This window comes from Ruegeria sp. C12 (assembly GCF_056537745.1).
The window spans coordinates 57672-115342 of record NZ_JBQFSA010000006.1 but is presented as its reverse complement, the minus strand read 5'-3'; the positions used below and the strand labels follow the sequence as shown (position 1 = coordinate 115342).

At 57.6% G+C, this 57671-nt stretch carries 45 protein-coding genes and 1 tRNA gene (2 of these 46 cut by a window edge); 25 read left to right on the top strand and 21 right to left on the bottom strand.

Features of this window, described 5'->3' with window-relative positions; translation table 11 throughout:
* Positions 1–1053 carry the 5' portion of an ABC transporter substrate-binding protein gene (locus tag ACR0C9_RS13060; RefSeq protein ID WP_170453788.1) on the bottom strand. 207 nt of this gene lie to the left of the window's left edge, so 1053 of the gene's 1260 nt are visible here — the first part of the coding sequence; the start codon lies at positions 1051–1053; its stop codon lies beyond the left edge, outside the window.
* 142 nt (positions 1054–1195) lie between these two features.
* On the opposite strand from ACR0C9_RS13060, the gene ACR0C9_RS13055 reads away from it, so the two are divergent.
* From ACR0C9_RS13055 to ACR0C9_RS13000, 12 genes are all read left to right on the top strand, one after another.
* A complete protein-coding gene (locus ACR0C9_RS13055) occupies positions 1196–2002 on the top strand; it encodes an IclR family transcriptional regulator (RefSeq protein WP_480781193.1) in 807 nt (268 codons plus the stop codon).
* Entirely contained in the window at positions 1999–3057 is a 1059-nt protein-coding gene (locus ACR0C9_RS13050) for an ABC transporter ATP-binding protein (protein WP_480781192.1), read from the top strand. The genes ACR0C9_RS13055 and ACR0C9_RS13050 overlap by 4 nt, the downstream gene beginning before the upstream one ends.
* Positions 3058–3288: 231 nt before the next feature.
* Positions 3289–5502: an NADP-dependent isocitrate dehydrogenase gene (locus tag ACR0C9_RS13045; protein ID WP_480781191.1), complete on the top strand. Its 2214-nt coding sequence runs from the start codon at positions 3289–3291 to the stop codon at positions 5500–5502.
* Between the two features lie 201 nt (positions 5503–5703).
* Entirely contained in the window at positions 5704–7113 is a 1410-nt protein-coding gene (locus ACR0C9_RS13040) for a GDSL-type esterase/lipase family protein (protein ID WP_480781190.1), read from the top strand.
* 267 nt (positions 7114–7380) lie between these two features.
* Positions 7381–8547 (top strand): glycosyltransferase, encoded by a 1167-nt coding sequence (locus ACR0C9_RS13035; RefSeq protein ID WP_480626700.1) that lies wholly within the window; start codon positions 7381–7383, stop codon positions 8545–8547.
* 206 nt (positions 8548–8753) lie between these two features.
* Complete coding sequence (locus tag ACR0C9_RS13030; RefSeq protein ID WP_170622159.1) at positions 8754–10520, top strand: polysaccharide biosynthesis tyrosine autokinase; 1767 nt, start codon at positions 8754–8756, stop codon at positions 10518–10520.
* A complete protein-coding gene (locus ACR0C9_RS13025) occupies positions 10471–11901 on the top strand; it encodes a pectate lyase family protein (protein ID WP_480781189.1) in 1431 nt (476 codons plus the stop codon). The genes ACR0C9_RS13030 and ACR0C9_RS13025 overlap by 50 nt, the downstream gene beginning before the upstream one ends.
* A complete protein-coding gene (locus tag ACR0C9_RS13020; protein WP_170453780.1) occupies positions 11898–13241 on the top strand; it encodes a lipopolysaccharide biosynthesis protein in 1344 nt (447 codons plus the stop codon). The genes ACR0C9_RS13025 and ACR0C9_RS13020 overlap by 4 nt, the downstream gene beginning before the upstream one ends.
* A complete protein-coding gene (locus ACR0C9_RS13015; protein ID WP_170453779.1) occupies positions 13231–14562 on the top strand; it encodes an O-antigen ligase family protein in 1332 nt (443 codons plus the stop codon). The genes ACR0C9_RS13020 and ACR0C9_RS13015 overlap by 11 nt, the downstream gene beginning before the upstream one ends.
* Positions 14563–14594: 32 nt before the next feature.
* Positions 14595–15773, top strand: a complete 1179-nt coding sequence (locus ACR0C9_RS13010) for a polysaccharide biosynthesis/export family protein (RefSeq protein ID WP_480781188.1) — start codon at positions 14595–14597, stop codon at positions 15771–15773.
* A gap of 14 nt (positions 15774–15787) precedes the next feature.
* Positions 15788–16978, top strand: coding sequence for a glycosyltransferase family 4 protein (locus tag ACR0C9_RS13005; RefSeq protein ID WP_480781187.1), 1191 nt, complete (start codon positions 15788–15790; stop codon positions 16976–16978).
* Between the two features lie 7 nt (positions 16979–16985).
* On the top strand, positions 16986–17855 hold the full coding sequence (locus ACR0C9_RS13000; protein WP_480781186.1) for a sulfotransferase family protein: 870 nt from the start codon (positions 16986–16988) through the stop codon (positions 17853–17855).
* A 6-nt stretch (positions 17856–17861) separates the two neighbouring features.
* Here ACR0C9_RS13000 and ACR0C9_RS12995 read toward each other — a convergent pair whose 3' ends face one another.
* On the bottom strand, positions 17862–19118 hold the full coding sequence (locus ACR0C9_RS12995; protein ID WP_170522846.1) for a glycosyltransferase family 4 protein: 1257 nt from the start codon (positions 19116–19118) through the stop codon (positions 17862–17864).
* Between the two features lie 476 nt (positions 19119–19594).
* On the opposite strand from ACR0C9_RS12995, the gene ACR0C9_RS12990 reads away from it, so the two are divergent.
* Positions 19595–20776 carry a DegT/DnrJ/EryC1/StrS family aminotransferase gene (locus tag ACR0C9_RS12990; protein ID WP_480781185.1) on the top strand — a complete coding sequence of 394 codons (1182 nt, stop codon included), beginning with the start codon at positions 19595–19597 and terminating at the stop codon, positions 20774–20776.
* Here ACR0C9_RS12990 and ACR0C9_RS12985 read toward each other — a convergent pair.
* Genes ACR0C9_RS12985 through ACR0C9_RS12975 form a run of 3 tightly spaced genes read right to left on the bottom strand, consistent with a single transcriptional unit; the run spans position 20773 to position 22996 of the window.
* Positions 20773–21468 (bottom strand): PIG-L deacetylase family protein, encoded by a 696-nt coding sequence (locus tag ACR0C9_RS12985; RefSeq protein ID WP_480781184.1) that lies wholly within the window; start codon positions 21466–21468, stop codon positions 20773–20775. The two genes, ACR0C9_RS12990 and ACR0C9_RS12985, sit on opposite strands and share 4 nt — an antisense overlap.
* Positions 21465–22379, bottom strand: coding sequence for a methionyl-tRNA formyltransferase (locus ACR0C9_RS12980; RefSeq protein WP_480781183.1), 915 nt, complete (start codon positions 22377–22379; stop codon positions 21465–21467). The genes ACR0C9_RS12985 and ACR0C9_RS12980 overlap by 4 nt, the downstream gene beginning before the upstream one ends.
* Positions 22376–22996 (bottom strand): sugar transferase, encoded by a 621-nt coding sequence (locus tag ACR0C9_RS12975; protein WP_480781182.1) that lies wholly within the window; start codon positions 22994–22996, stop codon positions 22376–22378. The genes ACR0C9_RS12980 and ACR0C9_RS12975 overlap by 4 nt, the downstream gene beginning before the upstream one ends.
* A 999-nt stretch (positions 22997–23995) precedes the next feature.
* On the opposite strand from ACR0C9_RS12975, the gene ACR0C9_RS12970 reads away from it, so the two are divergent.
* From ACR0C9_RS12970 to ACR0C9_RS12920, 11 genes are all read left to right on the top strand, one after another.
* Complete coding sequence (locus tag ACR0C9_RS12970; RefSeq protein ID WP_170522858.1) at positions 23996–25939, top strand: nucleoside-diphosphate sugar epimerase/dehydratase; 1944 nt, start codon at positions 23996–23998, stop codon at positions 25937–25939.
* A 128-nt stretch (positions 25940–26067) separates the two neighbouring features.
* Positions 26068–26448: a GtrA family protein gene (locus ACR0C9_RS12965; protein ID WP_480708496.1), complete on the top strand. Its 381-nt coding sequence runs from the start codon at positions 26068–26070 to the stop codon at positions 26446–26448.
* Positions 26445–28082 (top strand): hypothetical protein, encoded by a 1638-nt coding sequence (locus ACR0C9_RS12960; protein ID WP_480781181.1) that lies wholly within the window; start codon positions 26445–26447, stop codon positions 28080–28082. Before ACR0C9_RS12965 ends, ACR0C9_RS12960 begins: the two co-directional genes overlap by 4 nt.
* Before the next feature lie 112 nt (positions 28083–28194).
* On the top strand, positions 28195–29004 hold the full coding sequence (gene rfbF, locus ACR0C9_RS12955) for a glucose-1-phosphate cytidylyltransferase (protein ID WP_170453768.1): 810 nt from the start codon (positions 28195–28197) through the stop codon (positions 29002–29004).
* Positions 29005–29013: 9 nt separating this feature from the next.
* Positions 29014–30138 carry a CDP-glucose 4,6-dehydratase gene (gene rfbG / locus ACR0C9_RS12950; protein ID WP_170622147.1) on the top strand — a complete coding sequence of 375 codons (1125 nt, stop codon included), beginning with the start codon at positions 29014–29016 and terminating at the stop codon, positions 30136–30138.
* A gap of 24 nt (positions 30139–30162) precedes the next feature.
* Positions 30163–31371, top strand: a complete 1209-nt coding sequence (locus tag ACR0C9_RS12945) for a DegT/DnrJ/EryC1/StrS family aminotransferase (protein WP_170453766.1) — start codon at positions 30163–30165, stop codon at positions 31369–31371.
* On the top strand, positions 31368–32486 hold the full coding sequence (locus tag ACR0C9_RS12940) for an acyltransferase family protein (RefSeq protein WP_480781180.1): 1119 nt from the start codon (positions 31368–31370) through the stop codon (positions 32484–32486). Before ACR0C9_RS12945 ends, ACR0C9_RS12940 begins: the two co-directional genes overlap by 4 nt.
* A 233-nt stretch (positions 32487–32719) precedes the next feature.
* Positions 32720–33964 (top strand): class I SAM-dependent methyltransferase, encoded by a 1245-nt coding sequence (locus ACR0C9_RS12935; RefSeq protein ID WP_170453764.1) that lies wholly within the window; start codon positions 32720–32722, stop codon positions 33962–33964.
* A gap of 10 nt (positions 33965–33974) precedes the next feature.
* The gene (locus ACR0C9_RS12930) at positions 33975–34937 is read left to right on the top strand and encodes an NAD-dependent epimerase/dehydratase family protein (RefSeq protein WP_480781179.1); all 963 of its coding nucleotides are present in this window, start codon (positions 33975–33977) and stop codon (positions 34935–34937) included.
* Positions 34934–35956 (top strand): glycosyltransferase family 2 protein, encoded by a 1023-nt coding sequence (locus tag ACR0C9_RS12925; RefSeq protein ID WP_170453762.1) that lies wholly within the window; start codon positions 34934–34936, stop codon positions 35954–35956. The genes ACR0C9_RS12930 and ACR0C9_RS12925 overlap by 4 nt, the downstream gene beginning before the upstream one ends.
* 6 nt (positions 35957–35962) lie before the next feature.
* Positions 35963–37075: a glycosyltransferase family 4 protein gene (locus ACR0C9_RS12920; protein ID WP_170453761.1), complete on the top strand. Its 1113-nt coding sequence runs from the start codon at positions 35963–35965 to the stop codon at positions 37073–37075.
* On the opposite strand, the gene ACR0C9_RS12915 is transcribed toward ACR0C9_RS12920, so the two are convergent.
* The 14 genes from ACR0C9_RS12915 to ACR0C9_RS12850 form a co-directional block, all read right to left on the bottom strand.
* Complete coding sequence (locus tag ACR0C9_RS12915; protein WP_170453760.1) at positions 37045–37701, bottom strand: HAD family hydrolase; 657 nt, start codon at positions 37699–37701, stop codon at positions 37045–37047. The genes ACR0C9_RS12920 and ACR0C9_RS12915 overlap by 31 nt on opposite strands.
* On the bottom strand, positions 37701–38657 hold the full coding sequence (locus tag ACR0C9_RS12910) for an ATP-grasp domain-containing protein (RefSeq protein ID WP_480781178.1): 957 nt from the start codon (positions 38655–38657) through the stop codon (positions 37701–37703). Before ACR0C9_RS12910 ends, ACR0C9_RS12915 begins: the two co-directional genes overlap by 1 nt.
* A 610-nt stretch (positions 38658–39267) precedes the next feature.
* The gene (locus ACR0C9_RS12905; protein ID WP_170453758.1) at positions 39268–40374 is read right to left on the bottom strand and encodes a transporter substrate-binding domain-containing protein; all 1107 of its coding nucleotides are present in this window, start codon (positions 40372–40374) and stop codon (positions 39268–39270) included.
* A gap of 44 nt (positions 40375–40418) precedes the next feature.
* Positions 40419–41681 (bottom strand): type 2 periplasmic-binding domain-containing protein, encoded by a 1263-nt coding sequence (locus ACR0C9_RS12900; RefSeq protein WP_480781177.1) that lies wholly within the window; start codon positions 41679–41681, stop codon positions 40419–40421.
* Between the two features lie 20 nt (positions 41682–41701).
* Positions 41702–42487: a PP2C family protein-serine/threonine phosphatase gene (locus tag ACR0C9_RS12895; RefSeq protein WP_480781176.1), complete on the bottom strand. Its 786-nt coding sequence runs from the start codon at positions 42485–42487 to the stop codon at positions 41702–41704.
* 3 nt (positions 42488–42490) lie between these two features.
* On the bottom strand, positions 42491–43531 hold the full coding sequence (locus tag ACR0C9_RS12890; RefSeq protein WP_480781175.1) for an FHA domain-containing protein: 1041 nt from the start codon (positions 43529–43531) through the stop codon (positions 42491–42493).
* Positions 43532–43739: 208 nt separating this feature from the next.
* Entirely contained in the window at positions 43740–45893 is a 2154-nt protein-coding gene (locus ACR0C9_RS12885) for a serine/threonine protein kinase (RefSeq protein WP_170453754.1), read from the bottom strand.
* 339 nt (positions 45894–46232) lie between these two features.
* Positions 46233–47519 carry a dynamin family protein gene (locus ACR0C9_RS12880; RefSeq protein WP_480781174.1) on the bottom strand — a complete coding sequence of 429 codons (1287 nt, stop codon included), beginning with the start codon at positions 47517–47519 and terminating at the stop codon, positions 46233–46235.
* On the bottom strand, positions 47516–49555 hold the full coding sequence (locus tag ACR0C9_RS12875) for a dynamin family protein (RefSeq protein ID WP_480781173.1): 2040 nt from the start codon (positions 49553–49555) through the stop codon (positions 47516–47518). Before ACR0C9_RS12875 ends, ACR0C9_RS12880 begins: the two co-directional genes overlap by 4 nt.
* Positions 49556–49619: 64 nt before the next feature.
* Positions 49620–50480 (bottom strand): hypothetical protein, encoded by an 861-nt coding sequence (locus tag ACR0C9_RS12870; RefSeq protein ID WP_480781172.1) that lies wholly within the window; start codon positions 50478–50480, stop codon positions 49620–49622.
* Positions 50481–50503: 23 nt separating this feature from the next.
* Positions 50504–50905, bottom strand: coding sequence for a hypothetical protein (locus ACR0C9_RS12865; protein WP_480626721.1), 402 nt, complete (start codon positions 50903–50905; stop codon positions 50504–50506).
* Positions 50906–50957: 52 nt separating this feature from the next.
* The gene (locus tag ACR0C9_RS12860; RefSeq protein WP_480626722.1) at positions 50958–52664 is read right to left on the bottom strand and encodes a dynamin family protein; all 1707 of its coding nucleotides are present in this window, start codon (positions 52662–52664) and stop codon (positions 50958–50960) included.
* Between the two features lie 8 nt (positions 52665–52672).
* Positions 52673–54682, bottom strand: a complete 2010-nt coding sequence (locus tag ACR0C9_RS12855; RefSeq protein WP_480781171.1) for a dynamin family protein — start codon at positions 54680–54682, stop codon at positions 52673–52675.
* A 3-nt stretch (positions 54683–54685) separates the two neighbouring features.
* Positions 54686–55108 (bottom strand): hypothetical protein, encoded by a 423-nt coding sequence (locus ACR0C9_RS12850; protein ID WP_170453747.1) that lies wholly within the window; start codon positions 55106–55108, stop codon positions 54686–54688.
* Positions 55109–55860: 752 nt separating this feature from the next.
* On the opposite strand from ACR0C9_RS12850, the gene ACR0C9_RS12845 reads away from it, so the two are divergent.
* Positions 55861–55945 (top strand) — tRNA-Leu (locus ACR0C9_RS12845).
* A 95-nt stretch (positions 55946–56040) separates the two neighbouring features.
* Here ACR0C9_RS12845 and ACR0C9_RS12840 read toward each other — a convergent pair.
* Positions 56041–57219 carry a glycosyltransferase family 4 protein gene (locus ACR0C9_RS12840; protein WP_480584574.1) on the bottom strand — a complete coding sequence of 393 codons (1179 nt, stop codon included), beginning with the start codon at positions 57217–57219 and terminating at the stop codon, positions 56041–56043.
* Positions 57220–57307: 88 nt separating this feature from the next.
* A protein-coding gene (locus ACR0C9_RS12835; protein ID WP_480781170.1) for a polysaccharide deacetylase family protein crosses the window boundary here: on the bottom strand, positions 57308–57671 show its end. It continues 554 nt past the right edge of the window; 364 of the gene's 918 nt are visible here — the last part of the coding sequence; its start codon lies off the right edge, out of view; the stop codon is at positions 57308–57310.

Here is a 57671-nt window from a genome sequence, read left to right as displayed (position 1 = left end):
CACAGCAGACTGTGCGTTCACCGGCAGCTGCCCGAGGTTTGCACCGTTGTTGATCTCGGTCTGCTCATCCGCAGAAACCGCAAAGCGCAGGAATTCGCGCGCGGCTTCCTTGTTCGAGGCATTGGCAGGGATGTGGAACGTGTCGGTCGGCGCGTCTTCGGCCAGTTCGACATCGGGGTTGATGGCGACGAACTGGTAGAAGTCCAACTGGTCATCGGTCAGGCCAGCCTCACGCAGCGGGGCGACAGCAAAGTTGCCCATCAGATAGGCCGTGGCCTCGCCATTGACCATGAAGGGCAGGGCCTCTTGCCAGCTATAGGTCTGGTGGTTGTCGATGAACGCACCCATATCGATCAGCTGCTTCCAGTTGGCGAAGGTCTGCTTGACCCGGTCGTCCTCCCAGCTGATTTCGCCATTGGCGAGCTGGTTGTGGAAGTCGAAACCGTTGGTGCGCATGTTCAGGTAGTCGAACCAGCCACCGGCGGTCCACAGGAACTTGGTGCCGATGGTATAGCAGGCACGACCGGAATCGACGATCTTCTGGCAGTTGGCCAGTTCTTCTTCCCAGGTGGTCGGCTCGGTCAGGCCCAGTTCATCAAAGATGTCTTTGCGATAGTAAACGCCCCACTGGTAGTAGGTATAGGGCACGCCCCACTGTTTGCCGTCGATGGTCATCGCGCCCTTGGTCGAGGCGAGGTTGTCGGCAATCTCAGGCTCGGCCCACAGGTCGGAAACATCTTCGAAAAGCCCCGCCTCGACATAAGGTTTCATCCGGTTGGCCGCGTACCAGGTGGCCACATCAGGCGTATCCGCCGTCAGGAAGTTGCGGATCTGGGTCTTGTAAGCCTCGCGGTCGATCACGGTGGTCTCGATCTCCAGCCCCGGGTGCTGCTCTCCGAACCGCTCGATCATCGCTTCCATCGTCGCGCGCGGCGCCGGGTTCGATGTATCGAGGAAGATTCGCAGTTCACCGGTCAACTCGGCCGCAACAGGCGCGGCAAGTGCCACACTGGCCGCCAAAGCAGCCGCAGTGCGCTTGAACATGGAATGCATGGTTTCCTCCCTTAAGCTTCCATTTTGTAGTTCCAAATATTGAAACCTAGTTTTATATATTGAAAACTACACATCGACTCGGCTAGTCTTGTCAAGACCCTGATGAGAATGGCGGCGGTCAAACGGAGGAGAACAGGCACCCGTGGCAGGTGACGGAACAATAGGCAAAGCATGTGATGTGCTGGATCAGGTGGCGTCGTTCGGGCGCCCCGTGCGGTTTGCGGAATTGCTGGACCGCAGCACCTTTCCCAAGGCGACACTGTATCGGTTTCTGCAAACCCTGACCAATCAAGGCATGCTGTCGTATGAGCCCGAGCGTCAGACATATACCCCCGGTTTGCGGCTGGTGCGGTTGGCACATACCGCCTGGACCCAAAGCTCTCTGGCCCCGATTGCGCGCCCTTTTCTGGATGCGCTCAGCCAGGAAACGGGCGAGACGGTGCATCTGGCGCAGCTTGATTCCAGTCAGGTCCTGTATGTCGACAAGCGCAACGCGGCGCAGCCGGTCGAGATGTATTCGCAAGCCGGCAAAGTCGGCCCGGCCTATTGCACGGGCGTCGGCAAGGCGATGATGGCCTTTCTGGATGAAGACGCTTTGAACAAGGCGGTGTCGCAGCAAAGCTACCACCGTTTCACGGACAAAACGCTTGCGTCCGAGCAGGCGCTGCGGGCCGATCTAGACCTGATCCGCCAGCGCGGTTTCGCCGTGGATGACGAAGAACACGAGCCCGGCATTATCTGTATCGCTTGCCCGATTCTGACCTCGGGCGGGCGAATGCTGGGTGCGATTTCCGTGACCGGTTCAACAGATCGAATGAATTTTGAGCAATTGGAAGCCTGGGTTCCCCGGGTTCGGCGCGTGGCCGAACAGATCGGGGCCGAGGCGCAGGCGTGGCGGTTCCCCGAAACCCGCCGGGATGCCTATAGCGATAGGATGCAAGGGACATGACAGGTGTAACTCTGAACCAGGCGATCAAACGGTATGGCCAGACTCAGGTCATTCACGGCATTGATCTGCAGATCGAAGATGGCGAATTCTGCGTGTTCGTCGGCCCCTCGGGCTGTGGCAAGTCCACGCTGCTGCGGATGATCGCGGGGCTTGAAGAGACGTCCGAAGGCCAAATCCATATCGGCGCGCGCGAGGTGACCCATATGGACCCAGCCAAGCGCGGCGTGGCAATGGTGTTTCAGACCTACGCGCTCTATCCGCATATGACAGTGGCCGAGAATATGGGCTTTGGGCTGCGCATGAACGGCGTGGCCAAGGGTGAGATCGACAAGAAGGTTCAAGACGCCTCGAACATCCTGAAGCTGGATCAATACCTGAAACGCAAGCCCAAGGCCCTGTCCGGCGGGCAGCGTCAGCGCGTTGCCATCGGTCGTGCAATCGTGCGCGGCCCCGAGGTGTTTCTGTTTGACGAACCGCTGTCGAACCTCGACGCCGAATTGCGGGTCGAAATGCGGGTCGAAATCGCCCGTCTACATCAGGAAATCGGCGCGACGATGATCTACGTAACCCACGATCAGGTCGAGGCGATGACAATGGCGGACAAGATCGTCGTGCTGCGCGATGGCCGGATTGAGCAGGTGGGTGCCCCCATGGACCTGTACCGCGATCCTGATAACCGCTTTGTTGCCGGTTTCATTGGCTCGCCCGCAATGAACTTCCTGGACTGCGACTATGCCGACGGCCATGTCACGCACCCCGCACTTAGCCAGCCCTTGCCGGTTTCAGCCTCGGTTCCTGCTGGTCTGTCGAAGGTAACCTTGGGCATGCGCCCCGAACACATCCAGATCGACCGCTCTGCCGAAACCTGCACGGTTGATCTGACCGAAGCGCTGGGTGGGGTGTCATATTCCTATCTGCTGACACCCAATGGCGACAAACTGATCGTCGAGGAACGCGACGACCAACGCAGCACAACGGGCGAGCGCATCGGCATCTCGGTCCAGCCCGAGCGTGCGATGGTGTTTGATCCCGAGACAGGTCAGCGGTTTCGCTAAGCGGCGGGCCCGTCGCTTGCATCCGACATCCTTCGCGACCTGATCCTGCCACCCGTGGCAAAACGCGCGCCCTTGGGTGATTGATTCCAATCCAAACCTCATTTATGGGAGGCCCTGTCAAAACAGAGTCACCCAGGGGCGATAGCATTGGTCTGCCCCTACCGCGCCACGCTGATGTGGCCCCAACTCTTGGATCGCACGCCCCGAAAGGCTTAAAAAAGGTAAAAGAATATGGCAGATAAATCGAACTTCGACATATTGTATACCATTGTAGACGAAGCGCCCGAACTGGCCAGCGCGTCGTTTCTGCCCATCATTCGCAAGTTCGCCTCGGCGGCGGGTGTCAGTGTTGGCACTAAGGATATTTCGCTGGCAGGCCGTATTCTGGCAACCTTCCCGGAAGACCTGACAGACGCGCAGCGCATCACCGATGATTTGGCCGCTCTGGGTGAGTTGGTGAAGACACCGGATGCGAACGTGATCAAGCTGCCGAACATCTCGGCATCGGTACCCCAGCTTGTGGCGGCCATCGAGGAACTGCAATCGCAGGGCTATGACATTCCGAACTACCCCGAAGAACCCTCGACCGACGAGGAAAAGGCGATCCGCGCGCGCTATGACGCGATCAAAGGCTCGGCCGTAAACCCGGTTCTGCGCGAAGGCAACAGCGACCGCCGCGCGGCGCGGGCGGTGAAGAACTATGCCCAGAAGAACCCGCATTCGATGGGTGAGTGGTCCTCGGACAGCAAAACCAAAGTGTCGTCCATGCCGGGTAACGATTTCTACGCAAACGAGAAATCGGCGACCATTACTGCGGCACAAGCCGGTGATGCGAAGATCGAATTTGTCGGCAAGGATGGCAGCGTGACCGTTCTGAAAGACGGCTGGCCGCTTGCGACGGGCACCGTTGCCGACGCAACTTTCATGTCGGTCAAGGCGCTGTCTGCGTTCCTGGCGGACGCGATCGAGGACACCAAGACAGACGGCACTATGTTCTCGCTGCACATGAAGGCCACGATGATGAAGGTCAGCGACCCGATCATCTTTGGCTATGCGGTCAAAGCGTGGTTGGCCCCGGTGTTCGAGAAATTCGGTGCCGAGCTGGACGCACTGGGCGTGAACCCGAACTCAGGCCTTGGCGACCTGCTTGAGCGTGTTCAGGACAATGCCGACATCATGGCGGCCATTGACGCGATCAAGGGCGACCGTCCGTCCATGTATATGGTCGACAGCGACAAAGGCATCACCAACCTGCACGTGCCCTCGGATGTGATCATCGACGCCTCGATGCCCGCCGTGATCCGCGCGGGCGGCAAGGGCTGGGACGAGACCGGTGCCAAGGGCGACACCAACTGCGTGATCCCCGACCGCTGCTATGCGCCGGTTTATGATGAATCCATCAAGTTCTTCAAAACCAACGGCGCGCTGAACCCGGCCACTGCCGGTGCGGTCGCAAACGTCGGCCTGATGGCACAGAAGGCCGAGGAATATGGCTCGCACCCGACCACATTCCAGGCCCCTGCTGATGGCACCATCCGCATCGTTCTGGCCAATGGCGAGACGCTGCATTCGCATGAGGTCGAACAGGGCGACATCTGGCGGTCCTGCACCGTCAAGAAGGCCCCCATCGAGAACTGGATCCAACTGGCGATGGATCGTCAGCGCCTGACGGGGTCCGAGGCGATTTTCTGGCTGGACGCCAACCGCGCCCATGACGCCGAGCTGATCAAATACGTGACACCAGTGCTGGAAGCTGCAGGCGTAGCGGACAAGTTCCAGATCATGGCCCCGCGCGAGGCGACCCGCCAGTCGTTGGAAACCATCACGGCAGGCAATGACTCGATTGCCATCACCGGCAACGTGCTGCGCGACTACCTGACCGACCTGTTCCCGATCCTGGAACTGGGCACCTCGGCCAAGATGCTGTCCATCGTCAAGCTGATGAATGGCGGCGGTCTGTTCGAAACCGGCGCGGGGGGTTCGGCCCCGAAACACGTGCAGCAGCTGGTTGAGGAAAACCACCTGCGCTGGGATTCGATGGGTGAGTTCTGCGCGCTGGGTGAATCCCTGAACTTCCTGGCCGACAACAAGGGCAACGCCAAGGCGGGTGTACTGGGTGCCGCAGCCGAGGCCGCGACGCAGGGCATTCTGGACAACAACCGCTCGCCCAGCCGCAAGGTCGGCCAGCCCGACAACCGCGACAGCCACTATTGGTTCGCGCGCTACTGGGCCGAAGCACTGTCCGCGCAGTCGGACGATGCGGAACTGGCGGCAGAGTTCGCACCCGTCGCGGCAGACCTGGCAGCGAAGGAAGAGCAAATCCTTAGCGAATTGGCCAGCGCGCAAGGTGCAGCGGCTGACCTGGGCGGTTACTACCATACCGATCCGACAAAAACCGCTGCGGTGATGCGCCCCAGCGCAACACTCAACGCGATCATAGGCTAAACCAAAGCCGACCGGATAACCGTGCTTCGGCCCGGTCACTGATCGAGCAAAACCAAAAAGGGCGGGCCTTTATCGGCCTGCCCTTTGTTTTTCGTTTCCAAATTAATTAAGGTTTAAGGAAAAAGCACAACTCAAGGTTCAGTTTGGCAACACTCACGCAGCCGTTGAAAAAGCTTGAACGACTTGTCTTGCATTTCAGGAATGCGTGCAGATTATCAGAGACTTAACGCCCATGCGCCTCGGTCGCTGGGCCAAGGGCAGAGTTTCTACATGAACGGGAGCAATCATTTGGACAGCGTTGGGCGTGGCGAACGGTTAGGCCGGATTCTGTGCTTGATCCCGGCTTTGTACTTTTTTGCCACGGCGGCTTACGCTCTGGTCAACTTCGCCGAATACGCCGCCGGCACCGCGCGGTTGCTGCGCTATGTTCTGATTCCGGCTGCATTGGGCCTGTTTTTGGTGCTTGCTGCAGTGTTCACACGACGCGACACACGGCTGATGGTCGGGATTTGCATGTCCACCTTGTTGGCGACGCTATTTCTGTTCGAAGGCTATATCAGCGTCAAATCTCTACAAGGCGAATTGGGGTCGGTCGGCATTGTGAAGGACGATGTTGATCTGGCACCGTATCTGCAAAACCTGCCGCCCGCTGCGACGTTGAAAAGCGTCAATAACGCAGTCGAACTGAAACAGTTGAGCAAGGCGGTTTTGGCACCGCAGCCCAAGAACCAGATGTTTCTGTGTTCGCTGGATGGCCAGCCGGTCACGTATGAGCCCGACAGGTTAGGGTTCCGGAATCCCGACTCTGTCTATGATGGCGACATTGAGGTTTTGGTGCTGGGGGACTCGTTTGTTGAGGGGTTCTGCCTGCAAGACGGTGAACACCTTGCGGACCAGTTGCGCGCCTATTCCCCCAACTTGTTGAATCTGGGGCACCGCAGCGCCGGGCCCTTGTTCGAACTGGCGGTCTTGGGGCGCTATGGCCCGGCCTTTGAGCCGGATTTGACGATAATGGTGTTCTTTGCAGGCAATGACTGGCGAAACCTGAACCGCGAACTGACAATGCCGTGGCTTGCACAAGCTCTGGAAGACGGGGTGGATTTCGGGCCTGTCGCCAAATCGGATCAGCAGATTGCAACGCTGACAGATCAGATTGATCAACAGTGGGGCAGCATGGACTTGTCCCTGAGCCACTATTTCCAATCCAGACGTGTTGTTCGAAACTTCCTCGCCTTGCAAAAAACGGCCAAGCTGTTGGGGCTTCACTACCCGCAGGCGGTCGCGCCACAACCCGAGTACAAGGATATTCTCAGCCTCGCTGAGGACATAGTGGCGCAATGGGGGGGCGAGCTTGTTATCGTCTTCGTGCCCCCGGTCGACCGTTTTAGTGGTTTGATTTCGCAGGACTTCCTGCACGACCCGCTCAGAGACTTGGTTCAAAGCGCCGCCGACGAGGTTGGGCTGGCGGTGATCGACCTGACAGATCAGTTTGAAGCGCATCCCAGGCCCAAGGATTTGTACGCGTCAGACGCGCATTTCAGCCCGGCCGGGGCGTCGCTGGCGGCCGAGGCCATCGCAGCAGGATTGCAACAAAGGGGGTTTATGAACTGAGCCGTTGGTGACGGTGCTGCTTATGGAAGCGCACATAACGCTTTAAGTATTTGTAATTAATTGTCAATTTATAGCCGATGTGAGTTCAAATAGGTGAAGCTGACGATCAAAGTAGATTCGAAATGATTGAAGCTATTCCTTCAACAATAATCTGGAAACCGCACTTTCCGTCACAAACCAGTGGCAATCCAAGACTTCGCAGGCTCATTCTTTAGAATTGTGAACTACATCATTGTTCCGTTGTTTGATTTGTAGCAGGTATTTTTAATGAAAGTTGTTCATGTGATTACGGGCACCAATGTTGGGGGTGCCCAAATTATGTTGCAAAGATATTTAGCGGCGTTGGGATCTGACGCCCGCGATCATTCGGTGGTCTCGTTGATGGGTGACGGCGTTATTGCAGAGCCGATCCGCTCTTTGGGGGTCAATGTCACTTCGCTGAATTTGCGGGAAGGGCAGGTGACGCCGGGCTCGCTGGTGAACCTGCGGCGCGCAGTCAAGGAACACGCTCCGGACGTCGTGCATGGATGGATGTATCACGGATGCATGGCAGCCTGGGCGGCAATTGCCGGGCGCATCACTTCGAAACCCGGCCTTGTCTGGGCGGTGCACCATTCCTTGCAGGACATTCAGAACGAGAAACGCTCAAACCGCATTCTGATACGCGCGCTGGCCAAACTGTCAGGCTTTGCCGGGCAGATTACCTATTGTTCGGACGTATCGCGCAAACAGCACGAGGCTATTGGGTTCTCGGGCGCGAATTCGGCGCTTATCCCCAATGCGATCGACACCAATGTGTTTCGCCCGGACGATGCGGCGCGCAAGCGGCTTGAGGATCTGTGCGGCGTAAACGACGACCGGTTTTTTGTCGGCAATTTTGCCCGCAGCCATCCGATGAAGGATCATGTTTCGATGGTCAGGGCAACGGCAAAGCTGCTTGAATCGGGCTACGATGTGCATGCGGTAATCTTTGGGCAGGGCACCACGACAAGCCCTGCGGTGGCCGAGGCCAGTGCTTTGGGCATTAGCGACAGGGTCAGCGCATTCGAAGGCCGACCCGATGTGGAAAAACTGGTGCCGGGCCTCGATATTTTTCTGCTGTCTTCAGCCTGGGGCGAAGCCTTCCCACTGGCGGTGGCCGAGGCAATGGCATGCCAGGTTCCCTGCGTCGTAACGGATGTGGGTGACAGCGGCTTTCTTGTCGGCAACTCCGGGCTTGTCGTTCCACCGGCTGATCCGGACGCTCAGTCCGGGGCCGTGGCGCAACTTCTGGATGCGGGGCCGGGCAAGCGCGCGGAATTGGGCCAACTGGCCCGTGAAAGAATTAAGTCGGAATTTTCTGCCGAGAGGTATATACAGTTGCACGAGGATGCCTATCTTAAGGCGATGTATGTTAAGGCGTCGAGCAATAGTGGTTTGTCGAAGTCTGCCTAGGTTTCTGTGAACTCAGGCTGGCGGGCTCGGTTATTCGGCAAATGCACGTTCGAGCCCCGGAAGTTTTAAGAGTGAGTGTACCGCTATCGCGGTAAAAGGGTTTGAATATGACGGTTCAAGAGAGAATTGAACATACAGTTGTGTCGCAAAGTGAAGGTCGCGTCGGATTAGATGGCGTTTCGCACATTGTGCGAAGACATATGCCAATGATGCTGGCCATTGTTGCGGTGGTCGTCGGGATTACATTCCTGGCGGTTCGCCTGCTCGAGCCACGCTACCGCACAGTTTCAACCGTTGTCATGACGATGCTCGAGACCCGGGTCAGCGCGACCGAGGTTGAACTGGAAACCTTTGAACTGACCCGCGCAGTTATCGAAACCGAGATGGATATTCTGCGGTCCCGCGAGTTTGCGGCAGATGTGGCCGAAGCAATGTCATTGTTCAATGATCCGACCTTTGTGCCATATGCGGATCCTGGAACGCCCGGCTCAACAGCAGATCGCAGAGAAAAGGTCATCGACAAAACGCTGGGGTCGTACAAGGTGGTTCGCCGGGGCGAAAGCCTGGCCATCGAGATTATCGCAACATCCAACGACCCGCTTCTGGCCGCCAAGTTTTCGAACACCGTTGCCGAGACCTATATCCTGCGCTCAAAGCTGAAGCGGACCGAGTTGATTTCGGACTCCATCACCTTTCTGCGGACGCGGGTCAGTGAATTGGGCGAAGAACTCTCGCAATCCGAACTGCAACTGGCGGCGTTCATTCGGCAAAACAAACTAGATGATTTGACCCTGCCTGACAGGTTGCGGGCTGAAAACGACCGCCTGTCTTCGATCTATGATGCCGTCAAGGACGACGAGGCGCTGAAAGACGAATCCGACCGTGTTGCGAAGGAACTGGCCGAGATTCAGGTCGCACTGCATGAGCGCACACGCTCGGAACTGGCCTTGATGCGGATGGAGCGGTCGATTGAACTGCTGCGCCTCAGGTATCAGAACTCAATCGAAAAGCTGAATGAGCTTGAGACACAGTTGGAGTTTGCCGGTCAAGGCGCGCGTCAGGTCTCATTCGCGCGCATTCCTGTTGAGCCGTATTGGCCAAACCCGCGTGTTGCGGTTGCGGTCAGCGGTGTTGCCGGTCTGGCCTTGGCCTTCATCGCAGCGCTGTTGCTGGAAGGCCTGAACTACCGTCTTTGGAGCGAACGCCAGACCGCCCGAATCTCCGGCCTTGCAAATTTCGGGTTCCTGCCAAGCATCAAGGAACGCACATTTTTCGGACGCGAGAATTCGTCGTCCTGGTTCCTCGAGGGCGACGCGACCCCGTCCTTCTTTCAGGCGCTGCGCGGGTTCCTGACGCTTTGGTTCAATCTGGTCACGGATGGCAAGATCGTCATGATCACATCCGGCCTTCCCGGCGAAGGAAAATCCACCGTCGCCGTTTCCATCGCTGCGGCCGCTGCAAAAGAGCAGATGAAAGTTCTGGTGCTTGATCTGGACAACCACAAAAGAGGCGCGACCAAGCTTGTTGGGTCGGATGCCAAACCCGCAAGCGCCGCGGATGTTTTGGCAGATAAAGTTGTACCTCAGCCGGTTGTCGTCAACGGCGAGACTGCGTTCCACCTTCTGTCGCTGCACATGCTGGACGATCAGTCGCCGGCCAATGCAAAAAGCACGCTCAAGCGCCTGAACACCAAGCTGCGCAAGCATTTCGATCTGGTAATCGTGGACACTCCGCCAACTCTGATCGTGCATGATGCGTGCCGGCTGGGCGACCTTGTCGACAAAACCCTGATCGTTGTGCGTTGGGGCAATACCAGCGAGGCCGTCCTGCGCGACACCGTGGACAAGCTGGAGCGTAACGGAATTGACGTCACGGGAACAATTATCAACGACGTGAACACCCGCAAGCACAGGAGATATGGTTATGGCGGTGGCGCCGACTATTATTCCTACAATAAGTCAGGCTACTACTAAGCTGATTGCGCGCGCGTCGACCGTCATTGCCCTGAGCGTTGCTTTGTTTTTGGCGCAAGATGTCGCGGCAGAGTCTGCCTTTCCGGGTGCCGTAGGCTATGGCGCTGGTGCTGTCGGCTGGAAGGGCGGCAGTGTTCTGACTGTGACCAACCTAAACGACAGTGGTCCGGGGTCGCTTCGGGAATGTGCCGAAGGCAACGGCCCCCCGCGCGTATGTGTCTTTGCGGTTAGCGGGACTATCGACCTGACGAACGCGATTTGGGTTGGACCAAACACCTATATCGCCGGACAGACTGCGCCCGGGGATGGCATACAGCTGCGGATTGTCGAAGGGAAAGTCGGCACGCTGATATTGAAGAACGTGAACGATGTCGTGGTGCGCTTTCTGAAGGCGCGTCCCGGGGTGACGGATGAACAGTCATCGGTTGTGGATGCGGTAACGGTAGAAAACGGTCAGCGCGTCTATCTTGGCAACCTGTCCCTGGCGTTCGCCTCGGACGAGACGGTCAACATTCACGTCTCGAACGCGACCGCGCAGGACATAACACTGGCGGACAGTATTGTTGCGCTTAGCCTGGATCGTTCGAACCATCCCAAAGGGCGCCATTCAAAAGGGGCGCTGATCTGCTCGGACGAAGGTCCCACGAATGCGTGCGGGCGGATTTCATTGATCCGAAATCTGTTTGCGCATCACCGCGACCGGCAGCCGGACATCAAGGCAACTGATATTGGCCCGGTCGAGGTCATCAACAACGTTTTCTACAATCCAATCAGCCAGTTTGGCGAGTTCTACGACCTGCTGGGCGACGCTTCTATCGCCTATATCGGGAACGTCGCCCTGACCGGCCCCGATACCATCCGCAAAACGCCCGAAGCCGTTCAGGTGTTCGAGTGGGAGGATGACTACGCCGTTGCTCTTTGGGCCGAGGGCAACATTGCAGACACGCCCGACGGCTGCCGCGCGCGCCGGTTCGAGGTTTTGGACGTGACCGCCATACAGCAACAGGTTCCTCCCGGAAGCTGGCCGTTGACGACAGATCCCCTCCCGGCCGCCGAAGCGCTTGAAACGGTGCTGAGCCGGTCAGGGGACCGGATCGAAGGGCACCGCGAACCGGACAGTTTGGATGCGGCTATTATCGGGGATGTTCAAAACTGCACCGGTCAGATCATCGACGAGGTCGAGCAAGTTGGCGGCTGGCCCGATATTACGTCTGACAATCCGGTCGCCGACAGCGATCTGGACGGTTTGCCCGATGCTTGGGAAGAAACCCGCGATGGGCTGGATCCCAACCGCATTGATGATCCGTGGGCTTTGGATCCGCAAACGGGGTTGAGCCATGTTGAAACATGGCTTGCCATCATGGCCGGAGACCTGTCTTGACTGCGCGCCTGTCATCCGGGCTTCGCGATGAGCCGTTGAAAAAGCGCCTTCTGCGCAATCTCAAGTGGATTTTCTCGGCACAGGTTGCGGTTGCTCTGCTTGGAATGGTCTATCTTGCCTTTGGCGCGCGCGCATTGGGTGCGGCGGGGCTGGGGCTGATTGCTGTTCTGGAGGCCTACAGCCGAATTATGGCCAGATTGCTGCATCTGGAGCCGTGGCAGGCCGTCATTCGACATGCCAGTACGGCGCTGGAAAACGATGAGGTGGATCGCTTCGGACGGTTGATCGGCCTGTCCGTGCTCGTGGACTTGGCTGGCGGAGTGCTAGCGGCCACCGTGGCATTTCTTCTCGCGCCCATTTTGGCACCATTGCTTGGACTGGAAGACACCTATTTCTGGCTGTTGCCGGTCGGGGCGGCAGCCTGTGTCCTGTCGCTGCGGGCGACAGGTATTTCACTGCTTCGCATCTATGACCGCTTTGACATTCTGGCCAAACTGGACAGTGCAACAGCGGCGTTTCGGGCGTTTCTGGCAATCATGGCCTGGGTATTGGACTTGGGTCTTGTGGGGTTTGCCGCGATTTTCGTTCTCATAAGTCTGCTGGACGGCACATTGGCCTATCTGGTGGGCCTGACCCAGATGCGAAAACGCGGACATCGGTTGCAGTTTGGCGGTATCCGGGAAACGCTGGCCGAGAATCCGGGATTCCTGCGGTTCATGTGGAACAGCAACCTCTCGGTCATTTTACGCCAAACCTCGCAACGGTTGGACGTCATTATTCTTGCCGCAATGGTTCCGGCAACTGCGGTTGGCTACTACCATATCGCGCGGCGCTGCGGAGATGCGGCACTGCGACTGGGTCGCCCGCTCAGCCAAACGATCTACCCGGAATTCACGCGGCTTTCGGCACGCGGACAAGTCGCGAAGCTGGGGAAAATCCTGCGCAACATAAGCGCCGGATTTGCGGTGGTGCTGGTGCTGGTGCTGACACCGGTCATCTGGCAGCTGGATAAGATCATTCTGGCGTTCTTCGGGCCGGAATTCGGCCCTGCAGTTCCTGTTGTTGCAATTCAGGCTGTGGCCGTTGGGTTCTATCTGTTTGGCTGCATCGTCAACCCCGCGCTGCTGAGCCTGGAACAGGACCGCGCGATGGTCAGGATCGGTGCCCTAATTACCGGGCTGTTTTTTGTCCTGATATACCCGATGGTCACAACTTTCGGGGTAGCCGGGGCTGCTGCGTCGCACTTGATTTGTAACGCCATTTGGTTGGTTTTGTGTAGTATCGTGTTGAAACGGGCTGTCAGTGCAGCCGTCAACAAGGGGGTGCCTCGTGAAAGCTGACGCTTTGCACCAACCCGTCAAACCGGCTCAACACAGCGGTTTTCAGGTGCCGGATGTCTTCGGTTTCAGACGCGCCGGTTTGACAGGGCTGGAAGGGTTCTTTCTGTTCCTTGTGGTTGCTTTGGCACCCATCAATTACCTGCGCTTGCAAGCGGTCTATTTCACAGCCTCTGACGCCTGCGCGGTGATCGCCGTTATTGTTCTGGTGTCTCAGCAACGTCTGCCTCTCAACTACTTTGGCCGCGCCAGTGGCATGTGGTATCTGTCCTTTTTCCTTTTCGCCGGGGGGCTGACTATAAGCTCGCTGGTAAACGGCAATCCGGTCGAACTGGTCACCGTGGTATCGCAGTATTTCTTTTCGCTGATGCTGCTACCCTTGTTGCTGGGGGCACGAAGCTACCCGCAGGTGATCGCATTGCTGCGGGTGCTGATCGTGTCCATCACCTTTGTGATGGTATTCGGCGCCTATATCGTTCACTTCGTCGAAGACGCGGGGCCGCGCCTGCTGTCTTACAACGGCAGGATGCGATCTCTGATCGAGCGTGAAAACGAATGTGCCACACTGGCCGCGATCGCGATCATCCTTACGTTGGGCTTGTACTATCTGAAAGAAATCAAGGCCATCTGGTTGGTCATATGTCTGCCGGCGCTCTATTACGGGGTCATTCTGACCGGATCGAACAGTGGCCTGCTGATCAGCACGCTTGGCACCATCATCATCGTTTTCCTATGCGGAACGAGGCGCAGCATTGTGATCACCCTGGTCGGGTTCCTGATCGCCCTGTTCTCGATGCTTGAATTTGGCCAGTATTTCCTGCCCGAAGTGTTTCAGGACCGGGTCCTTGGCGCGTTGGTTGATGGCGACATCAGCGAAGCCGGCACATTCGATGGCCGGTATTTCTTGATCCAAGAGGCATTGCATGTCGCGCAGGATACTCTGTTCCTAGGGCTGGGTGCCGAACAATACCGTACCGTCAGCGACCATGGCGCACCGGTTCACAGCATGTATCTTCTTGCGTTGACCGAGGGTGGGTTGATCTCGCTCCTCGGGCTTGTCGGCTTTATCCTGACAGGTATCTATCTTGCATGGCTGGCATTTGCATCCAACGGGTCCCGCAAGGTACCCGCGATCACACTGACCATCCTGATGGTCTACAGCGTCATGCTGAACATGTTTCCGGCCTTTTATCCCCGGTTCTGGAATGTTCCTCTGATCCTTGCACTATCGCTAAGCGCATCGTGCATGGCCGAGTTCAGAACCGGTCTGGCCAATCACCAAAACAATACTGCAACACCGCGTACCGGGAGGATCACGCATTGAAATTCATAAGACTTATTTTGTGCTGCGCCCTGATGTCGATGGGCTACGCCCCGGCAGTTGCGCATGCTGAAAGCTATGAGCTTCTTGAACATGACCGCCTGTTGCTGCGCGCGATGCGCTGGGACCCTGTTGTGTCGTCATTTGTTCAATGGGACGGGGTCTCGGGCGAATACAAAATCGGCCCGGACGGAACCTTGATGGTGCCGCTTGCGGGACAGATTCAAGCCACCGGGAATACGCTGGAGTCCCTCTCCAAGCTGATAGAAACGCGTTTGCGGCGGCAGGTGGGTCTTGCTGAACCGCCACATGTCGCGATTGAGGTGATCGACCATCTGCCCGTCTATGTTCTGGGCGATGTCACGGCCCCCGGCGCCTATCCGTTCCGGCCCGGTCTGACGGCACAGCAGGCTTTGGCCCTGGCTGGTGGCCCCTTGCGACCGCCATTGCAGCTGGGGTCCGGGAATGATTTTCAGACTCTCAGCTTGGGCGGCGAAATCCGTTTGCTGACCACGCAAATCGCAGCTTTGGAAAACGAGCGCGAGCGTCTTACGACCGATCTCGATGCCCTGTCTTCCGAGGATCAGGATGGAACCGCCGAGATCGGCGGGCTGGAAGGTCAAATCCTTGCGGCCACCCAGACGGCCCGCAGCGGGCAGGGGGTCAGCCTTCGCGAATTGCAGGAGGTTCAGGAGCAGCAGATCAAAAGCCTGGAAGAACAACTGAAGCTGCGCGAAGAACAGATCGAGTTTACGCGGAAAGATCTGGAAAGTGTGAATGAACTGAAGGAACGGGGGCTGGCGGTCAACGCGCGGGTCACGGCGCTGAATATCTCGCTCAGCAACCTGATATCCGAGCGGCTCAATCTGGAGATTGCGTTGCTGAATGCCAAGCAACAGCTCAACCGCGCGCAACGGGACGAATTGGCTTTGGTAGATACGGCCAGATCGCAGGCCCTGACCCGTCTTAATCAGGTTGAGCAAGAATTGCTCACGTTGCGCACGCGGCTTGCGACGGCACAGACCCTACATAATGAGGTGGTCGCGGCGGGTCTTGCAACTGATGCCGAGCCGGTGGGTGAAACCGTTATTGAATACAGCGTTACCAGAGAATCCAAGCTGTTGTCCGACGCATTTGATGCCGTTGGCGCATTGCTTCCCGGCGACACATTGGTCGTTAGCCGGACCGTTATTTTATCACCAAACACTGAATAGTCAGGAATATTGTTATGCCAAATCCCATCCGGGTGTTCTTTCCCTATGTCGGCGGGGATCAGATCGGGGGCAGTCATATCTCATCGCTGAGCCTTGTGGCGGCCCTTGATCGCGCGCGGTTTGAGCCCATCATTGCCTTGCATCGCGAAGCCGGTGATCTGGGGGAATATATCTCGTCCCTTGGGCTGGATTATCAGTTGATCACCGAGCCCGGCATTATTGCACCGTCTTACAGCCGTTCGGACAGTGACGCCTCACTTCCGAAATATCTGACCCGCTCGGTGCCCCGCTTTGTTCGAATTCTGAAACAGCTTAACATCGATATCGTCACCACAAATGACGGGCGCATGCATGCCAACTGGGCGCTTCCGGCGCGTTTGGCGGGGACCCGGTTTGTCTGGTATCATCGTCAGGGGCCTGATGCCTCGGGCATCAACAAGATTGCGCCGATCTTTGCCAACAAGATCCTCTCGGTTTCCGAATTTGCCCGTCCCATTAAACCGATCCGGCCAATAGATGACCGGTTCGAAGTTGTGCGCAGCCCGTTCGATTTTTCCAGCGATCCGCCCGAACATTCGACCTGTCACGCAGCCTTGTGCACGGAATTGGGCCTGCCCGAGAATGCGGTCTTGCTGGGGTATTTTGGCCTGCTCAACACAAGAAAACGGCCAGATCACTTCGTCCGCGCAGTGGCAGAGATTTCTGCCGCCATTCCGGACCGCCCCGTGCACGGGGTGGTGTTTGGTCAGGAAGAGACAGCCGATATAGGTTTGGCAGACACATGCCGGGATTTGGCGCGCACTTTGGGCATTACCGAACAAATCCACCTGATGGGTCACAGGTCGCCCATTGCTGAGGCCATGGCAGGTGTCGACGCGCTGTTGGTCACGGCACTGGACGAACCCTTTGGCCGGACATTGATCGAAGCCATGCATCTGGGAACACCTGTTGTGGCGACCAACCATGGCGGCAATCCCGAGGCAATCGAAAACGGTCGCAGCGGGTTTTTGGTGGATCCCTATGACCCGTCCGCATTTGTTAACCCCGTACGACAGCTTCTGGAGTCGCCGGACCTGAAAAAGTCAGTGACGGCAGCGGCACGAGATAACGTGCACCAAAGCATGAGCCGCGATGTGCATGTCGCTCGGGTCAGTTCAATTTATGAAAGCATTGTTAAGCGAAGGGGCCTGATTAATGCCGCTTGAAAGACAAATGGATTTTCTGATCATCGGTGCCGCAAAATGCGCGACGACCTGGTTGCAGATGTCGCTGATGGAGACGGAGGAAATTTTCATGCCGGATCCGGAACTGCATTATTTCTCTCGTGAATACGAACGCGGGCCGGATTGGTATGGCAGTTATTTTGAGGCCGCGGGCGGCGCTCAGCTGGTTGGTGAGAAATCGAACTCTTATATGACGGCACCCAAGGCGGCCGAGCGGATCAAACGCGATTGTCCGGGTGTGCGACTGATCGTTCAGATGCGCGATCCTGTGCAACGTGCCTATTCGGACTATTGCATGCTGTTTCGCCGGGGTGAGGTGAATGACGACATCTACGCTCATCTGGACCCGGACCGCGCCGCCGATCAACGGTTTTTGAATGACGGGCTATATGCCTTCCACCTGCGGCGCTTTTACGATCTGTTTCCGGCAGATCACGTTTTGCTGCTGGCTTACGAAGACGTCCGGACCGCTGCGCAAGAGCAGCTGGCCAAGGTCAGCGGCCATATCGGATTTGCGGGTACGCTGAACCCTCCGCTACAAACGCGCGTGAAGGATAAGGAAATTCCCTTGGTTCCGCGCGGGTTGCGCCGGGTGCTTGGCCCGGTAAGGCCGTTGCTGGATCCTGTCCGAAATACCTGGCCGGTGCAGGCCGTGCGCAATGCCGTGGCGCGAAAGGTGGAATACCCCCCATTGCCGGCCGATCTGTCCCGGAAAATGGCAGAGTTTTTTGCCAAGGACGCTGATGAACTGAATGGATATATGCCGGGAATATCGCGGCAATGGACCAGCCTGCAGGAGTTTGTGAAAACCGACGAGCCCGCGGTTCGCTCCGGTTCCCCTGACCCTTCGGTTGCTTAACAGGCTCTACGCCTCGTTTGCCGCCATTTGGATCGACAGTCCTGATGGCGGCAAGCTTTCGTGTTCGCTCATCAGCCCCATTTTCCGCAGCAATATCGTGTTGACCCGCGCGACATCGAACTCATTTTCCGCCCGATGACGCGCCTCACGACCCATAGTCGCAATCAGGCCTTGGTCTTCGACAAAACGCTGCATCGCGTCAGCAAGTTTCTGAGAGTTCCGCATCGGAACAATGAAGCCGGTTTGCCCGTCAGACACCGCATCTTCGCAACCCGGCGCATCGGTAGTTATGACCGCGCGCCCGGTTGACATCGCCTCGAGGATCGAACGCGGAATACCTTCGCGATACGCCGTCGGCAGCACAAAGATCGAGCAATCCCGCAGATAGGGGCGAACGTCATCCGTTTCCCCCAGATATTCGATATCGCCGTCCTTTTGCCATTGGGACAATTGCTCGGCACTGACCGAATTGGGGTTGTCGTCCAGCGGGCCCAAAAGCTGACACCGCGCATCCGGGTATTTCTGCCGCAGCATCCGGGCGGCCTCGACATATTCGAAAACGCCTTTGTACCGCAGCAGGCGCGCAACCATTAGAAAGACGGGCGGGCCGCTGGGTGGTTCAGAATGCTGGTAATGTTCCAGATTGACGCCCGAGCCGGGAATCTGAAGCATGGGAACGTCAGACGAGATCAGGCGTCGGGATCGGAACTCTGCCGCATCGACAGAGTTGTAGACAAAAACCTCATCCACGTCTTTCAGCGAAATGCGGTACAGGGCGACGGACAGTTTGCGCAACAGATTTCGGAAGAACGATTGATCGTCTTCCGAGAACACATATCCAAGCCCGGTACACATCGCATAGTTTTGCGGCACACCGGTCAGCCGCGCGGCAAGCCCGCTGAAGATCATCGGTTTCATGGTGTACGAGACCACCATGTCCGGCCGTTCGTCCCGGCAGATCCGGATCAGGGACCGAAGCGACGACAGATCCTGAAACGGGTTCAACCCGGCCCGTGACAAGGGAAATTGTCGGAACTCAATTCCCAGATCGGCCAAAGTAGCTTCGGTTTTGGGGTGCCGTTCCGGGCCGCAGGCAATAACATCTGCGCGCTGGGACAGTTCCTTGAGAATGTCATAGCGGAAGTTGGTCAGTGACGTCGTCAGGCTGCCGACGAACACGATTTTGGGTTTTCTTGTATGTGAATGCGGGCCCGCTGACGGATCACAACCCGAACCGGGCGAGAGGTTAGAAAAATCACTCATCAACAAATGTTCACACTAAGATCTGACGTTAATTTTATGCTGGTTTAGGCTGTCTTTCATGTCAAGCGAACCAAGTATAGGGCCGAGTTCACAGTTAGGCGAACATCGCGAAAAAAGGCAGAGCACGAACAGATCGCAGCCCGCGTCAAGCTTTTGGATCGCGTCGATTTCTTGTTCAAAAACAGAGCGATGGGAATATGACCAGAGCAGGCGAAAATCAGCTGAACTTGGATCAGTATCGATTTGACGGTTCACGCGATTGTTAAGTCTTCGGAGACAGCGCCGCGCCTTCTTCGGATTGTTGAAACGGTGCCGCCCGATTTGCGAACATTGTCCTGCTATTCCCACTTGGATGATTTAAGACTTGGCGTTTATGCTGCACGCAGGCAATTCTATTAGCCGTTGTGTAACGTATGGCGTTTGAAGTTGGGAAAGCCTTCGGTCGTCCCGGGTCTTTCAGTTTCATAGGAAGAGTAATGAGTCAGATTTGGCCAGTTTTTGATGAAGAACAGATCTCCGCGGTTGAACGGGTTCTGCGGTCCGGGCGCGTCAATGCGTGGACGGGACCGGATGTAAACGCCTTCGAGCAAGAGTATCGCGCCTACACCGGTTCAGCCCATGCGATTGCCATGGCGAATGGCACCGTGACGTTGGACGCAGCCTTGCAGGTGCTTGACTTGCAGCCGGGCGACGAAGTCATTGTGACACCCCGCAGCTTTATCGCCTCGGTCAGCACCGTGCTGATGGCCGGCGCCACACCGGTTTTTGCGGATGTGGATCGCGAAACTCAGAACCTCTCGCCCGAGACGATTGCAGCGGTGCTGACGGAAAAGACACGCGGCATCATATTGGTCCACCTTGCTGGTTGGCCTGCGGATATGCCCGAAATCATGGCGCTTGCGAAAGCCCACAACCTGTGGGTCATCGAGGATTGCGCGCAGGCGCATGGCGCGATGATCGGGGACCGTCACGTCGGAACATTCGGCACGTTTGGGTCTTTTTCCTTCTGTCAGGACAAGATCATTTCGACCGGGGGCGAAGGCGGTCTGCTGGTCACGGATGACGATGATCTGTGGTCCCGCGCCTGGAGCTATAAGGACCACGGCAAAAGCTATGATCAGGTCCATCGCAAGGACCATCCCCCCGGCTTCCGTTGGCTGCACAGTGCCGAACCGGGGACAAATTTGCGGATGACCGGAATGTCGGCGGCAATAGGTCGGGTGCAGTTGAAAAGGTTGGACGGCTGGCGCCAGCACAGGACGGAAAACGCAACGATTCTGGCAAACGCTTTAATGGCCTGTCCGGCGTTTCGTGTGCCGATGCCCCCGGAGGACCTGACGCATGCCTACTATCGGTTTTACGCGTTTGTCGAACCTCAGGCCCTGAGCGCCAGCTGGAGCCGCGACAGAATAATCGCAGAAGTGTCAGAGGCCGGGTTCCCCATATTCAGCGGAAGCTGTTCAGAGATTTACCGGGAAGGCGTTTTCGAAAGATACAACTTGACGCCTGACAAACCGCTACCGGTGGCGCAGGAACTGGGACAGACCAGTCTGGCGTTTCTGGTGGACCCGACCTGGTCGGCGGATCGAACCCACCAATTGGCGGAAACCGTGGTGAAAATCGGCAATGCGGCGTTACGGCAAAGCGTGAACGCTTAGGTCACGGACCGAACCAGAACAAACCCCTCGGCGGCGTGGCGATGTACGGTCGCGCCGCGCAAGGTCGCCAATGCTCTCAAACTGGCCACGGAACGCTCATGCGGCGGCTCTTTGACCTGACTGGCAAAGCACTGGAATGCATCAAGCTTGCGCTCCAGCGTGTCCGATATGTCTACAAAAACGTTGGGAACAAAGGGTGGTGTCAGGTAGGGCGCGTTCCAGTTGGTTTCGGATAGCGTCTCATATGCTGCAATGGTCGCCGGATACGCCGACTGATACGGGCGGCTTGCAACCAGGGTCGACAGGAATGTCAGTTGGTGGTCCAAGTGAATGTCACCCGGATGCGGAGCCAGAACAAGTGAGGGGTCGAGATTGCGAATGAGCTCTCCCAGCCCCGCATTCAATGCACCATGCGGATGCTCGGCCAGTTCTGCTGCAGGGAAGTCCATCCAGTGGGTCTGGGTCACGCCCAGCACATTATGGGCGGCGCGCGCCTCGGCACGCACGCCTGCGATTTGTTCTTCGCTAAAGCGGGGGGGTTGGCCCTTGGTGACGATGGCAACATGAACGGCGCGGCCCTCATCGGCCAGCCGGGCAATGGTACCGCCCGCGCCCAGCACCTCGTCATCGGGGTGGGGGGCGACGACCAGAACGGGCCCTTGGTCTGCGGTTGAAAATCCAGGGAAACTCATACTTTAAATCCAAGTTTTGAATGAAGGGCAGGGGGTGTCTCGGCACCCGACCAGCCGGTTATGTCCAGACACTGACCATCGCCGCAATAGACGGTGAACACATGCCCATCGACAGCCTGAACCTGCCCGGGCAGGCCGATATAATACCCTTTACGGGGTGAAAAGCGGGCTTCGGTAATGACCAGTTCAGTATCGTCCGAGCCATGCGTGAACGCCCCCGGATAGGGGGGACCAACGGCCCGAATCAAACGATGGATTTCTGCGGCGGGTTGGGTCCAGTCGATCCGGCCATCTTCCGGACGACGACGGGCGCAGATACTGATCCCTGTTTCGGGCTGAGGGGCGGCCGGAACATCCCCTTCCTCTATTTGAGCCAACAGCTTTGGCAGCAACTCTGTCAGGGCTTGCAGGGCGCGGTCATAAAGCTCGCGCGCGGTGACCGTGTCCGGGTCCACGGCATACCGGGCCTGGGCTGCAATCGGGCCATCATCGGCCCCTTCACCCAACCAGAACAGCGAGGCACCAACATCGCGTTCCCCCAGCAAGACGGTCCACGGAATGACACCACGGCCCCGCAAACGCGGTAGGGCGGAGGGGTGAAAGCCCACGCACCCGATCCTGGCCAGAGCGCGAAATTCCGGCCCACAGAGCTGCGACCATCCGATCACCAGAATCAAATCGGGGTTCACCGCGCGGATTGCGTTCAGGGTTCCGGCAGAATCGCTTTTGGCGGTGTAGTGAACCGGAATGTCATAGCGCTCGGCCACAGGGGTCAGGTCCGCGAAATCGGAATGCCGATGCGCCAGTTCGCGCGGCAGTGTCACCACCATTTCCGGCACAAAGCCGGTTGCGCAGATGGCGGACAAGGCGACGTGGGACCCTTCGACCGCACCAACAAAGACAGTTTTCATGGGGTCGTCTCCTTCAATTCAAAGGACGTACTGGCGTTGACCCAGGATTCGGCAGCCTGAATTCGGTCAGGGCGGCGATGTTCGCCCCGGATCGCCACACGGATTGTTTCGGCCATGATCTGAAGGTCCAACGCAAAAGACCGGTGGGCGACATACCACAAATCAAGCTGCAGTTTTTCCTGATTGGACAGTGTTGTATTGCCGCTTACCTGCGCCCATCCGGTCAGCCCCGGTCTTTGGGTGCACCGCATCTGCCCGGCTTCACCAAAGGCTTGGATCGTTTCCGGCAGCAACGGGCGCGGGCCTACAAGGGCCATATCGCCGCGCAGGATCATCAGCAGCTGCGGCGCTTCATCCAGCCGCAAGCGCCGCAACATGGCCGTCGCACGGGTTTGCCGCTCGCTGTCGGGCAGCAGATTACCTGCCGAGTCGCGGTCGTCTGTCATTGTCCTGAGTTTGTAGATGCTAAAAACCCCGCCGGACTTACCGGCGCGTGTTTGCTTGAAAAACAAGGGAAAACCCAGATTCATCATAACGATCAGGCAGGCAATGACGAAGAACGGTGCAGCCAGCAAAGCAGCCAGAATGCAAACGAAGACTTCGAAAACTCTATTCACGACCAAGCTCACTGTTTCACTACGGCGGAACGCCTAAATAACTAGCACACGGATCAATTTAATTTAAACGTCGACCTTCACAGCGGTTTCGTCCAACAAAGTGACTCGAACTGCGTGTTACCTTGTCCGCAAAGTGGAAGGCCTTGCAAGGTTCTCGTGAATTCAAGGCGTGGAAATTTTCAGTCTGACCAGCGCAGCGTGAAAGACACTGAGTTCGCCCGAGGAAATTACATCTTTCGCAAGAGACAATTAAGTTGTTGACACGATTAAACAAAATTACCGTCACCGCAGCGAGAGATTCCCGTAAACCTTTGGCTGCCGAGTCGCCCAGTGGCCTAATAAAGTGACACATGGCACCCCTGTTTCCGGAAAGGAAACGGACCCGGCCAAGCATCAAAACTGTTCTCGGCTTTTTTGAGCAAATCATATTCAAAAAACGCTCTTTGAATGACCAAAAATCAGACATAAAAATGTTCTTTACCAGTGTTTTACATCAAATTTTCGGGGTCAGACCCCCTCACGGGTCCTTGTGTGAAAAAATTACTTTTTGTTCCGCCTTGCCCTGTGGTAACGTCAGGGCATAGTTAGAACCAGAGATGGTTGTTTGTAAGCCGATTGTCGGCAGCTGCGAGTGAGATGGTTAATCAAGCCTGGGCGAGGTTTTTAAGGCGCACAGGTGGAGGGGGTAAGACAGTACGATTCACAAAATCGACCAGCTGGCGTTTAGTCGGTTGTTTTTTTGAGTTCTATGTCTGCGGTGCGAAAATTGCGCCAATACCAATATCCGTCAAACCAGCAGTAAGAGGTGTGTAGCAGCGCGGGAGCGTTTGTATGAGTGACTTCGATTATGTTTCTTCCGGGGCTGGGTCTCAGGGAAATAAATTTAAGGAAAGTGGGGGATTGCTGTCGGGGTTCCAGTCTTGGCAGTCTCAAATCTTCAACGAGCTAAGAGCAAATCACCGGCTTGTCATCGGTGACCTTGTCGCGTCCGCATTTGCAGTGATTGTCGCGCTGAACCTGGCCGGTGGCGGGTCCATTGCTGAAAATCTGGTTCCGGCAACCGGACCGTTGGCCATTCTGTCATGTATTATTGGCTTGGTGGTTTTCCCCTTGGCCGGTGTCTACCGTCGTCATGCGCGCTCGACCTCGCTTCGGGATATTGTGTTGATCATGCGTGGCGCGGGGCTGGCAGCGTGCTGTCTTGCGGCGATCGGGTCGATCCTGACCGTCACGGCAAGCGTTCCGTTTGCGGTTTACGTCATTCAGTTTGGTGTCATGATCCTGTGCTTCAGCGCATTGCGGGTTGTCGCGCGCAGCCGCGAGCTGACACGGCAAAACGCCAGCCTGATGGCCCATTGCCAGGCGCAGACGAAAGTGCCGGTTCTTTTGGTCGGAACGGGCGCTGCGTGCGACTTGTTTGTTCGGTCCCTGCGCAACACCGACTCCAAATTCCAGCCGGTTGGCATTATCGATGATGCCCGCAACACACAGGGCCTGTATTTCCACGATGTGCAGATCATTGGCACCTTGCTGGACTCTGAGAAAGTCATCGAGAAACTCGAAACCTGGAACAATCTGCCCCGGCGCCTGTTTCTGACCGAGCCCGTGACGCATTTCGAAAGCGACGGCATTCGTCGGATCACACGTTGGTGCGAAGCCAACGGGATTTCCGTTTCGCGCGTTCCCGGTCTGGAAGATCACGACACCGGAAAGGGTCAGGATGTTGACCCCGAAGAAATCCTGGATCGTCCGCAAAAAGAAGTCGAACGGTCGATGCTGCGCGAGATGTTCAAGGGCCGCCGCGTTCTGGTGACGGGCGCAGGGGGATCGATTGGCAGCGAACTCAGCCGTCAGATCGCTTCGTTTGATCCGGCCGAGCTGGTCATGATCGATAACTGCGAATTCAACGCCTACTCGATCGACATGGATCTGTCGCAGAATTTCGCCGACGTTCCGCGCCGGATGTATGTCGCCAGCATTCGCGACAAAACCCGTGTGAACGCAATCTTCGAACGGCACCGCCCGGAACTGGTGTTCAACGCCGCGGCGCTGAAACATGTGCCGATGGTCGAGTTGAACCCCTGCGAAGGTGTTCTGACGAACGTGATCGGCACGCGCAATGTGGCCGACGCAGCCCGCAATGTTGGCGCAATTGCCATGGTTCAGGTCTCGACCGACAAGGCGGTCAACACGACCAATGTCATGGGTGCGACGAAACGGGTGGCTGAATTCTATGTTCAGGCGCAGGACAGAATTACCAATGAGACGGAAGAACAATCCCGGTTCTTCTCGGTCCGCTTTGGCAACGTTCTGGGGTCGTCCGGCTCGCTCATCCCGCTGTTCCAGCGGCAAATCTCGAACGGTGGGCCGCTGACGGTCACGGACAAGCGCATGGAGAGATACTTCATGACCATCCGCGAAGCCGTGCAGTTGACTCTGGTCGCGGCTGCCAGTGGCCTGAAACAAGACACAAGCCATGGCGAGATCTTTGTTCTGGATATGGGTCGCCCGGTAAAAATCGTTGATCTGGCCGAGCGGATGATCCGTTTGGCAGGCCTGAAGCCGTATGAGGACATCGACATCAAGTTCATCGGTGCCCGTCCGGGTGAAAAACTGTTCGAAGAACTGTTTGACGCGTCCGAACAGCGCCATGACAGCGGTATTCCGGGTGTCGGTTCGGCGCGCCCGGAAGGTGTTCCGGCTGCGAGACTCCGGGCCATGATCCGCAAGCTGGAAGCGGCGGCAATCGAATGTGACGAGCTGACCGCCAAACGGCTTCTGAAAGAGCTTGTGCCAGGTTATGGCGTGAACGGGCTGCGCCCGATTGACGTCTCGGACCTGAAAAACAAGCCGGCCCGTGTATCTGTTGCACCTGCTGTCGCTGGTATGAAAGGGAAGGCTCCTCTGCCTCAAACTGGGGAATTTGCTACTACGGGCAGCTGATTGGCTGCCCGGTTTTTTGTTCTCGTCATAGTTTTGACGAATATTGGTTAAATGGTTTGAATACGTTGTTTAGTGATCGTAGCAAAACTGCAGGATCCTATCTGAGTCCAGTGGAGTCACCGCCGGAAATGCGATCCAGGCTCATACGGTTCTTGGGAAGCGGTGTGGTAAACACAGCGTTCGGGTACCTTGTGTTCGCCGCGCTGGTTGTTCTGAACGTCCCGGCCCAGCTTGCGCTATTGCTGCAGTTTACCCTTTGCGTCTTGTGGAATTTCCGCATTCACCAACGCTATGTCTTTGGTGTGCAGGGATATGGACGTCTTCCCTATTATGCCTCTTCTTATGTTCTGATATACTTTGTGAACGCAGTGTTGCTGCACTGGCTGATGCAAGCGGGACTTGACGCCTATCTGGCTCAGGCAATCGCGTTGGGTCCGATTGTGGTGATGTCCTACCTCTTGATCTCATGGGCGCTGCAGGTCCGAGCTTTCGGAGAAGACCCGTCATGAGCGATCTTCAATACGAGACCTCAGGTGCAAGGGTTGCCCCTTCACGGCTGAACGTTTGGCGTCTGCTGCTGAATCTGGTGACGATCTCGGGCTTGGTGTTTCTGCTGGTCTCAGTGTTTGGTCGTTTGATGAGCTACGGGCTGCGCCGGGACGAGTTGATGTTTGTCCCCCCAAGCAGCCTGATGCAGGATCAAAGCCTGTATTCCGATTTTTTCTACAACCATGTGCCGTACTCAGCCTGGTATTTTCTTGGGTTCAACACCCTGTTCGAAGGGTTTGGCCTTTTGGGTTCGGCTCGGTTCGGGGTGTTTGCCGCGTGGCTGTTGCTGTTGATCGGCACGGGATGGCTGACCTACCGTTTGACCAGATCAGGATTTCTGGCGACGTTTTCACTGGTTGCTCTGCTCACAAGTGAATCGTTCCTGACCGAGGCCGGGATGGCCGCAACCAACAACCTTCTGCCATTGCCCTTTGCGGTCTTGGGTATTGGGCTTTTTGTCTGCGAGACGCTGGAAACCGAACTCAGACCCTGGCGCTTGGTGTTGGCTGGTGTCCTGTTGTCGATTGCCGCAGGCATGAAGGTCAGTGCGGTGATGTTCATTCCGCCGATCGCAATCGCCGCGTTCTTCCTACCCGCAGGATTCACGTTCAGCGAACGTCTGAAACGCGTTGTTCTGCCGTTGTTGGTTGGCGGATTGCTGGGGGCTGTGCCGTTGTTTTGGTACCTGCTGTCCGATCCTCAACTGTTCATCGCGCATGTCCTGCAGTTTCACACAGGCCCCCATATCGCGTATTGGGAGGCCAACGCCGCGTCCGAGCCGGAATTGGCGCTTGGGTTGTCAAGCAAGCTTCAACTTGCCTATTCCGCATGGCTTTCGGGGTCATCCCTTGTCCTGACTTTGGTGCTGCTAACTTTGGTATTGATGGTGGCAAGCCTGAGGGTGTCCTCGGGGGCGCTGGCAAATTCCGGGATTGGACAGGCCATTGTTGTTCTGGCCATCATGTGCCTTACGGCGGTGTTTGCATTTGTACCGACGCCGGGCTTTCCGCAATATTATGTCCAGCCGATCGTGTGCATTCCGATCCTGTTGGCGCTGATTTACCGCCTTTTGCCCGCCGCCAGCCGTCAGCAAGTCGTTCCAATGATCAGGGCGGGCATCCTTGTGATGCTGGTGCTGGGATTGCCGCGTCTTGGGTTGGGGATGCTCGCGGCCACAAACCCAAGCAAATTTACACCCCAGAAATTCGTTGAAGGCGGAGCCGCCCTGCAACAAGCCATCGCGCAAAGCGGTCAACCCGAAGGGCCTGTGGCAACATTGGTGCCGCTATACCCGCTGGAAGCGGATCTGCCTGTCTATCCTGAATTCGCGACCGGTCCATTTGCGTATCGCATCGCGCAATTTACGCCAACCGAGTTGGCGCAGCACTACCAGATTGTTGGTGACGACCAGATTGAAGATTTGTTCAACGAAACCCCGCCTGCCGCTTTCGTTTTAGGATACGATTCAACGCTGGAAGCATCATTGTTGCAGTACGCGTTGACGAATGGGTACCAAAAGGCCGAAATCGCGGGTCTTGATAATCGCTACGGCCAAGGTGTGGTATACTTGAAGCCGAAGGAGGCGGGTCAATGAGCGCGAAAGGCTCGATTCGTTTCCCACGAAGTGACGATGTAACCGACGCGTCGGGCATCCTTCTGGGTGGTTCTCGATTTTTTGAGTTGATTTTAACAAGGAAGGAAAAACGATGAAAACGGTGCTTCTGGCTGGTGGACTGGGCTCACGTCTGGCCGAAGAGACGGTTTCGATCCCGAAACCCATGGTCGAGGTGGGCGGTCGTCCTATCATCGCGCGGGTCATGGATATTTACAGTCATTTCGGCCACAAGGATTTTGTGGTTGCAGCGGGCTACAAAGCGTTGCTGCTGAAACAGTTTTTCGCAAATTACCATCTTATCGCAAACAACATCTCGGTCGCTCTGGATACCGGAGAGCTCAAGCTTGTGCCCTCGGCCCCCGGCGGCTGGAACGTGTCGGTTGTCGACACGGGTGCGCACACAATGACAAGCGGTCGAATTCGCCGACTGAAAGAGTGGCTGGACCCGAATGAGCCGTTCATGTGCACCTATTCCGACGGGCTGGGCAATATCGACATCAATGCGCTGATCGATTTCCACAAAAGCCACGGGAAACTGGCGACTGTGACGGCCGTTCAACCTCCGGCGCGTTTTGGCAACATCGAAATCAAAGGCGACCGGGTCGAGGCGTTCACCGAAAAGGTGCGCAAGCGCGATACCTGGATCAATGGCGGCTACTTTGTTTTCGAACCCGGCGTTCTGGACTACATGGTCGACGACAATGAACCGCTGGAAATGACGCCGCTGACCCAGATGGCCCGCGACGGAGAGTTGATGGCCTTCCGCCATGACGGGTTCTGGCATCCGATGGACACCATTCGCGACCGGAACACGCTGAACGCCTTGTGCGACGATGAACTGCCGCCCTGGATGAATTTCAGCGACGAGGGCGACGAAAGCTATCCTGCACTGGCGATTTGAGATCGGAACATGACGGACCAAGTCGATCCTCAGTTTGACGCCGCTTTTGCCGGGCGGCGGGTTCTTGTAACCGGGCATTCCGGTTTCAAGGGCGGGTGGATTTGTGCCTGGCTCAGAAAGCTGGGGGCAGACGTCGTCGGACTTTCCCTGCCGCCTGAGCCGGGGCCGGGGTTCTTTGACCTGTGCAAGGTCGACGGTTTCACCGACAGTCGGTTTGCCGACATTCGCGATGCGGCAGCGGTTGACAAGGCGCTTGCGGATGTGGATGCCGATCTGGTCATTCACATGGCCGCGCAACCTTTGGTTCGCCGATCTTACCGAAGCCCGGCGGAAACATTTGCCACCAACGTCTCGGGCACGGCGCATGTTCTGGACGCCGCGCTGCGGATGAAATCCTTGCAGGCGGTTGTCGTTGTCACCAGTGACAAATGCTATGACAACAAGGAATGGGTCTGGGGGTATCGCGAAAACGATCCCATGGGCGGCAAAGACCCGTATAGCGCCTCCAAGGGCTGTACCGAGCTGTTGGCGCAGTCCTACGCGCATTCCTTCTTTGCCGACCCAGACGGCCCGCGTCTGGCCACCGTACGGGCGGGCAATGTGTTTGGCGGCGGGGACTGGAGCGAGGATCGTTTGATCCCCGACATCATCCGCGCCGCGGCAGAGAACACGCCGGTTCATATTCGCAACCCCAACAGCATCAGGCCCTGGCAACATGTGCTTGAGCCGTTGTCAGGCTATCTGGCCCTAGCGGCACGGCTGCTGGGGTCCGGTCAGGATTTTGCGGGCGCGTGGAACTTCGGGCCGGATGTATCCGGAACAGTGAATGTCCGTAGCCTGTCGCAGATAATGACCGAGACCTGGGGGGACGGCGCGCCCAAGTTTACCTTTGGCACCCCGCCGGATGATTTGCACGAAGCCGGGCTGCTTCGGCTGGACAGCACCAAGGCCCAGTCACAGTTGGGCTGGCGGCCGCAACTGGACCTGTCCGAAGCCATTCGAATGACGGTTGAATGGTACAAGGCTCAGCTTTCGGGCGAGGATATGGCGCGTCTGACCGATGCGCAGATCGATCACTACAGCAATTTGATGTCGTCGCAGCGGTACGCGCAACCGCCGCTTGCGGCCCAGTAGCAGTTTTCTAAGGAGACGACTTTAATGAGAGTGAATTACGGGCAAACAGTGCATGGCCAGGAAGAGATCGATGCCGTGGTCGAGGTGCTGAAAACATCCACGCAAATGGGCCCCAAAGTGCGCGAGATGCAGCAGCAGGTCTCGGCCCTGTTTGCCAAGCGCCATGGTGTGATGGTCAATTCCGGATCATCGGCCAACTACCTCGCCGTGGAAATCCTTGACCTGCCGAAAGGCAGTGAGGTCATTACGCCTGCGCTGACATTTGCGACAACCGTGGCCCCATTGGTCCGACAGGGCCTGATCCCCGCATTTGTCGATGCGGCCCCAGGGACTTACAATATCGATGTGGATGCCATCGAACGGATGATCACGCCGAAAACCTCGGCCATGATGATCCCATCGTTGATTGGCAACCTGCCCGATTGGCGCCGTATCCGCGAACTGGCCGATGCCCATGGTCTGAAAGTGATCGAAGACAGCGCCGATACGCTGGGCGCGACAATTGATGGAACCAGCACGGGTGTCTATTCCGACGTCTCAACCACCAGCTTCTATGGCAGCCATGTCATCAACGGTGCGGGCAATGGCGGCATGCTGTGCGTCAATGATGACGATCTGGGCCGCAAAGCGCTGTTGCTGCGCTCATGGGGGCGTTCGTCGTCCTTGTTTGTGGAATCCGAGGCCATCGAGAACCGCTTCAACGTGATGCTGGACGGTATCGAGTATGATGCGAAATTCCTGTTTGAAGACCTCGGCTACAATCTGGAACCGTCCGAGATCAGCGCCGCCTTTGGCTTGGTTCAACTGGGCAAACTGGACAACAATATTCAGGTTCGCGAAAAGGCATTTGCCGCGCATCGGGCGTTCTTTGCCCAGTATGAAGACTGGTTCATCCTGCCCGAACAACTGCCGGGTTCGCGGACCGGTTGGTTGGCCTTCCCATTGACCCTGCGCGAAGGCGCGCCGTTCACGCGCCGCGAATTGCAGATTTATCTTGAGAAGTCGGACATCCAGACCCGCCCCGTCTTTACCGGCAACATCCTGCGACAACCGGCCATGAAGAATGTCACGTGCCAAACCAGCCCCGACGGCTATCCCGCCGCCGATGCGGTGATGCGTGGCGGTATCCTTCTGGCGTGCCACCACGGTCTGGACGACGCGCAGATTGCCTATATGCATGAAACCTTTAACAAATTCGCCGAAACGCATGGCGCAAGGAAGGTCCCTGCATGACCGACGTCAGAGAGACCCAGGTTTCTCCGGAGATCGCCGCGCCTGCTGAGGGTTCAGCAAAGGCGCAGGCGGCACCGAAAGGGCATGCCGCGTCGTTCAATATGACGGTGCATGCCTTTCGGGGCGTAACCTCGCTGATGGTGTTCATTGCCCATCTGGCCGGGGGGACCGCACTGAACGCTTATGCAGATGATCCTTCTGTTTTCGCGGGTCTCGAACACTATTGGAACTTCGGAACCAATGTAGTGTTTTTCTTCTTTATCATCAGCGGCTTCGTCATCCTTCCCAGCTCGATCAAATATTCGCCGGGCGGGTTCGCTGCGCGACGTCTGATTCGGATCTATCCGCTGTTCTTTGCCATGACGATGTTGTTCATCGTGTTGAACGCGGTCACCAACACGGCGCCGGAACTGAAGGACCCGTGGAAGATCTTTCTGGCCTTAACGTTCTTGACCAATTTCACCAATACCGGGCAACTGACCCCCAACGCCTGGAGCATTGTCTATGAGATGTGGTTCTACCTTCTGACTGGGTTGGTCATGGCATTTGCCATCCATCGCCCATCGAAGATCGGTCTGGTGCTGTCGGTACTGGCTGCGGTGGCCTTCACACTCTATTTCCCGGCGACGCTGTTCTTCCTTGGCGGCGTGATGATCCGGCTGCTTGCAGATCGGGGCATGCTTCCAACCGGCAAACTGGTTCCGGTTGGCGAGATACTGGCATTTGGTGGCGCGGTCTATTTCCTGCAACTTGGCAAGGTTCTCTATATCCCGTCAGATTTCGTCGATCCGAATGTGACACTGACCATCGTGTTCTCGGTCTTGTATTTCATGCTGGCCATATCACCGGGCAGCATCAGTGGCCGCGTTTTTTCCAGCAAATGGATCTTCTATCTGGGCACGATCAGCTACAGCATGTTCCTGACACACCCCTACGTGTACCTGCCAATGCGCATGGTCTTCGAAAAGATGGGGTGGTTCGGTTCGAACTTTCCGCTGTCGGTTTCGATTTTTATCCTGGTGACAATTCCGCTGGGCGTACTGGTCGCGCATCTGGCGCACATAACGGTCGAAACCTGGCTGTATCAGAAGGTGTTCAAGCAAAAGGTGTTTTGATCCGAAATCATCGGGTCGCATTCGCCGAAAAGGAGGAAAGGAAAAAGACACAGGCACAGATTGGTAATACGCCCCCAAGGCAACGCTGTGTTTGAACCATCTGCTAAGCAATTCTGTGACGCAGAACTTCCTGAGATACCGGTTGCCGGACACATAACCGCAAACGGTACGCAACCTAAAACAGATAGCTGTCGCGCTTTTTGCGCATATTGAATTGAAATGAAGGTAGTGTGATGAATATGCAGAGTGTACGTCCAACATCCCGCACAACGTGCCGGGCCTGTAAATCAGAAAATCTGATGCTGGTATTGCCGATGGGCAATCACCCTCCGGCCAATATGTTCGCCAAAACGCAGGACTTGTCGGAACCGCAACCCGCATTTCCGCTGAACACGCAGGCCTGTCTGGACTGTGGCCTGATACAGGTCGCCGACCAGGTTCCGGCTGATTTCTTCACCGATTACCTCTACGTGCCGTCTGGCGCGGCTACGATGCATACCCATTTCGCGGGGCTCGCCCAGGTGGCGGTTGATCGCGCGCAAGGCGGTATGATCGTGGATATCGGCTGTAACGACGGGCTTATGCTGTCCCACGCAAACGGGCTGGGCGGCAAATGTCTTGGGATCGATCCGGCGGCGAACCTTGCCAAAATCGCGAATGAGCGTGGCGTGCGGGTCCATGTTGATTTCTTTAACCCGGAAACAGCCAAGACTGTGCGCGAACAGGAAGGCCCTGCAAGCGTCATCACGACAACAAATACCTTTAACCATATCGACGACCTGCACGGTTTCACCGCCGGTGTCCTTGATCTTTTGACCGACGATGGTGTGTTCATCATCGAGGTGCCTTGGGGCAAGGCCATTTTGGAAACCAATGAATTTGACAACGTGTATCACGAGCACGTCTCGGAACTGAGCTTGTTGTCCATCGTCAAGCTTGGGGAAGCGGTGGGTCTGGACGTTGTCGACGTGACCAAACTGCCGGTCCACGGCGGTTCGATGCGGGTGTTCATGCAGCGCGCAACTTTGAACAAAACGCCTGCGCCCATCGTGGCCGAAATGCTGGCCGACGAAGCGGCGGCAGGCATGACCGACCGCGCCAGTTACGAAGAGTTCGCCGACCGCGTGCACGAGCTGCGCGACAGCCTGCTGAAAATTCTGGCGGACCTGAAAGCCGACGGCAAGACAGTCGCAGGCTACGGCGCACCGGCCAAAGGCAACACGTTGCTGAACTATTTCGACATCGGGGTTGAGACGCTTGATTTCCTGGTCGACCGCAACCCGCTGAAGCAGGGGCTGTATTCGCCCGGCAAGCTGATCCCGGTTCTGCCGCCCGAAGCGGTTTTTGAGCGCAAGCCTGATTACCTGTTGGTGCTGGCCTGGAACTTCTTTGACGAGATCCGCGAACAAATGGCCGAGTTCGAAGCCCAGGGCGGAAAATTCATCGTCCCGCTGCCAATGCCGGTTATCCTTCCCTGAGGATCCGGCGATGGCACGTGTCCTCATAACAGGCGCATCAGGGTTCATCGGATCGCACCTCACTCGGGCCTGTCTGGACCGGGGGGATGAGGTTGCGATCCTGACACGGCCGGGATCATCGCTCGGCCGTCTCGGGACTGCTGTGTCAGACGTTGCGACGTATCGCTGCGCCTATTCTGACGAGCACGCGCTGCGCGACTGCTTTCAGGATTTTGCTCCGGACACGGTGTTTCACACAGCGGCGCGAACCCGGTTTTCGAACGCGCCAGACCTTTCGGACTTGGATCACAGCATCGACGAAAACCTCAAGAGTTTGACCCGTCTGATCCAGGCGGCCGCGACCTGCGCGTCGCCGCCTCGGGCCTTTGTCCGAACCGGTACCATCGCAGAATACGGTGATGTTCCCCTACCTTTCGTAGAAACAGAGCGGGAACATCCGATAAACACTTACGGAACATCTCTTTTAGCGGGCACGAAATACCTTGAGATGGCGGCGCCCAGATTGCCCTTTGTCGCCGTAACCACACGTCTGGCTTTGACCTACGGGCCGGGACAATCCGAAGACTTTCTGATCCCTCAGGTTATTGAAAACCTGCTCTGCAACAGACCCGTTCACCTTCGGCGGCCCCATGACAGGCGGGATCTAATCCATGTGGATGACGTCGTTCAGGGCCTGATGGAAATCGCAGACGCCCCTGAAAAGGCGGGCCCGGTCATCAACCTGTGCACGGGCCATGCGCCCGAGATGTCAGAGGTGGTTCAGCATCTAAGAACTTTGGCCGGAGCCGGTGAAAGCATGCTAAAATGCGATGCACCGGTTGATGAGCCAAATGTCCTGTTGCCCGACGCAAGCCAGATGAAGGCGCGATATGGTTGGCAACCCGCGATTTCACTGTTGGACGGCCTGACACGCACTTTTCAATGGGCAAAGCAGTTTAAAGCATCATCAGCGACGGCGGGAGCGCGCGCATGACACTGGTATCCATTCTAATTCCGGCCTTGAATGAGGAAGACAACGTCAAAACGGCCTATGACCGGGTTGTCAACGTCTTCGACAATCTGCCCGATTACGAGCCCGAGATCATCTTCACCGACAACCATTCGACGGACCGCACCTTTGACATTCTGTCCGAGATCGCAGCCGAGGATCACCGGGTCCGTGTCATCCGCTTTGCCCGAAACATGGGGTATCAATCGTCGGTTCTGACTGCGTATCGGTCTGCCAACGGCGCATGTTCGATTCAGCTGGATTGCGACATGCAGGACCCGCCCGAATTGATCCCGATGATGTTGGACTTGTGGCGGCAGGGCAATCACGTCGTCTATGGCATTCGCCGCAGCCTGCCCGACGGTCCGATTGTGGCCGCAGCCCGGCGGGGTTTCTATGCGTTGATCGACATGATCAGCAATGACGATCTGCCCCGAAACGCGGGTGAGTTCCGCCTGACGGATCGCCGCATTCTGGACGAACTGCGCCTTGTAGACGACCGCTCGCCCTATGTGCGCGGATTGATCAGCGGCATGGGATTTCAGCAGGTCGGGTTTGAATATGATCGCGATGCCCGGACCGCAGGCGAGTCAAAGTTTCCGTTCAAGGCAATGCTGTCGCTGGCCATTGACGGGTTGATCAACCATTCGCTGCTGCCGTTGCGACTGGCCTCGATGATCAGCCTGACCGTGGGCCTGATGACCTTTTTGCTGATGATGGGCTACATCATCGGGAAGCTGTTTTTCGGGCAGGATTGGCCCGGCGGCTTTGCGACGACAACGATCCTGTTGCTGTTGTCGATGACCCTGAACGCCATGTTCCTTGGGATCCTGGGCGAATATATCGGCCGGATCTTCCTTCAATCCAAAGACCTGAACCGTCCGTTGATCGAGAAAGAGGTGAACGCGCCCCATCCATTACACACCATCCCGGACGCCCAATCGCAACACGCAGATTTGCCAGATAGCGGAATAAGTGGCCGTCTGCACAACGCGGCCGAGTAACCCATCATGAAATTGTTAATGGTTCAAGGCGGTTTTGGTGCAGGTGGGGCGGAAAAAAACATCGCGATGATCGCCGAGCATCGGTTGAGCCTTGGGGATGAGGTGCATATCGTCGGGATGGCAACCCCCGACAACAGTTCGTATTTCGACTACCCCGAGGCGACGAACCTGCATGTCATTCACCCCGGCGACGGATTCTCAAAGCTGGTGCAATTTCGGCGATTGCTTCATATCCGGCAGACTGTACGGCAGGTGCAACCCGATCTGATTATGTCGTTCCTGACCAAGATCAACGTGCTGACCCTGTTGGCAAACACGGGTTTGAACGTCCCCGTTTTGGTGTCAGAGCGTAACAATCCGCAAGCGCAGCACGCCCATCCGATCTGGTTGAAAGGGTTCAATACACTGGCCCGCTCGGCCACGGCCATCGTGATGCAAACCGAACGCGCCCGTCAGGATTTACCTGACGCTCTGGCGAACCACACACATGTCATTCCCAATCCTTGCGCGCCTTTTTCGGATGTCACGTTGGGGGAGGGGGCCGCAAACATGGTCGCCGTGGGCCGGTTGGAATGGCAAAAGGGGTTTGACCTGTTGCTGGATGCCATGCCCGAAATCATCAGCCGAGTGCCTGACGCCAAATTGACGATTTTTGGTGATGGCCCAAAACGCGATGAGCTTGAGCGTCAGGTTCAACGAATGGGTCTGACCGACCGTGTTCAATTGCCCGGATCAAGCGCGCGACCCGGCGCTTGGATGCAGGACGCAGATGTGCTGGTGTTCCCGTCGCGGTTCGAAGGGTTTCCCAATGTGGTTGCCGAGGCAACCGTTTCCGGCTTGCCGGTTGTGGCCTTCGATTGCGCCTACGGCCCGCGAGAGATTGTCCGGGACGGAGAGAACGGCATCCTCGTTGCTCCGGAGGACACCCCGGCGTTGGCGAACGCAGTGGCAGGGCTGCTGACGGACAAAGACAGCCTTGCGAAAATGAGGCAATCTGCGGTGGAAAACCGGTACTGGCTGCAACCCTCTCGGGTGCTGAGTGACTGGGATCAGGTCATCGATCAAATTGTTCCAAGCCACTCGATGTTTCAGGAAAACTCGATCACGTCCGGCAACTGATCGAAGTCAATGATCCTTACCTGCGCGGCATGCGCCTGATCCGGTGGGTTGGGATCGTGAACGGCTCCGGCCCGCAAAACCTGCACCGTTTGCCATCCCATCGCATTTGGCGTCACGAAGTCTTTGGCCGGATTATCCGCGACATAGACCATTTTCGACCCGCCGGGGGCCAGGCTTTCCATTTCTTCAAATGCGCGGGGATGCGGCTTTCCAAACCCCTCGGGCCAAGCGCCGGTGGGGCGAATATGCGCGATGTGCTTTTCCAACCCCAGCGCGGCGATCTTGTTGCGCTGCATCCGTTCCGGCCCATCGGTGATCAACCCCATCGGATGGCTTGCGGCATTCAGAAACCGTTCCGCGTCCGGGCTAAGCTGAATTTTTGGAACGTGCAGCCGGTATTCCTGCACCAGTCGATCAATGAAGTCCGGACTATCCGGCAGCCCGAGCAAAGCGCAGGCGGTATTGAAGATTTTCCGCCTGTCTCCGGTTATAAAGATATTCTGACAGGCAGGTCCAAATCCTGAAACGCCGTAATGTTCTGCGACCCAACGTTCGAGATGCGCAAACCCGCTGAACGCAAAATCGCGTTCAAGATACAGGGTATCGTCCAGATCAAAAACCAGCATCAATCGATATACACGGCGCTGTCATACCGCATCATGCGCACCCCGTCGCGCCAATCGTTATGGGGGGACGATGGCAATCCGCCCACCTCTTCCAGCAGCCATTGCGCAAACGGCGCGCCTGCATGGTCTGCCAGCGGGTATCCACCCCCAAAACGCGCGTTTATTTCGATGACGCATGGCCCCAGTTTCGGGTCGTCAATGATCTGAAAGCACGCCACCCCTCGCAGGTCGGGCAGCGCGTGCACAATCCCCTCGGCAATTTTGTGCAGGTCAGCGCGGCGTTCCGTGCGGCCCTTTTCGACCTCGCCCGCCCTGATCTGGATCCGTTTGTGCGGTATCACCGTTTGCAGGCGGCCTTCCTGATCGACAAACATGTTAATCGTGTATTCCGGTCCGCTCAGATTGTCCTGAAAGATCATGGGTTCGGGGAAAACGGCGGGAACTTCGTCTATCGAATTGAAAACCTGAAGCCCGCGGCTGGCGCTGCCACCGCTTGGTTTCGCGAATGCTGGCCAGGACACACCGTCTGGATTTTCAAGAACTCCCGCGTGATCCAATGTGCGCGGAACGGGCACTCCGGCCGCTGCCAGAACGGCAGAGGTTTGATGCTTGTCCCGAACAACCTCGATCACATTCGGGGGCGAGACATGGACATGCGCGCCTGCGGCGGCGAATTCGTCCAGCGCCACGGACAGGGGCAACAGTTCGGGATCGATCGTGGGGACCACCAAATCCACACCATGATCGCGCACGATCTGTAAAACAGCAGGGATGTAACCGGGATCGTCGGTTCTTGGCACTGCAAACGCCTGATCAGCCAAAGCGCAGGCGGCGCTTTCATCCGGGTTCAAATCACATGCAAGAATTTCGAGATCACATTCAAGGCGTTCGGCGGCCGCACGAAAGCAGTTAAGCAATCCAACGCGACGACCAGCGGAACAAAGAAGAAGTTTCAAGGCGCGACGAGCCATGTTTACCTATAAAATATCAAACAACTACGCAGACCTACAGTTACATGGTTAAGGTAATTCTGTGAACGCTCATCGCGCCGTTGAGGCGAATTATTTTGCCCCCGTGCGGTTGTGATCAACCGTCGAAACATCCCGCCACCCCGCCGGCATGTACCAAACCGGCCAATAGGCTTGGATAACCGTGAAACATAGTGCAGATCGGCCAAAGAACCGACTTAAATGCGCACATAAACAAGCACTTGACTAGAATTTTACCGTTTCTACGGGATTCCCCTAATTCTCGTGCAGGGTTTATCTGTGTAATTTGAAGACAACAAAGTTTTACAACCGGTGAGGCCGCAAGGCTAAATCACTCACTCGTTGAATGGCCAGCATTTGGGGTGCTGGCCATTTGCCTTTCCGGCACCAAAAACACGCATTTCTGGCTTTTGTACACTTGCCTGCGCAGGACGGCACGCAAGATCGCTGGGCATTGGCTGTGACCATCCACTTGCACGATCCGAATGGCCTGGAATTCGGCGGGCACGACCGGGATTCCAAAACAAAAAAGGGCCGGTCACAGGACCGGCCCAGTGAGTTCAGCTGAACCGAGGGATTAGTTCGAAGCTGCGTTCAGTTTTTCGTTCTGCTCGCGCAGCGAGTCCGAAATGATCGCGTACCATTCGCCGGACTCGCGCATTTCGTTCAGACCCTTGTTCATCATCGCAATGTATTCGCGCGCGAACGGGTTGGTGCGGTGCGCCAGGAAGCTCATCGACGACAGGGTCGAAACATATGGGTTTTCAATGATGTCAGCCGAGGTCAGGCCCATGTCGTTCATGGTAGATGCAAACAGATCAACTTCGAACGCCGCCACATCCGCGGTGCCGGTCAGAACTGCATCCAGACATTCACGCGCAGAGCTGGGCTGAACGACGGTTGTGTTCTCACGGTTCAAGCCAACTTCTTCCAGAACAACCATGCTCCAACCCGCCATCCGGCAAATGGTGGACCCTTCAAGATCGCTGAAATCCGTTGCGCTTGCATACTGGCTTTCAGGCAGAGTGAAGAAGCCACCGACGACGTCGTAGACCGGAACCGACGCAACAAACTGGGTGCAGCGCGCCGTTGTTTCAGCCGACCATTCGTATGTGCGGTTTGTGCAATCCGGAACGGTCCAGGCGATCGAGATATCAAATGCCCCAAGCGGCAACAGGGTCTCCAAGTGCGAGCTCCAGTCGTCTACGAAGCTGACCGAATAATCGCGGCTGTTGCCAGCCCGCTGCAGGCTGGTGGTTGCCAGACGGGTCATGATGCCGCCGCCGCTCAGCGCCTCGGTTGTGAACGGCTCCCAGCCGTTACCGGCAACCATTTTGATCGGCGGGGCGTAGACGTTCGAACGCTTGACGCTGGCCGCACGCTGTTCTTCCGCTGCGATGATTTCCTGCGCCGATTGGCCGTTTGGCAGGCTGCCATCTTCACAGGGCAGAGCAAGGACCAGGCCAGGCTCAAGCGCGTTGGGGTTGTTGATGATGTTGCGGTTCGCGTTGAAGATCGGCTGATAGTTCGAGGTGCCATAGGCGGCAATCGCGATGGTCGCCATCGTGTCGCCGTCTGCAACGGTGTAGTTGGTGCAGGCCTCTTGTGCTGCGGCAGCACCGGCGCTGAGCGCGGTAACGGCGCCGGCCGACATTACAACTTTCTTCAGATTAAATTCAAACATGTCCACTTCCTCCAGACTATTCGTTTGTCAGGCCATTTGGGGCCTTAGCCATTTTCCATTTGATGCCGCAGTGCAGACGACACGATGTCGCGCCATTCGCCGGATTGCTGCATGATTGTCAGACCCTGATTCAGCGTCTCAAGGATCGCTTCCCCATCAGGATTATCTTTGTGGGTCATGACGTTAAGCGACTTGATCGCCGCAAGGTTGGGGTTTTCGATGATGCGATGCTCGTAGCCCAGCCGCGAGATTGCCTCGACCGCCAGATGGGCTTCGATTGCGACGATATCCGCGCGCCCTTCGATGACCGCGTGAAAACAGTCATCCGGCGAAACGGGACGCATCAGGCTGATGACCGGCTCGTACAGGCTGACGGCATCCATATGCGATAGCGACCAGCCTTCGGGGCGGCAGATGGTCGTGCCTGCGAAATCGGAATAGGTCAGCGTTTGTTCGTAGCCCGATCCTTCAAGGGCAAAGAACGTATCCACAACTTCGTAGAACGGGTTCGAGAAATTGTAGGTTTCACAGCGTTCACGGTCGCTTTCAGACAGGGCTGCCGCCTCTTCGCAATTGGGGCGCGACCATGGGAAGGTTCCGTCAAAGGCCAGCGTTGGCATCAGCAGGTCCAGATGCGAGGACCAGTCGTTGACGAACTGAATTTTATACGCCTGCTCGGGCGCGGCGCGCAGCATCGCAGTTTCGACCAGACGGGTATAAAGCCCACGGTTCGGCAATTCCTCGTCGGTGAACGGCGCGTAGTTACCACCTGTGATCAGCAGAATCTGCCTGTCGCGGATCTCGGGGCGGTCGTCCGACCGGGCCTCTCGGATCAACGCGGCACCTTCGGCGCGGGCCGCTTCAATCTCTTCCACCGCCGACGCTTTGGCCGCCGAAACGGCGTCTTCGCTGGCTTTCTTGGCTTCGGCCTCGGCCGCTGCAACGCGGGCTTCGGCATCGGCAATCGCCTTCGCGGCACGCTCTTCTGCGGCTTTCACCAATTCCGATGCCATTTCGGCGGCCAGACGTTCCGCCTCGGTTTCCGGCGGAGCAACCGCACGGCCGACGTCTTCGAGGCAGGGCAGGGTCAGAACGTCACCGACACGGATGATGTTGGGGTTGGACCCGATGACATCGCGGTTTGCATCGTAAATGATGCGGAAATCCTCGGTCGAATAGACCTGGATCGTCAGTTCTCGCAGGCTGTCGCCGCGCTGAATCTCGTAGGTCGAACATGCCTCTTGCGCCGAGGCCGCGCCGGTGGCGGCGGCAAGGGCAAGGCTTGATATGATTAGGTGCTTTCTCATGGGTCCTGTTGCTTTGCCTGTTAGGGTCGTGTCGGTTTCGCGATTGCGATTGTCAGGTTGTCCTGATCTGGATTGGCCTTGGCCAGAACGGCCCGCAGCAACGCGTCCGCGATTTCCTGTGCCAATGCGGTTTTGTGTTCGCGCAGAACAGCCTCGATTTCGCTGTCCGAGAGGGTCTGCAAACCATCGCTGCCAAGGATCACAACATCACCCGAGCTCAGCGTCAGCGGCGTTTCAGGGCAGTCAACCTTGGGGATCGCACCACCCATGACAACCGAGGTCAGCTGATTGCGATCCGGATGGGACTGCGCCTGCGCCTCGGTCAGCTTGCCTTCGGCCACTTGCGCATCGATCACGGGGGCCATCGAATGGTCTTCGTTGACCTGTGTCAGAACACCATCCCGAAACAGATAAAGCGGGCTGTCACCGATTGAAATCCAGTACATCCGCTGGTCAAGGAAAAGCGCGCCCAGCAGCGTTGACCCCATATTGAAGCCGCCGCCTTCTTCTTCGTTGTGGTTCGCAATCGCCGTGTTGGCCAGCATCGCAGCCAGGGGCAAGGCATCAACCGCAGCGGGTTCGGCCAGGGTGTCACCGCTCAGCTCCGCATCCAGCGACTCGCGCCAGGATGCGATTACCAGCTCCGAGGCGACCTCGCCCGCCTCGTGACCGCCCATGCCGTCAGCGATCACGATGTAACCCGCGTCGACCGCATCGAACATCCGTGCAGCCACGGCATCTTCCTGCGTGTCTCGCTGACCCTGGTTCAGGATCAGTGCAATATCATATGCCGGAGTCGCCAGCATCTATTACGAATCCCGCCAGTCAAAGCCGTCGTCGCAGAAGGCTGTAAACCGGATCGAGGTTTCGCTGATGCGGATCAGGTCGCCGCTGGACAACGCCACAGTACTCAGAACCGGCTTGCCGTTCAGGCGCACAAGGTTGGCCTTGCCGCCATGGCCAAGATAGCATTTGCGATCTTCCGGATCATAGGCAATCACCGCGTGGTTCGAGCGGGAAATCCCCGTATCGCCAAAGTCCAGCTGAATCGCCTGATCGTCGTTGCGGCCAATCTGCATCAGACCTTCTGTCAGGGTGATGCTGGCCCCACGTCCGGGCCCCGAGGTGACAACCAGCCACCCGACAGGGAAGGTCTCTTGCACGGCCTCGGTTTTAGCGACCGGCTCAGCGGTTTCCATCAGGTCCTGAACATGCGTGTCGGCGCGCTCGAACCCAAGGAACGTGGTCTTGACGCGCGAACGGCGGTCCTGCGCGGGGGCGGGCTGTGGCGCTGCCTCAACTTCCTGCGTCACTTCAGGCGCGGCTTCAGCCACCGGGGCGGGGGTTTCAACGACCTCTGCCACTGGTTCTTCCGCGACCGGTTCCTCAACGGGGGTCTGCACCGGTTCCTCAGCAATCGCTTCCGGCTCAGAGGGTGTTTCTTCGATTGGCTCAACCGCGTCTTCGGTGGTCAGGCGCAGGGTCACGATCTGCTCATCCGCGACCGGTGCGGGCGTTTCTTCCTCTGCACCCATGTCAGCCGTTTCGGCCTCGTCTTCCACGAAGATCGACTGTTCAACCGGTTCCTCAACCTCTGCGGTATCTTCCTCAGCGAAGTCCGGCATCTTTTCTTCCGGCATCAATTCATCCGTTTCCTCATAGGAATCGGATGACATATTCCCGCCGGCCAGCGCCGCGCGCAGGGCGTTGAAATCTGCGATGGGCTGTTCCTGCTTTTCCTCGATGGGATCTTCGCTGGCCGCTGCCGACGTGGTTTCCGTGGCTTCGTCTTCTTTGGCTTTGCCGGCGCCTTCGAGAAGCCGGCTAAGAGGGCTTTTGTATTTGAACATGGCGTCGACACCTTCAATCTCTTGGCACGCAACATGTGTGCCGGGGGCTGCAACATACCTCTGCGCAAGACAGCACAGCGGCGTTCATCATATTGAAAAACCTGGAAAACTCTTACCTTCTGCGGCGGGCCGGTCCCCGTCAGGATGGCCTGAAAGGCGGCCATCCTCAGCAAATACACACTGGCAAATCACATTCGAACCGGTCAGATCACTCCTGCGATAGCGGCATCACAGCGGCCGTTTCACTTCCGTTCCGTGTCACTGTGAAACGGGCCTGGGATTTTTCTTCGGCAACAAGCGCGGCCAGCAACTCGTCCAGGCTCTCTGCGCCGTTGAGTGCGACACCACCCTGCGCCTCGCTCAGCAGAACATCGCCTTTCTGCAGGTCGCCCGCAGTCTCGGCTGGAACGTCTGACACAACGGTCTGCCAACTCTCGTCACCCGTGCTGCGGATTGTGAACATATAGCCGTTCTCCAATCCGACCGAGCGGATGGCGGGCAGGGCCAACAAACCGTTCTGCGCCCGTGTTTCACCCAAGGGGCGATACCGGGCCGCAACACGGATATAGCCGTCCGGGTCAACATTGAGGTTGTCGAGAACATGCGTTGCAAAGGACGCATCACCCCGAACCGGGCTGCCATTGAGCGTAAAGATCGTCGAACCGCGCTGAACCCAATCACCGATGACCGACATGTCCTGATTCTGATCAACGCCGGTTATCGAAAACGTATGCCCGGTCGACGCGCGGCGGCGCGAGATCGAGAAAGGAATATCCACATCCCAATGCGAGAATGCGATCTGGTTCTCGGCCAGATCCACCGGACCAGCCGGTTCCGCAACAGCGGTCTCGGCGGGGGCCGGATCATTGACCGCCGCGTCCGGTTCTGCGGCGGCTGCTTCTGTGGCAGCCGCTTCCGCAGCGTCGGAACTTGCCTGCTCGACAGGCGGCTCTGAAATTTCTTCTGGTGCAGGTGTGGCCACCGTTTCGGAGGCGGCTTCGGGTGTTTCTACAACCGTTTCCTCGGCGGGTTCAGACTCAACCACTGCTGGCTGTGCATCTGTGGCAACCACCGACGCAGTTTGCGTGTCATCCGCTTTGTCGCCACCCGACAAGACAAAGAAGCCACCCGCGGCAACTGCCAATGCAACCACAGCCACACCGGCCAACAGCTTGCCGCTGCCGCCAGACCCGCTCTGAACCACGGTGTCCACCGCGACCGGAGTGTCTTCTTTTGCAGCGAACTTGGCCCGTTCATCGTCTTTTTTGTCTTCGTTCCCCAGCGCAATATCGGCGTTTCCAGCCAGCAGCGCCGTCACGACCGCTTCGGCATTTTCGGTCTCGGCCTTGATCCGGGCTTTTTCCGCCTCTTTATCCGTGCGATCCATCCCGACGATGACCGAAACCGGGCGGTAGGCAAACGTATCGAACATCACGCCGGGGCCACGGAACATCCGCAACCAGTCCAGCGCGCTTTGCAGGCGGTCGGTAGCGTGAACCTCCATCGCCTTGTCGATGGCCTCAAGGAACCCTTCGGGGTAGCCGTCAAACCGACCGGCCAGCGGCGCGTAGGGATCATCCTGCCCATTGTTGAAGGCGTTCAGGCGGGATTGGCCATCAATCGGGCGCTCTCCGCTGATCGCGTGATACAAGGTCGCGGCCAGAACATAGAGGTCGCTGCTTGGGCCTTGCTCGGCCCCGCGCACGTAGAACTCGTGCGGAGAGTATCCGTCCTTGATCACCCGCAAGGTCAGCAGCGCCGCGGACTTGTTGGCCGCCTGTTCCCGTGCAGCGCCAAAGTCGATCAGAACCGGGTCGCCATTTTCGTCAATCAGTATGTTGTCCGGCGAAATATCCCGGTGCAGCATCCCGCTTTGGTGAATGAACGACACCGCCGACAGCATCTTTTCGGTCACCTGAACGATAAAGTCCGGGCCGCTTTCGTTTTCGGGGTTCTCGACGTAATCCAGCAGGTCACACCCCCGGATCAGGTCCATCGCGATATAGGCGGTGTCGTTGTCTTCGAACACCTGATGCACATCGACGATATTGGGATGCACAAGCCGCGCGTGGTTGCGGGCTTCCTGAATGAACAGGTCGATGATGGCGCGCAGGTCGTCTTTGTATGCCGGATCGTTCGGCGCCACCAGATCACCGTTACGGCGGCACAGGGCACCGGGAAAACACTCTTTGATCACCACGTCACGCTCCAGGCTGTCGCGCGCCAGATAGGTGATTCCAAATCCACCATTGCTGAGATATTTCAGGATTTCATACTGCCCGCGCAAAAGCTTTGCGCCGGGTTGAAGTCCTTCGATCTGAGGTTCGTCGTGCGATGCACCGACCGCCTGGTTGTGGCTCATTTCATTCCGCCCGTTCTACTCGTTTTGCGGTACAATAATCGGGCAAATCGCCCACGAACTCACAACCAAAAACAACCGCAGGACACTTGAGAACGGTTAGACGTTTCAAATTTGACTTTATTGGGGCCGCCTGATGGCTTCACTATGGATCGTTTTTGTGCGATATCTATATTTAGATACCACACCATCCACTAACACAATATGTTGTCTCTATAGCTAAGAAACTTGAAAACTGACGCCCCGATTTGAGACGCTTGGTCTACGATTTCGAAACAATTAAGAATCGGTTTTTGCTGTTTTCGAATCGCCGCAATGCAGCTCAATCTATGCGAGAACGGCTCAGGTTCCGGTTTTTGGCTGCGCCGCAGCAACCGTGCTGCCAGCCCAGGCGAGGTTATCGCCCAGCTGCACCAGAATGCTGATCGCATCTTTCAACGGCGCATCTCCGCTTTCGAATTGCAGCAGCAGCAGCAGGTCCGTGGCCTTTTCGAACTCGGCCGGAATCCAGTCAGCCTCGGGGTCGATTTCGCCGCCTTGCTCCAACCGTTCGGCGAAATCTTCGACGATTTCCTGACAGCTTTGCAGAAAGGCCGCAGGTTCGATCGATGAGGAATCGCGCAGGTCCTCATAGATACTGGCAATTGCCGCCAGCCAATCTTCCAGAATCGGATTGTTCAAGGGCGGCAGGGCAGAGCCCAGCGTCGCTTGCATCGAAGGCGCGTCAGACTGTTCAGGCTCGGCATCAGGGCCTTGCAGGGCTTCGAGATAAGGCAGGAAGTCCCGTTTCAGATCTTCGCGCGCAGCGTTCAGGTCGTGTTTGCGTCGGTCCGAGGCAGCCTCGAGAACCTGTTCGGCCAGATTCTGACCACCACAGGTTTCCCATAGGTCAAAGTCCGGCTCGGGCTCCTGCGCCATGGCGCGGACCGCGACCGGGGTGCCAATCGGAACAACCGCGCGGAACAGGCCGTCCTTCTCCTTGTTCAACCGCGCCAAAACCCGGTCCAGCGCGTCGCGCACGGGCGGCAGGTCGGCATGGGTCACGGCAAGCAGGCTGTTGTCGCGCAGCTCGGCGGGAACCTGTGCCCACAAATGGCGCTCGGTCTCGCGCCAGGCGTTGGTTCCGTTGGTGCACCAGATCGCGCAGTCCACGAATTTCAGCAATTCGAGCGTTTGCTTGTACGTATCGTCCAACGCGCCCGATCCGGGCAGATCAAACAGTGAGATTTCCTTTAGGGCAGGGGTGTTCAGCCCAACCGAGATGAAATCAGGCTCATCCGCCGCCGCCTTTTCCAGCGCGATGCCGGAGTAGGTTTTGGGCTGCCTGTCCCACCATCCAACGGTTGTCTCGGGCGCGTCCGCATAGGCAACGATCACCAGTGGCAACTTCAGGTGCTGCGGACCCGTGGGCAGGATATCTGCCCCGGCCAGCATATTGGCAAGGCTGGATTTACCGGCCCCGAACTCCCCCGCGAAACCGATATTGACCGCGTTCGACAGACGTTCTGCATGGGCCAGGGCGCGCGCGCGCATATCTTCCAGCGCCGCGTCGGGCTCCATGTTTTCTGTTGCGGTCAGAAAGCGCTCAAGCTGGCGCACTTCCTGTTCGGTTCCGGGAAAGTCGATCATTCCGCAGCCTCTGCCTGTCGTTCTTCCGAATGGCCGGGTCCAAAGATGGTCTCCAGCTCATCCCTGATGCGCCGCGCCCGGTCAAAGGCTGATTGCGCCTCGGCAACGGCATTGGTTTCGCCCGTGCCGCTTCTGTGTTCCAGATGCCCGGCCAACAGGGCCAGGTAGTGATCCAGAACGGTATTCAGCCGTTCCAGCAAATCATCCCGCGTGGTGTCGATCAGATCGTCGCCGATCAGTTCGAACTCCTGCACAATCATCCGCTCGGCCCGTGACACCACGCTGTTGCGCGAGATCAGGCGCGACAGCCAGTTTACACGCAACTCTACCGTGATGCCACGGGTCAGCGCGGTCGTGTCCGGGCGGAACCAACGCACGGCACTGGTGTTCATGCGATTGTCGACCGGTTCCTGCCAACCGGGCAGGGCGCGCAGCGCCGCATTGCACCGCATGTCGATGGCATAAAGCTCGCTGAGCATCCGCTGCCGCACCACTTGCGAGGCCCCCTGAACCAGTTCCCGCATCCGGTCGCGCAGGGGCGTAAAGTTCAGCTCGGTATCGCCTTTGGCCAGCAAGGGTGACTTCCCCTCGGGACCACGCACAACGACCGAGACCGCCTCGGCCACGGTGTCATCCATCACGCCGCGCAAGTTCGACAGGATGTCGTCCATGTCGCGGGTAATGTCCTGTGTTTTTTCTGCGATGAGGCCGCGCAGTTCGCCAAGAGTTTTGTCGTTTTCATCCGCGCTGGCCGTCGCTTCGCCGGTTTCGTCCTCAAGCGCGCGCAGATGCGCCTGCGAGCGTTCAAACTCGCCCTGCGCAAAGCTGTTCAGGTGCTGCCACGCCATGCGCAATTGCTCATCCCGCGGCCCGTCAATCAACGCCTGCGTCACGTGACGGCGCAGGTCCGGCAGGCCCGATGCGATCATGGCCGCAAAGCGCAAGACAGCCTCGCGGCTGATCGGGCCGGGGCCTTGCTTGATCTCTTCCACCCCGTCCAGATACTGCCGCATCTGCTCGGGATGCGCGCGCAGCCAGGCCAGAACGTCATCATGGTTGACGCCGGTTTCATCGCCCGTCAGCGCGTAGTGTGCCCATTGTGCGCTGCCCATCAGCACGTCGATATTCGAGTTTCCAAGCGCCTGTTCCAACCCGTCCAGAACGTCGGCACGGACCTTGGTGGCATCGTCGGCACCCCCGCCCAGTTCATCCACGCGGTTGATAAAGACCACGATCTGCCCAAGTTCCAAGGCCTGCATCAGGCGGAACAGTTTCAGATCGGCACGCGACAGGGCCTGATGCGCCGACAGAACCACCACAAAGAAATCGGATTCCTTGAGGTACTGGCGCGAGATTTCTTCGCGGATCAACAGCGGGTCGTTGACCCCCGGCGTGTCCGTCACCGTGAGTGGGAAGGGGAAGTGACCGATATCAAAATAAACTTCGGCCTTGCGGGTGATGTCGCTGTAAAGACCCCGGTCGCTGCCCGGATCCAGCGGGCCATCCTCGGTCGGGTCATCTCCGGCGCAGACATAGCGCGCCAGATCGTCCGAGGTCAGCTCTTCCAGATCGTGATGCTGGCCCAAAAGCTGTTCGTAGCTGTCGCCAAGACGCCGCTGCGCGCGGGTTTTCATCGCCTCGACCTGCTCTTCGATCATCTCGCGCTTATAGCTGTCCTCGTCATCGGGGAACATGTTGCGCAGCTCTTCACCCTCGGCGATCAGCGATTGCCACTGGTGATTGTCGAAGAAATGAAACTCGGCCCCTTCGGTCCGGCCCGAGGGGTGGCCAAAGTGCATATCCGTGATCACCGTGGTCCACGGGTTCACATCCGAGGGCAGATATTCGGCCTGCCCGGTGAACCCGTTGATCAAACGGGATTTGCCCGCCTTGATCTGCCCGACAAAGGCAATCGACGGTTTCAGATTGGACAGATCGCCAACAATGCGCGAGATGAACTGACGGGTCTCGTCATGGCTCGTCTCATTCATGTCCTCGGCTATGCGGATTAACTCGCGACGATTGGATTCACTCATACTCGTTACCCTGATAAAACTACACGACTTGAATTATTAGAAAATTTGAATGTTTTGGAGGCGATCATCCGTCCGCCTCCTGCAACGCAGCCCAAAGATTGACAACCGCCCCGAGTTTTCGGGCTTCATGCACAGCGATCGCGATCTGCTGGCCGTCATTCACAACGGCCAAACCAGCACCCTTGCCGCCGGACGGGCGCATGACGATCAGTTGGGGATGATCCAGCGCGGGCTGTGTGTCTTTGTCCCAACCCGCCAAATCGGCCGCAAACTGCGCCAGCAGCGCCTGATCCGGAGACAACCGCCCGCCGGGGGCGCACTTTTCAGCCATGTGAGAGATATCGCCGTCCTGCGCCGAGGCCAGAACGGACCCAAACGCAAAGCGTTCTGCGCCTGCAAAAAACGTCTGGGCGAGTGTGCCGGTTGATTGCGGCTCAGGCAGTTCGGCAACAGGTTCTGCGTCATCGGGTACCACCGAAACAATCGGTTCCGCCGGAAGATCGATCTTGGCACAGGCGTTTTCGATTTCCCGCAGGGTGACGCCGACATCGTCAGCCTCCAGCGCCCTGTCGGTTTGCAGAGACAGCAACTCCAGCGGAGCAGGGGCAGATGCAATATCCGTCACCAGCCGCGCCATGTTTTCAATCAATTCGTCACGCGCCGCTGTATCAAAATGGGGCACGGGGCCCGAGACAACGCGGAATACATCTGTCACGCGCGAGCTGTTCACCTCGATCGCCAGACAATCACCATTGGCGGCCGTGAACTCCAGACGACGTGGCAGAATCGTGCCACGGATCACCCGCAAGACCTCGGCCCGGCGCGCAGCAGCCGTGTCCCCCGCGATCACCACCGCCGGGGACAATCGGGCAACAGACGACCGCCCGATATCTTCGAGCATGTCGAGTATGTCCGTGTCCATCATGCCGTGACCCCCTCTGGTCCCGTTCACACTGCGGCCGCAACCGGCCCCAGGCTTAGATGCGATTTCGTCAACGCCAGCCCGACGTTCGCGCTGTTGCGACAGATGTAGCAGACCACATGATCGGGATATTCCCGGGTCCGCAGAAAGATGTTCAGCCGGGCTTTCGAGAACACCGCGATTTCCCCAAATCCCGGATTGTCCTCGTCTTCTGTTCCGGCCTGACGCAAAAGCGCCTCAAAACCTGCCACCCCGCGCCCCTGAAACAGGTTCGCCACGGCGATTGCCAGCGAATCCAGATCAACCGCGCCGTCCGGATCGGGCGTGCTGGTGCCCAGCAGCATCCCCGTTTCCATGTCGATATACCCGGCTGCAATGCAGTCGGGTATGGTTTCGATCGCGGTGTTCAAGGCAGCCTGAATTGACATTTAACTAACTGTTTTACCTCACTAATAGGCGGTTATCCCAATCCGATTTCGATTACAAGACATGCCATTCCGCCCCGCTGTTTTCGCTGGTTTTCGGGATCGAGCGCAGCGTTTCCCTGGCTTGCTTAGCGGTATGCTCGACGGCGATCTGATCGAACTCGGACAGAAAGGACTGAAAGACCTTGATCAAGGCTTCTGCGTCCGTGGGCAGATCCTCGTTTTTGGTCACTTCCTCCCACATGGCTGCGGCGCTCAAGGGCGCGCCAACCGCCACTTCGGTCAGATCATTCAGATCGACCACATGGGCTTCGGGACCATTGACCAAATCGGCTGATGCCTTGATCTCGACCAGACCGCTGGTTTCGGGCTCGGGCTCGTATTCCTCTGCGCCCTGGTCCTGCTGTTCGGCCATCAGTGCCGTGATCGAGGATACCGAGACCTCGATGCTGCGCTCATCAGGTTGCGCCTGATCTTGCGCAGGGCCTGCAATCGCTTCGGGTGTTTCCTTCAACGTATTCGTCAGTGATGACAGCAGATCCTCGGACTCATCCGCTGACCCATCCGATGCGTCGTCTGCCAGGATGTTTTCAACTTCATCATCCAGTTCCGCGTCATCCAGAAGATCATAGTCTTCCAAATCGGCCTCGGGATCGGGAACAGCTTCGATGTCCAGCGGATCATTGGCCGTGTCCCGGAAATAGGCGCGCAGCTCGTCCTCATTGCTTTCGTCAATCTCGGGCGTCGACTCGGGCACCATTTCGGCGCGCAAACGCTCGGCCTCGGCTGCGTCGATACGTGTGCGATCCGCATCTTCGGGGCGACGTTCCACCCGCGCGGGACGAACCGGAAAGCTGGTCACGACCGAGGCATCTTCGCCCGCATCCGTCAACGGGTTCACAAGTTTGAGCGGGGCCGAAGCATCGGGCGCTGCCGTTTCGGTGGTCTTCGACGGGCGCAGCGGCTGCACCTTGGGCGCGTCGGACAGGCTTTTGTCGATCTGATAGCGCGCCAGTTGATCGGCGCGGTTGTCCATGATCTGCTCGGTGATCTCCAGAAAGCTGTCGATCATCTTGCCGCCGCCGCTGCGCGACCACATCTCGGCATCCCCCGTCTTGTCGCGCGCTTCAATCGCATCACGTGCGGAAAACAGAATCGAGCGGTTGAACAGATGCCCGGCCTCGCGGTTCACGCGGCGCAGAACCTTTTGCCGGTCCTTCGCGCTCAGCGCATCTGCCCGTGTCACCAGCAGCAGCGAGTTATGTTGCAACCGTTCAGGCAAGGACACCCAGGTCGCCCGCTCGGTCTCGCGCCAGGCCTGCGTGGCATGGGTGCACCACAAAACCCCATTGGCCTGACCCACCGCACGTTGCCATACATCGGTCGAGATCTTGGGGTCTGATATACCCGGCGTGTCGATCAGATCGACCGCCTCAAGAATGTCCGCCTCAAGAAAGATGCGAATGAACTGCGCATCGTTGACGCCGACGGTTTCAAGCTGATCCAGTTCGATCTGCTCGGTGCTGCCATCATGCCGTTTGACATAGGCCGGACGATTGCCCCAGCTAAACCACACCGGAGGCAACTGCGTTGCCGTCACCTGCGTCGGCAGGGTGTGCGTGCGCAGCAAAAAGTTCATCAGGGTGGATTTCCCGGCGCTGAATTCGCCCATTAAGGCGAAAACCGGCTTCCGGCGCGACCAATGCTCGATACGCTCCCATGCCTTGGGGGAAACGAAACGGTTATGTGTGTCTTTTGCCATTTTTCTACTTATGCCGCTTCGTTGCTAAGGTCTTTCAGGATGTCGCCCAGAATCTCGTCCCGCGATTTCTGCAATTGCAGATTCGCCATCAGAGCCGGAGTCTGCCCGCCTTTTTCAGCCGAGGCCGAGATATTCAGCAGAGTCTCTTTCTGCTCGCGCATGAAATCAGCCAGCCCGGCGCGGACGTTTTCCAGAACCGCTGCGATCTGGTTTTCCTCGATATCCTTGGTGATCGAGTTCGCCTCGGACGCGATCAGACGGGTATAGTCGGCGGCATAGGCCTCGAACCCTTTTCGGCGTTGCCACCACCTGCGCCACCAGGTGCTTTGCAAGTCCAGCGCGATGGTGCGCCCGATGCCCAATGGGGGCGGCACGCGGGGTACGATGGGCGCTTCGATACTGAACTCGCCCAGATGGTTGCCCAGCAGCTTGTGATACAGCGCCTCGACATCCGCTTTGGCCGCGGAATAAAGCGCCCCGGCCTCTTTCTTCATGGACCGGGCAAAGCTGAAATAGGCCGCCTTTTGCAGCGTTCGCAGACCCGCCGGATCGTACTGCCAGGTGCCTTGTTCGCCATTCTCCTCAAGATGCGCAATCAACGAGTCGGTGGCGCGTTTGACAAAATTGGCCTCAGCCGCGTTCAGACGTTCCAGCACCTTGTCGCGCAACGAGGCGGTCAGGTCGGCGACTTTCTTTTCATATTCCGAGGCAACAGTGGCAATGGCGTCCTCGGGCGAGGCCCCGTCCAAATCGCGAACAACGCCTTCGCCGCCCGACAGGGTCTTGGCAACAGCCGTTGCGCGGATCTGGCTGGCGATGTTGCGCGCGCGGTGGCGTACCCGGTCCAGCAAACGCGCACCTGCGCCTTCGGCGATGCGTTCGTTCATCGCAAGCAGCAGGTCCGGCAAGCCAGACAGCGCCCAGATCTTGTCCAGCGAGGGGGCCTGATCGCCAAACCCGGCAGCCAGATAGAACGTGTTCAGCGTCTGCCGGGATTCTTCGGTCAGAATGTCCGGGTTGCCGGTCAAAGCAGCTTCGGCCCACAGGGCGCTGCCGAACACAACGCTGGTATTGGCGTCGATATTGTTCTGTTTCAGGGTGTCCTGAATGCGATCCCGAATTTCAGGAACCTGATTGACTGGGTCCGCCAGCTCGTCGATCCGGTTGACAAACAGAATGATCTGGCGGTTTTCGAATTGCGCGATGATCCGCATCAGCGCCATGTCCATGGTGGTCAGCGCCTGGCTGGCGGCCAGAACCACAACACAGACCTCGGACCCGCGCAGGCTGCGCAGCGTGATCTGTTCGCGCACCATGAAGGTATCGTTCACACCGGGCGTGTCGCACAGCTTCAGCGAGATCGGATATTGCGGGATATCCATGAACAGCTCGGCCGATTTCGTCACATCGGCAAAACGACCCGTTTTCGGGTCGATATCCGGGTCGTCCTCGTCACCCAGACAGACATAGCGCTGGATCAGTTTTTCGTCAAAATAGTCGTATTGGTGGCTTTGACCCAGAATTAGGTCGAAATGCTTGCCCAGACGGTCTTCGGACTTGGCCTTCATCTCGGCGATCTGACGGCGGATATCGTCCATCTCGTCATCAGCACCGGCCCGGTTCGCCAGTTCACCCAACCGACCCCCGCCGACCATCAGATTGTCCCATTCTTCCTGCTCGAAGAACGTGAACTTGGATTTCGTATCACCGGGGGGGCGCGTGTTGATATTCAGCGTCGTCACCACCGAGGTCCACGGGTTCACATCCGAGGGCAACAGGGCAGGGCGGCCTGCCAGAATATTCACGATCGAGGACTTACCCGCCTTGACCTGCCCAACCATGGTGATGCTGGCGGTGAAATTCTCCATCCGCGTCTTGAGCGTGGCCAGCCGGGCCGAAGACCGCGCATCGGCCACCTCTGTCAATTGGTCGATCTGTGCCGTCAAAGACGACATTGCCGAGGTCATCGGCGCAAGGGCTTCGTTTCCGACAGACAAAAGGTGGTCATTGCGCGCCATGGGTCAGCCTCCGGTTCCGGTGGCAGCAATCTGCGGCTCATGCGACATGCGGCCCGCAGGAAGGCTGGTCAGGGTGTCGATACGGGCGATCAGGTCCAGCGCGTTCCCCAGAATCTCGGCCTCGGCGCGAGGGGAAATTGTTTCATAAGCCACGGAATCGGCCAGAACTTCGATGGAGCTAAAGCGGTCGCCATTTTCAAGGCAGGCCACGCGCCGGCCCGTCGGGAACCCGTCGGACTTGGCAGCGGGCAGGGGCATACGCGCGTTGGCCAGCAGGTAATGCTCGCCCGAATGGGTGCGCAGGGAAATGCCAAAGCCTGTATCGGGATGATCGCGGTTCAGGGTCTTGAGTTCACCCAAAAAACTTTCACGAGCAAAAAAGATCGCATCTTGCTCGGCGGCAGCGGAGTTGTTCAGATTGGTCACGGCAAAGAACCTTGTACTGGAGTTGAGCGGAAAACTCGTACGGTGCCAAGGCGGCGAAAAAGACTCATTAACTCCTGCGCTCAACAAGCCCGGCCAAGGCGGTGTTAATTTGACGCGAATAAGATTTTTTGGTGCTTGAAATGTGGCGCAAATGTGATGCGGCGTGCGCAGGAATGCCTCAACCTTTGAGTGTATTACGGGGTTCCGAAGATTTTTTCGGCCGAGTAGAACGCTGCTTTCAAACCTGACGCAAGGTGAGGTGGAAAAGATGCGATTGGAGTTTCAATCATCTTAAAATATTGTTTTATTTATATTATTTCCGGCCACGTCGAATTTTCTTCGCCCAAAGCCCTAGCAGACAACACCGCTCTGGGCTGGAGGCTGTCCGCGACTTAGGGTGAAAAGACGTTCCGTTTTGCACCCTCAGTGTTGACTGACACAACGTAAACGCGTTTTCCCAAGGCGAACACTGACGAACCATTGTGTCGCCGATCAGAACAATTGTGGCACCCGGAATCCGTCGGCTCATCGACATCAAGATACGTTCCAAATCGTGGAATTTCTGCCAGAGAAACTTACTCAGCCGTCGCTGGGATCGAACGCCAAGCAGTGTCTTTCGCGGCCAAAACCCCTGCCAATCAGAGGGGTTTGGTCCGATCATGACAAACTTGCCTTCGGATCAAATTTACCCCTCGCACTCGGCCACAAGCTTTGTTATGCAGCGCCTCAGTCCGGCACGCAGGTGCCCGGTTGCGGGTGTGGCGAAATTGGTAGACGCACCAGATTTAGGTTCTGGCGCCGCAAGGCGTGGGGGTTCAAGTCCCTCCACCCGCACCATCAAAAATCGAAACAACAATCCGATACGGCCGTCCTGAATTGCCTTCGTGCATGCAATCGCCGGGTGATCACCGGATCTGCAACACGCCGCAGCCCTAGCGCAGGGCAATCTCGGACAACCCAAGCTTGCCCAGCAGAATTTTAACAATACCAACCACGTCGTATTTGTCTTCGACGCGGGCCCGTGACGCCGCGCCCATCTCGGGGACAAGGCTTTCATCTTCGACAAACCGAAGCATCGCCTGCGCCAGATCATCCGGGGAACGTACCGGAGTGACAAATCCCGTGACGCCTTCGACAACCGGATCGGGGCATCCCGGCGCGTCAGAGGTTACGATGGCTCGCCCGGTAGCCATGGCTTCCAGCACCGTCCGGGACAATCCTTCGCGGTAGGAGGGCAGCACAAATACTGAGCAAGCAGCCAGATACGGGCTCACATCGTTTGTTTCACCAAGGTATTCCACGATGCCTTCCGACCGCCACATCTCAAGATCCTGCGGCTGAACCGAGGCGGGGTTCGCATCAAGGGGTCCCAGCAATTGACACCGGATTTCCGGATGGATGGCGCGCAGCTGTCTGGCGGCCTCGACATAGTCGAAAACGCCTTTGTCGCGAAGCAACCTTGCGACCATCAGAAATACAGGAGGTCCTTTCGGCGGAGGTGAGCTGGGAAAGTTTGAAAGGTTGACGCCGGATCCGTGAACAATGGTCACTTTGGTCTCAGGCCCAACCAAGCGTTTGGATCTGAACTCGGCCGCGTCATCCTGGTTGTAAACAAGAACCTCTGGCACGCGTTTCAGCGCATGTCGGTACAGACGCACGGCCCCGGCTTTCAGAACCCGCTTGTGCAGCTTGTGTTCCAGATCCACAAACACATAGCCCAACCCCGTACACATCGGCAGAAACTGTTTCACGCCCGCCATGCGCGCGGCCAAACCACCGTAGATGATCGGCTTCATTGTATAGGCAAACACAGTGTCCGGAGAATACGAGCGCATCGCCCGCACCAATCCAAGCAATGTCTGCACATCTTTTGCGGGGCTTGTGCCCGTTCGATCCATCGGAACGCGCAGAAACTCGACCCCAATCTCGGAAAGGCGGGCCTGAGTTTCTGGATCATCATCAGGCGCGCAGGCCAGAACGTCCGCACGCTTGGCCATTTCCTTCAAAAGATCAAAGCGGAAATTGACCAGTGAAGATGTCAGGCTGGCAATCACCATCACTTTGGGCAGCCTTCCGCTGCGGCACTGGCTCTGACCGTTGGACGGATCCATCAGATCCGAAACCGCGACCCCGGACTGCTGGGATATCGCAGATGATTGACTTATTTTCCGTGTCAAATCCGGCATTCCTGTCGCCCCATCAACCCGCAACCGGTTCTGTTCTCCGGGCAAGATTGGCCGCGTCCGCCATCGTCAAAGATGGCCAGTCATACTCGGATTTCAGTACTTCATATTCGCTCAGAATACGACTGAGCATTAAGATGTTGTCTTCGGTGTTCACACCAAAATTGTGGGGGTGAAACCAAAGATGGAACAGTTGCCCACCCTTGGCCGCGCTGCGCATTTCGCGCCGGATTGCGCTGGTTTGCAGCCGCGCGGCACTGGGAAATCTGTTTGAATAGGGTCTTAAAAACCGGCTGGCCGGAACGTTGCACAAACCAGCCTCGCGCTTTGCATCGACCGAGGTTGTGTGCGGTCTGGGGACATAGCTGTTGGCCAACCTT

What these genes read in the sequence shown, in the direction of transcription:
- ACR0C9_RS13050 (WP_480781192.1), top strand. Translation starts at nt 1,999, where the DNA reads ATGACAGGTGTAACTCTGAACCAGGCGATCAAACGGTATGGCCAGACT.
- ACR0C9_RS13045 (WP_480781191.1), top strand. Translation starts at nt 3,289, where the DNA reads ATGGCAGATAAATCGAACTTCGACATATTGTATACCATTGTAGACGAA.
- ACR0C9_RS13040 (WP_480781190.1), top strand. Translation starts at nt 5,704, where the DNA reads ATGCGTGCAGATTATCAGAGACTTAACGCCCATGCGCCTCGGTCGCTG.
- ACR0C9_RS13035 (WP_480626700.1), top strand. Translation starts at nt 7,381, where the DNA reads ATGAAAGTTGTTCATGTGATTACGGGCACCAATGTTGGGGGTGCCCAA.
- ACR0C9_RS13030 (WP_170622159.1), top strand. Translation starts at nt 8,754, where the DNA reads ATGATGCTGGCCATTGTTGCGGTGGTCGTCGGGATTACATTCCTGGCG.
- ACR0C9_RS13025 (WP_480781189.1), top strand. Translation starts at nt 10,471, where the DNA reads ATGGCGGTGGCGCCGACTATTATTCCTACAATAAGTCAGGCTACTACT.
- ACR0C9_RS13010 (WP_480781188.1), top strand. Translation starts at nt 14,595, where the DNA reads ATGTCGATGGGCTACGCCCCGGCAGTTGCGCATGCTGAAAGCTATGAG.
- ACR0C9_RS13005 (WP_480781187.1), top strand. Translation starts at nt 15,788, where the DNA reads ATGCCAAATCCCATCCGGGTGTTCTTTCCCTATGTCGGCGGGGATCAG.
- ACR0C9_RS13000 (WP_480781186.1), top strand. Translation starts at nt 16,986, where the DNA reads ATGGATTTTCTGATCATCGGTGCCGCAAAATGCGCGACGACCTGGTTG.
- ACR0C9_RS12995 (WP_170522846.1), bottom strand. Translation starts at nt 19,118, where the DNA reads ATGAGTGATTTTTCTAACCTCTCGCCCGGTTCGGGTTGTGATCCGTCA.
- ACR0C9_RS12990 (WP_480781185.1), top strand. Translation starts at nt 19,595, where the DNA reads ATGAGTCAGATTTGGCCAGTTTTTGATGAAGAACAGATCTCCGCGGTT.
- ACR0C9_RS12985 (WP_480781184.1), bottom strand. Translation starts at nt 21,468, where the DNA reads ATGAGTTTCCCTGGATTTTCAACCGCAGACCAAGGGCCCGTTCTGGTC.
- ACR0C9_RS12980 (WP_480781183.1), bottom strand. Translation starts at nt 22,379, where the DNA reads ATGAAAACTGTCTTTGTTGGTGCGGTCGAAGGGTCCCACGTCGCCTTG.
- ACR0C9_RS12965 (WP_480708496.1), top strand. Translation starts at nt 26,068, where the DNA reads ATGCGATCCAGGCTCATACGGTTCTTGGGAAGCGGTGTGGTAAACACA.
- ACR0C9_RS12960 (WP_480781181.1), top strand. Translation starts at nt 26,445, where the DNA reads ATGAGCGATCTTCAATACGAGACCTCAGGTGCAAGGGTTGCCCCTTCA.
- rfbF (WP_170453768.1), top strand. Translation starts at nt 28,195, where the DNA reads ATGAAAACGGTGCTTCTGGCTGGTGGACTGGGCTCACGTCTGGCCGAA.
- rfbG (WP_170622147.1), top strand. Translation starts at nt 29,014, where the DNA reads ATGACGGACCAAGTCGATCCTCAGTTTGACGCCGCTTTTGCCGGGCGG.
- ACR0C9_RS12945 (WP_170453766.1), top strand. Translation starts at nt 30,163, where the DNA reads ATGAGAGTGAATTACGGGCAAACAGTGCATGGCCAGGAAGAGATCGAT.
- ACR0C9_RS12940 (WP_480781180.1), top strand. Translation starts at nt 31,368, where the DNA reads ATGACCGACGTCAGAGAGACCCAGGTTTCTCCGGAGATCGCCGCGCCT.
- ACR0C9_RS12935 (WP_170453764.1), top strand. Translation starts at nt 32,720, where the DNA reads ATGAATATGCAGAGTGTACGTCCAACATCCCGCACAACGTGCCGGGCC.
- ACR0C9_RS12930 (WP_480781179.1), top strand. Translation starts at nt 33,975, where the DNA reads ATGGCACGTGTCCTCATAACAGGCGCATCAGGGTTCATCGGATCGCAC.
- ACR0C9_RS12925 (WP_170453762.1), top strand. Translation starts at nt 34,934, where the DNA reads ATGACACTGGTATCCATTCTAATTCCGGCCTTGAATGAGGAAGACAAC.
- ACR0C9_RS12920 (WP_170453761.1), top strand. Translation starts at nt 35,963, where the DNA reads ATGAAATTGTTAATGGTTCAAGGCGGTTTTGGTGCAGGTGGGGCGGAA.
- ACR0C9_RS12915 (WP_170453760.1), bottom strand. Translation starts at nt 37,701, where the DNA reads ATGCTGGTTTTTGATCTGGACGATACCCTGTATCTTGAACGCGATTTT.
- ACR0C9_RS12905 (WP_170453758.1), bottom strand. Translation starts at nt 40,374, where the DNA reads ATGTTTGAATTTAATCTGAAGAAAGTTGTAATGTCGGCCGGCGCCGTT.
- ACR0C9_RS12900 (WP_480781177.1), bottom strand. Translation starts at nt 41,681, where the DNA reads ATGAGAAAGCACCTAATCATATCAAGCCTTGCCCTTGCCGCCGCCACC.
- ACR0C9_RS12895 (WP_480781176.1), bottom strand. Translation starts at nt 42,487, where the DNA reads ATGCTGGCGACTCCGGCATATGATATTGCACTGATCCTGAACCAGGGT.
- ACR0C9_RS12890 (WP_480781175.1), bottom strand. Translation starts at nt 43,531, where the DNA reads ATGTTCAAATACAAAAGCCCTCTTAGCCGGCTTCTCGAAGGCGCCGGC.
- ACR0C9_RS12885 (WP_170453754.1), bottom strand. Translation starts at nt 45,893, where the DNA reads ATGAGCCACAACCAGGCGGTCGGTGCATCGCACGACGAACCTCAGATC.
- ACR0C9_RS12880 (WP_480781174.1), bottom strand. Translation starts at nt 47,519, where the DNA reads ATGATCGACTTTCCCGGAACCGAACAGGAAGTGCGCCAGCTTGAGCGC.
- ACR0C9_RS12875 (WP_480781173.1), bottom strand. Translation starts at nt 49,555, where the DNA reads ATGAGTGAATCCAATCGTCGCGAGTTAATCCGCATAGCCGAGGACATG.
- ACR0C9_RS12870 (WP_480781172.1), bottom strand. Translation starts at nt 50,480, where the DNA reads ATGATGGACACGGACATACTCGACATGCTCGAAGATATCGGGCGGTCG.
- ACR0C9_RS12865 (WP_480626721.1), bottom strand. Translation starts at nt 50,905, where the DNA reads ATGTCAATTCAGGCTGCCTTGAACACCGCGATCGAAACCATACCCGAC.
- ACR0C9_RS12860 (WP_480626722.1), bottom strand. Translation starts at nt 52,664, where the DNA reads ATGGCAAAAGACACACATAACCGTTTCGTTTCCCCCAAGGCATGGGAG.
- ACR0C9_RS12855 (WP_480781171.1), bottom strand. Translation starts at nt 54,682, where the DNA reads ATGGCGCGCAATGACCACCTTTTGTCTGTCGGAAACGAAGCCCTTGCG.
- ACR0C9_RS12840 (WP_480584574.1), bottom strand. Translation starts at nt 57,219, where the DNA reads ATGGATCCGTCCAACGGTCAGAGCCAGTGCCGCAGCGGAAGGCTGCCC.